Below are 56,197 nucleotides of genomic sequence, written 5' to 3' on the forward strand. Positions count from 1 at the left end.
AACGGGCGGCCCTTGGCGGTAGCCAACCTGTACGATGGGCGGCGCCTGCCTGTGACGCCACAGGGAGCGCGCCGTCCGTCGACGTTGCGCGTCGAAGCTCAGGGGCCGTAGTCCAACGGCAGAGACAGCGGCTTTAGGTGCCGTCCAGCGTGGGTTCGAATCCCACCGGCCCCACTGCGTGACCGGCCATTCGGCTACGAGGCCGGAGCAGGATTCGGTACCGCTCCGGGTCCGTCACAGCGGATTCCCTCGTCGGTCCGCCGGCAGAATCCGGACAGGCCGTCCGACGGCTGGTCCTGCCCGAAGCGCCGGCCGTTCTGGCCGTCTCCCGGCATCCGCCGCGGCCCCTGGTCGGGGTTCGACCACACGACGCCGTAATGCGGGCCGTGGAATCGGTGCCACAGGACGTCACCGACCGCGACGACGCCCCCGCCGAACAGGGCTCCCACCACCGCGCACACCAGACCGACGATCACGAGCCGGTTGGTGTCCGTCCGCCGGGGTCGAGGACCACCCGGCTGAGGACCACCCGGCTGAGGACCACCCGGCTGAGGACCACCCAGCCGAGGAGCGCCCGAAGGTCCCCCCGGTGGAACACCAGGGACTCCGGGCCCAGCCTGTCCCGCCGCGGGCCGCCAGCCGGGAGCACTCCAACCGGCCCCTCCGGGACCGTAGGCGTATCCCGGCGCCTGGAACGCGGATTGGCCGGCGGAGCCTACTCCGGACCCTGCAGCAGATCCGGAGCCTGGCTCCGCCGTGGTCTGGTCGGGAGCCGCCTCGGCAGGTAGCGGTGTGGTGCCCTCTCCCGGCCCCGGAACGCGCGACTCATCCTCAGCATCGCGCGGCCCTCCATGTTGATCCGCCATCACAGATCTCCTGTCCGCCCCACCGAGGCGCTCCCGGGGATAATGATGGTCCTCGTTTCGTAAAGGCGACGTAAGGCCCCGTCCTCGCATCTGCGACCTGAGTCGTACGCCCGGATCAGCCCGAAGGCGGAACACCGCTGAGCAGCCACTACGTATGGTTGGAACCGTGTTCGGCAGACCACGCGCCTGGGCCCGGCGTCACCCCGTCCTGATCGACTCCTTCACGGTCTCACCGCTCGTCCTGTTCTGCCTGGCCACGGTCGGGAACTTCAGCGAAGCCCAGTGGCTGGCCGGCTCCCGCGTGGGGATGCCGACGGGCCTGTTCCTGACGATCGCGCTCCTCGCGCCGCTCATGGTGCGCAGGAACCACCCCCGCGAGGTGTTCGCGGCCATCGCCCTCCTCAGCTTCGGCCAATGGCTGGCCGGTCTGGCCGAGATCCCGGCGAACCTCGCCGTCCTCGTCGCGATGTACGCCGTGGCCGCCCGCTGCACCGCCGCCTGGGCCGTCGCGGCCGGTCTGGTGACGGAGGTCGGGCTGGCACTCGCCCAGTCCCGCTACACCGCTTTCGAACCGTCGACCTTCGCCTCCATGTCGGTGTTCGTCGTGGCCATCTGGGTCACCGGGATCTACGCGAACACCCGGCGGCGCTTCGTCGAGAGCCTGGTGGAGCGCGCCGAACGCGCCGAACGTGAGCGGGACCAGCAGGCGCAGATCGCCGCCGCCGCCGAGCGCACCCGCATCGCCCGTGAGCTGCACGACGTCGTCGCGCACAACGTCAGCGTGATGGTGGTCCAGGCGGACGGCGCGGGTTACGCCATCGACAGCGACCCGGAGCAGGCGCGCCGTGCCGTACAGGCGATCTCGGCGACGGGGCGCAAGGCGCTCGCGGAGATGCGACGCCTGGTGGGGGTGCTCAGGCAGGAGGGGGACCACACGCAGGAGTACGCTCCGCAACCGGGAGTGGCTCAGCTCGGCGACCTGGTGAAGCAGGTCGGCGACTCCGGGTTGCCGATCGACTTCACCGTCTCCGGCGTGCCGCACGTGCTCCCGGAGGGAGAACAGCTGGTGATCTACCGGATCGTCCAGGAGGCGCTGACGAACACCCTCAAGCACGGGGGGCCGGGCGCTCGCGCCCTGGTCGACATGACGTACGGCAGGGGCGAGGTCGTGCTGCGGATCTCCGACGACGGCAGGGGCGCGGCCGCGATCGCGTCAGAGGGCGGACACGGACTGGTCGGCATGCGGGAGCGGGCGGCGATGTACGGCGGGAGCATCGACGCGGGCCCGAAAGCCGGCGGCGGCTTCCAGGTGCTCGCGCGGATCCCGACCGGAGTGACGGTATGACGGACAGGAAGCGGCGGCGATGATTCGAGTGATGGTGGTCGACGACCAGGAACTGGTGCGCACGGGATTCCGGATGGTGCTCGGGGCGCAGCCCGACATCGAGGTCGTCGGCGAGGCGGCGGACGGGGCCGCGGCCATCGAGACGTTGCGCACGACCGAGGCCGACGTGGTGTTGATGGACGTCCGGATGCCCCGCATGGACGGCGTGGAGGCGGCCCGGCTCATCTGCGCGTCCCCCGGCTCGCCGAAGGTCCTCATGCTGACCACCTTCGACCTGGACGAGTACGCCTTCGAGGCCATCAAGGCAGGCGTCTCGGGCTTCCTGCTCAAGGACGTGCCGCCCCCCGAGCTGATCAGCGCCATCCGTTCCGTCCACGCCGGGGACGCCGTGATCGCCCCCAGTACGACCAGGAGGCTGCTCGACCGCGTCGCCGTGCACCTGCCGGCGGGCGATGCCCTGAAGCGGGACGACGACACCCTGACGGCGCGGGAGCGTGAAGTCCTGTACCACGTGGCCCTGGGACTGTCGAACTCGGAGATCGCCCAGCAGTTGCAGCTGGCGGAGGCGACTGTGAAGACCCACCTCGGCCGGATCCTGGCCAAACTGAGCCTGCGTGACCGTGCTCAGGCCGTCGTCTACGCGTACGAAAGCGGGCTCGTCACGCCCGATCGTTCCCAGGGCTGACTCGGGACTACATCAGAAATCGCAGATCCTCCGTACGGACCCTCAGCAAACGGATCAGAAAGCCCTTCGCACGGCAGAGGTGCACGCATGATCGCGAACCTAGGGTTTTCGCATGACCACAATCACGAGTGTCCGGAGCGCCGTGACCGCGCAGGGGCTCACCAAGGTGTACGGCACGGGCGACGCGGCCGTGCACGCCCTGCGCGGAATCGACGTCGGGTTCGCCACCGAGGCGTTCACCGCGATCATGGGCCCGTCGGGCTCCGGCAAGTCGACGCTGATGCACTGCCTCGCCGGGCTCGACTCGGTGACGGACGGCCATGTCACCATCGGCGACGTCGAGATCACCCGCCTGAACGACAAGCGGCTCACCCTGCTGCGCCGTGACCGCGTCGGATTCATCTTCCAGGCGTTCAACCTGCTGCCGACGTTGACCGCCGAGCAGAACATCCGGCTGCCGTTGCAGATCGCCGGGCGGCAGGCCGACCAGGCCCTGTTCGACCGTGTGATCGACACGGTCGGCCTCCGCGACCGGTTGCGGCACAAGCCGAGCCAGCTGTCCGGCGGGCAGCAGCAGCGGGTCGCGGTCGCGCGGGCGCTCATCAGCAAACCCCAAGTGATCTTCGCGGACGAGCCGACCGGAAACCTCGACTCGCGCAGCGGCGCGGAGGTGTTGTCGTTCCTGCGCACCTCGGTGCGGGAACTCGGGCAGACGATCGTGATGGTGACCCACGACCCCGTCGCGGCGTCCTACGCCGACAGGGTCGTGTTCCTCCGCGACGGGCTGCTGGTGCGCGAACTCGAACAGCCGACGCCGCAGACCGTCCTCGACACGCTCGTGGCGCTGGAGGCCTGACCCGTGTTCAGGACCACCATCACGGGCCTGCTGGCGCACCGGCTCCGGCTGCTGCTCACCTCGCTGGCCATCATCCTCGGCGTGGGCTTCATCGCCGGGACCTTCGTGCTCACCGACACGATCGACGCCGGCTTCAGCCAGTCCTTCACCGCCGCCGCCGACAAGATCGACGTCGCGGTCATCTCAAAGGGGGACGAGGACCCGCTTCCCCCGAGCCTGCTCGCCAAGGTCGGATCAGTCGCCGGCGTCAAGGACGCGCAGCCCGTCGTGTCCGGCGAGGCGCCCCTCATCGGCAAGGACGGCAAGACCGTCGGCGAACTCGTCACCGCCGGGGTGTCGTTCCCCTCGTACCGACTGGACGTCACCAGCGGCAAGGCGCCGGCGTCGGACGGCGAGGCCCTGGTCGACACGAGCACGGCGCGGGCGCAGGGCTTCCGGATCGGGGACACCGTCTCCGTCCTCGACCAGAAGAACGTCCGGCACGAGTTCCGGCTGGTCGGCACCTTCGACGTCGGCGTCGACCAGTCACTCGCCGCCCGCGGCGCGGTCGCCTACACCCCGGCGACCGCGATGCGGATGACGGGAGCGACGGGCTACGCCGAGATCGACGTCACCACCGCGGGCCCGTCCAGGGAGAGTCTCCGTACGGCCGTCGCCGCGGTCGCCGGGTCCGGCGCCAAGGTCCAGACCGGGGAGGAGCGCGCCGCCGATCTGGCGGCGTCCAACGGCGCGAGCACCGACTATCTGAAGGTCGGCCTGCTGATGTTCGGATTCGTCGCCCTGCTGGTCGCGGGCCTGGTGATCTACAACACCTTCGGGATCCTGGTCGCCCAGCGCATGCGCGAGCTGGCGCTGCTGCGGTGCATCGGGGCGACCCGGCGTCAGGTCTTCGGGTCGATCGTGCTGGAGTCGGCCATCGTCGGGCTGGTCTCCTCGATCCTCGGTTTGGCCGCCGGGCTCGGCATGGGATGGCTCGCCGTGTTCCTGCTGGGGACCTACCAACCGGACGTGGAGGTCCCCACGGGCACCGTGACGTTGTCGCCGCAGACCATCGTCATCGGCCTGGCGACCGGCCTGATCATGACGGTCGTCGCGGCCCTGCTCCCGGCCCGCCAGGCCACCAAGGTCGCGCCCGTCGCGGCACTGCGCACGCAGACCGAGGAGCACACGTTCCGCGCCGGCGTCGTACGGATCATCTTCGCCGTGCTGTTCGGGCTGGCCGCCGCCGGACTGACGTACGCGGGCGTGACCGCGAAGCCCGACGAGACGGCGCTCATGACCGTCATGGCGGGCGGCGTGCTGGCCTTCTTCACCGTGCTGATCCTGGGACCGGTGCTCGTCACACCGCTGAGCGGGCTGGCGGGCTGGCTGCCCGGGCGGCTGTTCGGGGTGCCGGGCCGTCTGGCCACGGAGAACTCACGGCGCAACCCGAAGCGGTCGGCCACGACGACGATCGCCCTCACCATCGGCGTCACTCTCATGACGTTCATGGCCGTCCTCACCGCGACCATGCGGGCCACCGCCGACCATGAGCTCGACTCGCAGTTCCCCGCCGACTACCGGGTCGCCGCGCAGACCGGCGACGTCCCCCACACGGTCGCGGAGGCGTTGCGCGGACACCCGGAGCTGGCCACCGTGGCGGAGTTCCGGGAGGCCGAGGGCAAGCTCGACGACGAGGACTACCCCATCGGTACGGTGACGTCGTCGGTGCTCGAGACCGCTATGCGGCCGAAGGCGACGTCGGGCTCGGCCGACGGCTTCAAGCCGGGAACGGTCATGATCGCCGACTATGTGGCCGAGCACCTCAAGATCAAGGTGGGCGACGACGTCAGAGTCGGAACCGCGAAGAAGGCCACCCCGCTTCGTGTGGTCGCCATCCTCGACTCACAGTCGTTGCTGCCGTCGATCACCGTGCCGGAGCAGTTCTTCGACGAGCGCTTCGGGAAGACGGACGACAACCAGATCCTGATCACCGCGGCCGACGGCGCCGACCTGGACAAGGCACGGGCGATCGTGGACGACGCGACCCAGCCGTACCCGGCGGTGAAGGTCACCAGCTCCACCGAGATCCGCGGTCAGTTCGACGAGGCGATCAACGGCATATTGTCGGTGATCACCGGTCTGCTCGGCCTCGCGATCGTCATCTCGCTGCTGGGCATCGCGAACACGTTGTCGTTGTCGGTTCACGAGCGGACGCGTGAGTCGGCGCTGCTGCGCGCCCTCGGCCTGAAGCGCGGGCAACTGCGCGGCATGCTCACCGTCGAGGCGCTGATCCTCGGTCTGGTCGGCGCCCTCGTCGGCACCGTCCTCGGCATCGTGTACGGCTGGGCCGCGACGACGACGATCTCGGAGTCTGTGAGCTTCCGGCTGCCCGTCGGGCAGATCGCGTTGTTCATCGCGGCGTCCGGGCTGGCCGGAGTGCTGGCGGCCGTCCTTCCCGCCAGGCGCGCGGCGCGGACGTCCATCGTGGGCTCCCTCGCGAGCGACTGAAACGCGTGATCACGCAGGTGGGGGGAGGGGGGTGGGCCACTGCTCGGCCACGTCGTTCGGGCCGAGCAGTGGTCGTATGACGATGTCACCCGTCGTGCCGTCGATGACGACGCAGCCGCCCCCCACCGTCTCGGGGGGGACTGTCGGGTCCTCCGGCTCGTCGTCCGCGATCCAGGCCACGTAGCCGCCGTCGAAGGCGAGCATCTCCGCCTCGGAGCCGCGATCACCGAAATAGCGCTCCGCCAGCTCCCGCGCCTGGTCGGGCGAGACCATCAAAGGCGCTGCCCTTCCCGGTCGATGACCACGCAGAAGACCCCGGTGACGACCTCGTACGGCGGTTCGACCGCCATGTGACCCCGCTGCGCGTCGATCCACAGGACCTCGTCCCGGCAGTTCACGGCGTTCCATGCGTGGCTCCCACCACCCGGCCAGCGGGTGATGAGCATCGCGCTCGCCCCGTGACCTCCGAAGACCAGGCGCTGCGCGATGGCCACGTAGGCGCGACGGCCGTGCCCGACATACTCGAACCGATGCCCCAGCCACTGCTCGGCGCGGGCCACTCCCCCGGTCTCACCGGTCAGGAGCGGCTTTCCCCCCGCGTCGAACTCAGGCTGACGGCGTGCGGCCACGACCGGTTCCCCGTGCCAGGTCGACATGACGGCGAGCGCGCAGTCGACGGCGTTCGTCGACCTGAACGGGTCCTCCGTCGGCCCTTCCGCGTTGATCAGGCGGATCCACATGCCCCGTGGATCGGGGAAGCGCCCGCTGACCGCCTGGACGAGACTCTCCTGGGCGAGGATCTCCTCGGTCCCGGGCCTCGACTCCGCGAGCCCGCCCGGCTTGCCGTACGGACGCGTCGCCTCCAGCCGCGGTGGCCTGCGGACACTGTCGAACCAGTCAGGCTCGAGGTTCTCGCCCGCGTCGCCCAGGACCCGGGATCCGGCCGGTTCCCGCGCAGGACTCTGTCCCCGCGCCGGGACGTCCGACTGCGGTGCGACGTCTGACCGCGGCGCAACATCTGACCGCGACGCGACGTCTGACCGCGCCGGGCCCTGGCCCCATTTCGGACGTTCTCCCCAAACCGGAATGCCAGCATCGGGTGCGGCGGTCTCAGCGACCACGCCCTCGGCCGACACGACCGGCGACGGGTCTGCCAGGCCCTCCCCGTCGGAGGCGGGCGCGTGCGGCAGTGCCGACGCCGGAGCCGGAGCCGGCGCCTCGACCGGCACCGCGGCAACGGCCTCAACGGGCCCTTCAACAGGTGCCGGAGCCGATGCCTCAGCCGGCACTTCAGCCTGTGCTTCGGCCTGCGTCCCCGACTGTGCGTCGACCTGCGTTCGCGGCTGTGCTTCGAACTGCCTTCCCGACTGCGCTTCGGACTGCCTTCCCGGCTGTACGGCCGCGTCGGCGATCGCCTCGCTCACCGGATCGGCTGCGAACGCGGCCCCCTCCGGCGTGTGGGTGGCGGTGTCGTCCGTGTCGTCCGTGGCATCCGTGGCATCCGGTGCCGCGCCGACGGCGCCCTCGGCCGCGTCCGTGACCGCCGCCGCACCGTCATCCAGGCCGTGATTCGGGCCGTGATTCCGGCCGCCGTTCAGACCGGCATTCAGGCCGTCAGCCAGACTGTCGCCCGAGGTCTCGCTCGGGCCGTTCGGCGTGCCGGCCAGCAGGGCATGGGACGCTCCCTTCACCAGGCCGTTCCGCGCACCCTTCGTCAAACCGTTGAGCAGGCCGCTCAGCAGCCCGTTCGACGTGCCGTTCGACGTGCCGTTGGACGTCGCGTTGGTCAGGCCGTTCGCCATGCTCTTCGCCGGACCGTTCACCACGCCGCCGGCCACGCTGTTCGCCAGGCCGTCCGGCAGGACGACCGCACGCACCTCGGCGTGACGATTCTCCTGGCCGCGACCTTCCGTGCAGAGATCCTCCACGTGGCGATCGTCGAGGTGCCGGTTCTCCCCGGACGCCGGAGTCTCCGCGGCCTTCTCGTAATCGCGCCACCTACGCCCGTCTGCGCTCACGATCGGGTTGTAGACACCGGTCGGCAACCGCCACCGGGCATGCCTGCGAGTCGTCTCCTGAGTCACGTGCTGCGGCCCCCTCCCTGACACGTAATCAGGGTGCCGATGGTAGAGGCGGCCTCACCGCCGTCACAGCGCCTTTCCCAAGTCCAGAAGGAACGCCGGTGGCCTTCAGCGGTGTTCGTCCAGGTTCATCCGACCAGAACGCCGATGGCGTGGTGGCCCGTCGCGCCATCAGGAGCGGGCGGAGCATAATTCGGCGTCTGGGTGTAACCGCTCGCATCGGTCGCGCGGACCGTGATGACCCGCTTTCCGGGGGCGAGGTCGGTCTCGATCGACCACTGCCTCCAGGTGTCCGGGCCGTTCACGGCGGCGAGCTTCGCCTCCCGCCACTCGCCTCCGTCCACCTGGACCTCCACCGCGGAGATCCCCTTGTGCTGGGCCCAGGCGACTCCGGCGATTATGGTCGGGCCGTGCGGTACGGCGTCACCGTCCCGCGGGACGTCGATCCGGGACTCCGTCTTGATCGGGCCCAGCGGAGACCAGCCGCGTGGTGTCCAGTAGGCCTCGTCCTGGTCGAACCGCGTCACCTTGATCTCGGTGATCCACTTCGTGGCGGACACGTAGCCGTACAGGCCGGGGACGACCTGGCGGACGGGGAACCCGTGCGCGGCCGGCAGCACCTCGCCGTTCATCGCGACGGCGAGCAGCGCGTCCCTGCCGTCCATGACCACGTCGACGGGGGTGCCGCAGGTGAAGCCGTCCTGCGACACGCTCAGCAGCATGTCGGCGCCCGACCTGATCCCCGCGTCTCTGAGCACGTCGGCCAGGCGCGCGCCGAGCCAGCGGGCGTTGCCCACGTACGGCCCGCCGACGTCGTTGGACACACAGGTCAGCGTGACGTCCGCCTCCATCAGGGGACGCCTGAGCAGGTCGTCGAAGGTGAGCTCGACCGGCTTGTCGACCAGTCCGTGGATCTTCAGCGTCCAGTCGGTCGGATCGACCGAGGGGACGACCAGGGCGGTGTCCACCCGATAGAAGTCGCGGTTGGGTGTGATGAAGGGCGACAGGTCCTTGAGGTGCAGGTCCGCACCCGCCGGGATCGGCTTGGCCGCGACGGCCGGCCGTGGCAGCGTCTTCGCGACGGTCCTCCTGGCGAGGTCCACGTCCTTGGAGGCCCCGAGCAGGCGCCCACCGAACCCGGCGACTCCGGCGACCCCCACCCCCACGGCCACACCGGTCAGCAGGCGCCGCCGGTCGAACGTGTAGAGGTCGTCGCCCGCCCGCATCACGGGCGGCATCTCCGCGGGCTGCGGGACCGGCTCGTTCCCGTCCTGCTCGTTCGGGTCCGGCTCCCCCTCGTCCGTGTCGCGCGCCGGGTGCTCCGGGTCGGTCGTCCACGCCGACGTGCCGGCCGCGGCCGGATACTCCTCCGGAAGGTCGTCCCAGTCGTTCGACTCCACCCGGCGGAACAGCAGGGAGAGCGCCCACGCTCCCGCGCCCACACCGATGAGGGACGGCAGGATGTCGAACGGCCCCGAGTCCGGCCTGGTGGCCGCGGCCCCCGCTCCGACGAGGCCGAACAGCAGCAGCCCCGTCATGCCGTAGCCGATCCGCCGGCGGGAGATCACGCCGAGACCCGCGGCGATCAGAGCCAGGACCACGACGATGCCGCTGATCAGGACCAGCTTGTCGTTCGACCCGAAGTTCCTGATGGCCCAGTCTTTGAGCGCGGGCGGGGTCCGGTCGACCACCGCGCCGCCGACCGCGATCACCGGTGACGCACTCGCGTTGGTCAGTCCGGCCGCGAGTTGGGCCACGCCGAGCGCCACCGCTCCCGCGACGACCCCGATCAGGGCCGCCGCCCACCAGGGCAGGCGAGAGCCGCCGTCGTCCTTGTTCACAGTCGAACGCTACGCCCCACTCGTACCGGAAGGTCTTACGGGTGGATTACAGAACGACCGCTTCGATGACCGGCACGAGGGCGCGGAAAGCCCGGCCTCGATGGCTGATCGCGTCCTTCTCTCCCGCTGACATCTCCGCCGTCGTACGGCTCTCGCCGTCCGGAACGAAGATCGGGTCGTAACCGAAGCCGTTGGCGCCCCTGGGCTCACGGATGATGTGGCCGTGCATGGCCCCCTCCACCACGTGCTCCTCACCCGAAGGCAGCGCGAGCGCGGCCGTACAGGCGAAGTGGCCCTGGCGACGGCCGTCGGGGACGTCCGAGATCTGGGCCAGGAGGAGCCACAGGTTGGCGACGTCGTCACCATGCGTGCCGGACCAGCGGGCGGAGAAGATCCCCGGCATGCCGTTCAGGGCGTCGACGCAGAGCCCGGAGTCGTCGGCGACGGCGGGCAGGCCGCTCTCCCTCGCTACGGCGTGTGCCTTGAGCAGCGCGTTCTCGGCGAACGTCAGGCCCGTCTCGGCCACGTCGGCGATGTCCGGGAAGTCCTCGAGCCCCACGAGTTCGATCGGCAGGCTGGACTCCTCCAGGATCCTGCGGAGCTCCACGATCTTGCCGGCGTTCCTGGTCGCCAGAACCACCTTGTTCATTCGGCCGCCGCCGCGAGCGCCTCGGCCTGCAGGCGGGTCAGCTCCGCGCAGCCGCCGGCTGCCAGGTCGAGCAGGCCGTTCAGCATCACCCGGTCGAAGGGCGCCCCCTCGGCGGTGCCCTGCACCTCGACGAAGTCGCCGCCGCCGGTCATCACCACGTTCATGTCGGTCTCGGCCTTGACGTCCTCGGTGTAGCAGAGGTCAAGCAGCGGCTCCGAGCCGAGGACGCCGACGGAGACCGCCGCGACCGAGGTGACCAGCGGGTCTCCCGGGCACATCTTGCGCTTGCGCATCCAGGCCACGGCGTCGGCGAGCGCGACGTAGGCCCCGGTGATCGCGGCCGTCCGCGTGCCACCGTCGGCCTGCAGCACGTCGCAGTCGAGGATGATCGAGTTCTCGCCCAGCGCCTTGTAGTCCACGCAGGCACGCAGCGAACGGCCGATCAGCCGCGAGATCTCGTGGGTCCTGCCACCGATCTTGCCGCGGACCGACTCACGGTCACCGCGCGTGTTCGTGGCGCGGGGCAACATGGCGTACTCGGCCGTCACCCAGCCGAGGCCGCTGCCCTTACGCCATCGAGGCACGCCGCTCTCCACGGAGGCGGCGCACAGCACCCGCGTGCCGCCGAACTCGACGAGCACGGAACCCTCGGCGTGCGCGAGCCAGTTCCGAGTGATGGTCACGGGGCGAAGCTGATCGGGACGACGTCCATCTGAACGAGCCATAGGGGTCACCCTAGGTCATAGACGGCGCCACTCCGAGCCAGCTCCATCCTGCCGGCGAAGCCGCCGCGCGAGGCGTCGTCCAGCACCCTCTTCTGGTCGTTCCAGGGGACGAGATGGGTGAGGACCAGCGTGTGCGCCCCGGCCCGGGCCGCGTGTTCCGCCGCCTGCCGTCCGCTGAGATGGAGACCGGGTGTGAGGCCCGGGCCGTCGACGAAGGATGCCTCACACAGCAGCACGTCGGCGTCGTGGGCCAGCTTGACGAGCTCGACGGACTCGCCGGTGTCCGCGGAGTAGGCCACGGAACGGCCGCCGTGGGTGACGCGGAAGCCGTAGGTCTCGACGGGATGATTCATCGGCGCGGCCGTCACCTCGAAGGGGCCGATCTCCCGCGTGCCGGGCGAGAGCCGCGCGAAGTCGAAGGACTTCTCCATGACCGGTTCGTCGGGCATGCCGTACGCGGCGTTGAGCCGCTGGGCCGCCCCCGCCGGAGCGTGGACGGGCACCCGCGGCAGCGGCCCGGCCGGCGAGTACGTGCGGACGACGTGATAGGAGCACATGTCGAGGCAGTGGTCGGCATGCAGGTGCGACAGGCAGATCGCGTCCACGTCGTAGATCCCCGCGTAGCGCTGCAGGACCCCCAGCGAACCGTTGCCGAAGTCGAGGAGCATCCGGAATCCCTCGGCCTCCAGCAGGTAGCACGACGAGGGGCTCTCCGGGCCGGGGAAGCTCCCCGAACACCCGATGATCGTCAACTTCACGCGGACCTCCCGATGTCGGACTCGTCGCCGACCGCCGCGAGCTCGACCGCCTGGATCTCCGGCCCGAGGAACCGCTGTCCGAGATGCTCGAACAGAGCGGTGTCACCCGTGGCCCCGAAGCGGTGGAGCGGATCGTCCGCTCCACCGGCCAGCCCCCGGTCGTGCAGGATGCGATAGACGTCCTTGGCGGTCTCCTCGGCGCTCGACACGAGGGTGACCGCGTCTCCCGCGACGTAGGACAGGGCGCCCGTCAGAAGCGGGTAGTGCGTGCAGCCCAAGATGAGGGTGTCGCAGCCCGCGTCCTGGATGGGCTTCAGATAACCGCGGATCACGTCGATGAGCTCCTCGCTCATCGTCTCGCCCCGCTCGACGAAGTCCACGAGGAGCGGAGCCGCGACCCCCACCAGTTCGACGTGCGGCGCGGCGGCGAAGGCGTCGTGGTAGGCCATCGATTCGATCGTAGCCCACGTGCCGATCACGCCGACTCTGCCGTTCCTGGTCGCCCGCACGGCCCGGCGGGTGGCGGGCTGGATCACCTCGACGACCGGGACTCCGTAGCGCTCCCTGGCGTCCCTGAGCACGGCGGCGCTGGCGCTGTTGCAGGCGATCACCAGCATCTTGACGTCGTGCTCGACCAGGTGGTCCATGACCTCGAGGGCGTACCTCCGGACCTGGGCGATGCGCTTGGGCCCGTAGGGCTGCCGCGCCATGTCGGCCACGTAGAAGATCGATTCGTGGGGCAGCTGGTCGAGGATCGCCCGGGCGACGGTCAGACCGCCGACGCCACTGTCGAAGATCCCGATCGCCCCGCTGTTGTCCGGCACGCTTCCCAAGGTTAGGGGATCATGCACGGCCACTCACGGTAAGAATCCTCACAACGCCCCCCCGAACTTCCCGGGCGTGATCATGCACAGATTCGGTGACGGCACCGTTGACCTGCCACGATCCCGGTCGTGATCATGCGCAGGTTCGGAGAAAGCGGCCTCACCAGCGGAAACACCCAGCGTGATCATGCAAACAGGCGCGGAATCCGAACCGGCGCGGCCGGGCCGTACGGAAGGGTCAACCTCGTCCCACCCTCGCGAGCTGCCGAGATTGGGCCACCAGGCGACCCGCCGAGTCCCACACCTCGACGTCCTCGTCGAACCAGCCGTCGCTGATCAGCCTTCCGCTGCCCAGGAGGGTCAGCCATCCGGGGGCCGGCAGCGCACGCAGGTGCCACGTCAACTCCACCGTGGGCGCCCACCCCCGCGCTCCCGCCGAGAACACCACCGGCGGCAGTGCGTCGACGGCGAGCGCGAGCACGAACGGATCGGGATCCTGCGTCTCCGCCATCCGGAAATAGGCCCGCGCCTCCGGCCTGCCGGTGGGCTCTCCGGCGAGCCATCCGATCGTCGGCGGATCGAATCGCAACTCCATCTGCGCGTTCAGGTTCATGTTCGATTCGGGCTTGGGGTCCGGGAGTTTTGCACATTCGGACAAATCTGGCATAAGGCTCGCCGGCCCGTCCGTCCATTCCGGAGTGGCGGCCGGATCCAAGGTGGCCGTCGTCACCAGGGTCTCGATGAAGGACCGGCCGTCCTGCACCAGCGTCGCCCGGGTCATCGTGGCCGTCCTGCCCGACTTGAGCCGCTCGATCCTGACCGTGGCCGGTCCGGGCGTCACGGCCCGGAGGAATTGGGCGCTCGTGGACACCGGATGCGCGTGCGGCGACTCGTCGACCACCGCCCGCAGGACGGTCGCCAGCAGGTAACCCCCGTTCAGGGGCCCGCCGATCGAATATCCGTCATCGAGACACACGTCATAGGTGGTGTCGTCGACCCTGATCGCCTGCGTCGCCTCGTCGAACTTGGTCACAACGCTCCTCGCACGAAAGCCTCAACCGAACCTTGTTCTAGTGAGTACTTTAGCGGAGGTCCACGCCTTGTCACGGATATGTGACGCAATCAACTTTATGGCCAAGGTTTCTCCAATTTATTGGCACAATTGGTAGATCATCCGACAAATGCATACGGGGCGTGAACTATGTCTGCCGAAACTCCTCCGGGGGCTTCATTCCCGGAGAGTCCGGACCCTGATCGGACCATCGAACACCGGACACCACAGCTCGGTCGGGCTGCCGCGAACGACGCGCACACCCAGCAACTGCCGTACGGCCAGGCCGAGGAGCTCGGGTTCAATGCTCCCGACGGGACCGGAGGCGCACCGGCCAAGCGCGGCCGCGGCTGGCTGCTCGCAGCCATCTCCGCCATCGTCGTCGTCATCCTCGGTGGCGGCGGCGTATGGGCGTTCTCGCAGCTGAGCGGTGGGGGAACACAGCCGCAGGAGGTGCTGCCCGGCAACGCCATCGCCTATGTGCGGCTGGACCTCGACCCGGCGGCCAACCAGAAGGTGGCCCTGCTGACCATCGCCAGGAAGTTCCCGGGGATCAAGGACTCCCTGAGCGACGACGATCCGCGCAAGGCCCTCTTCGAGGCCATCAAGGGCGACTCCCCCGACCTGTCGAAGGTCGACTACGCCAAGGACGTCGAGCCCTGGCTCGGCGAGCGCGCGGGCCTGGCCGTACTGTCCGCCGGCGCCGGCAAGGAGCCCGACGTCGCGGCCGCCGTGCAGGTGAAGGACGAGGCCGCGGCACGAGAGGGCATCGCCAAACTCGGCGCCAAGGACGAGTTCGGGCTCGCGTTCCGCGACGGTTACGCGATCCTGGCCAAGACGCAGGCGGCGGCCGACGGGTACGCCAAGGCGGCGCCGCTGTCACAGAACGCCCAGTTCAGCGATGACACCTCTGCCGTCGGAGAGCCCGGCGTGATGTCGTTCTGGATGGATCTCGGCAAGCTGGCCGACTTGTCGGGCGCCGCCACCACCGCAGGCCCGGCGGCGCTGGAATCGATCAAGGGCACGCGCTTCGCCGGAGCCCTCCGCTTCGACGGCGACTACGCCGAACTGACGGGGATCACCCGGGGCGGTCCCGGGAACGCCCTCAAGGGGCAGCCGATCAAGATCGCGGAGCTGCCGGCCTCGACCGTGGGCGCCGTGTCGATCTCCGGCCTCGGCGACGGGTTCGCGGCGCAGTGGCCCAAGATCCAGCAGGCGGCGGAGGCGAGCCCGGACGGCCAGATGGTCACGAAGAGCCTCGAGCAGTTCCAGCAGCTCTACGGCATCTCCGTTCCGGATGACATCGCAACCCTGCTCGGCAAGAGCCTCACGATCGCGCTCGACCAGGAGGGCCTCGACGCGCAGCAGCCGAACGTCGGAGCGGTCCTCACGACCGATCCGGTCAAGGCGCAGACGATCGTGACCAAGCTGGAGGGGATCCTCGCCGGGTCCGGCGCCCCGCTACAGCTCGCCACGAAACCCGGCGACGGGCAACTGGTGGTGGCGAGCACGCAGACGTACGCGGACAAGCTGGGCACGAAGGGGACGCTCGGCGAGAGCGAGTCCTTCAAGCTGGCCGTTCCGGACGCGGACGCGGCCAACTACGCCATGTACGTCGACCTCGACAAGCTCGAGCCGCTCTACCTCAGCGGCCTGAAGGGCGAGGAGAAGGCCAACGTCCAGGTGCTTCGCGCGATCGGGCTGAGCGGGAACTACACGGGCGGAACCAGCATTACCCTGCGGGTCCTGTTCAACTGATCGTTCAGCTGACGTTTCAGCTGGCCCGGGAACGCCACGACCCCGGCATGTGATCCGATCACATGCCGGGGTCGTCCGCTTCCATGTGCCACGTGCATGATCACGAAAGGCGAATGCCCACGTCATGGCCGACTTCGCCGAATCCGCGCATGATCACGCTCGATGAAAGGCCAGGTCAAAAGGCGTTTCACCGAATGTGTGCATGATCACGCCCAGAGTTGGCCGTCGAGGCGGTCTTCGGCTTCGTCCAGGGTGCCTTCGTAGGCTCCGGTGGACAGGTACTTCCAGCCCCCGTCGGCGACGATGAAGGCGATGTCCGCCCGCTCCCCCGCCTGTACGGCCTTGCGCGCCAGCCCGAGCGCGGCGTGCAGGGCACACCCCGTCGAGATGCCGGCGAAGATGCCCTCGACGGCCAGCAACTCCCGCGTCCTGCGCAGGGCGTCGGCCGCCGTCACCGAGTAACGGGTGGTCAGGACGGACTCGTCGTACAACTCGGGGATGAAGCCCTCGTCGACGTTGCGCAGGCCGTACACCAACTCGCCGTACCTCGGCTCGGCGGCGACGATCTGCACCCCCGGGACGTGCTCGCGCAGGTAGCGTCCGACGCCCATCAGGGTGCCCGTGGTGCCGAGCCCGGCCACGAAGTGCGTCACCGTCGGAAGGTCCTCGAGGATCTCCGGACCGGTCGACTCGTAGTGGGACCGCCAGTTGGCCGGGTTGCCGTACTGGTAGAGCATCACCCAGTCGGGATGCTCCGCCGCCAGCCCCTTGGCGACCCGGACGGCCTCGTTCGACCCTCCCGCCGCCGGCGAGGAGATGATCTCCGCGCCGTACATGCGAAGGAGTTGCCGGCGTTCCTCCGAGGTGTTCTCCGGCATGACGCAGATGAGCCGGTATCCCTTGAGGCGGGCCGACATCGCGAGGGAGATGCCGGTGTTGCCCGAGGTCGGCTCGAGAATCGTGCACCCGGGCGTGAGCAGGCCGTCCTTCTCCGCCTGCTCGATCATCCACAGGGCGGGCCGGTCCTTGATCGACCCGGTGGGGTTCCGGTCCTCGAGCTTGGCCCAGACCCGCACGTCATCGGACGGCGAGAGCCGGGGAAGCCCGACGAGCGGTGTGCGCCCCACCGAGTCGACCAGCGAATCGAAGCGCATGGCGCGCGGCCCTAGCGGGCGCCGCCGGCCACGGCGGGCAGCACCGTCACGGTGTCGCCGTCGGCGACCGGCGTGCCGAGCCCGCCGAGGAAGCGGACGTCCTCGTCGTTCAGGTAGACGTTGACGAAGCGGCGCAGGCCGGCGTCGTCCACCAGGCGCTCCTTGAGGCCCGGGTGACGCGCCTCCAGGTCGCCGATCAGCTCGGCGAGCGTGGCGCCCTTCGCGTCCACGGCCTTGGCGCCGTCGGTGTAGTTACGCAGGATGGTCGGAATGCGAACCTCGATGGCCATCGCGGCTCAGTCTCCTTGATCGGTGGTCGTCATGATGTTGGACACCCACCTGATTGGAACATGGTCAGGCGGGGCGGGATTCCGTCCGGGACGGATTCTCAGCGACAGTCGTAGACGACGACGGAGGGGGTGTGCGCGAAAAGGAACCTCTGCAGGGCAACGCGGGACGACACGGTACGGATGTCGTCGCGAGGCATGCGGCAAGTCTAGCCGTAGGCCTCGACGATCTTGACGTCCTCCTCGGTCACGACGCCGTCGACGATCCGGTAGGAGCGGAACTGCGGCTCGTCGTAGGCCGTGGAGACCAGGACGTAGTGCGTGTCCGGCTCGGAGGCGTAGCTGATGTCCGTACGCGAGGGGTAGGCCTCGGTCGCGGTGTGCGAATGGTAGATCACCACCGGCACCTCGTCGCGGTCGTCCATGTCGCGCCAGACGCGGAACTGCTCGTGGGAGTCGAACCGGTAGAACGTCGGGGAACGCTCGGCGTTGTCCATCTGGATGAACCGCTCGGGGCGGTCGGACCCCTCAGGCCCGGCCACGACGCCGCAGGCCTCGTCCGGATGGTCCGCACGCGCGTGAGCCACGATGGCGTCGACAAGCTCACGGGAAATCGTCAGCATGCGGGAAAGCTACCAAAGGGCCCGGACAAGGGTGTCCTGCAGGTAGGTCAGCCAGTCGTAGGTCACGAACGCCGGATAACGCGGATCGTCCTCGGACATGCTCGCGATCTCCTCGTGGACCTCCTCCGTCACCTCCAGCCGGATGCCGAGCGCGAGCCGTACGTCGTTGATCGCGCGCAACCAGGCCAGGGCCTGCTCAGCGGTGAGCTGCACCTTCCCGGGCTCGACCGTCTCCAGCAACGTCGTGGCGTCGGCCCGCTTCCCGTCGCGCAGCGTCGCCTCGGTGTAGCGGCGGAACTCGCCCGCCGCCTTGTCGTCGTCCGCGTACGCCGCGGGGAACAGCCGGGCCAGCACCGGATCCGACGGCGCCTCGGGCGACCCGATGCCCAGAGCCCGTTCGAGGGGGTCGTCGCCCGTCGCGCCGGGCTCCACGAGATCGAGGACCTGGGACACCAGGGAGACGAGGAGCGAGACCTCACCGGCGTCGAGCTTGACGGACACGCCCTTGCCCGATGACTTGAAACCCGTGCTCATCGGCCCGGCCCCCGCTCGCATGAACGCTCACATGAACGCCCGCACCGATGCCCGCTCGGATGCCCGCCCGACACGCCGCCCACGTCAGGAGTCCCGCTGGACGGTGGCCCACAGGCCGTAGGAATGCAGAATCTGGACGTCGCGCTCCATCTCCTCGCGCGCGCCGCTGGCGACGACGGCCCTGCCCTTGTGGTGAACGTCCATCATCAGCTTCTCCGCCTTCTCCCGCGGATAGCCGAACACCGCTTGGAAGACATATGTGACGTACGACATTAAATTCACCGGGTCGTTCCAGACGATCGTCAGCCAAGGCAAGTCTGGCCGCACGTCCGTCGACGGACGCTCGACCTCGGCCGGAGCGGTACTACCCACAGGACCATCCTGCACCACGCCGGTCGTAGTCTTCGACACGTGCGCACGACCATGGGCTCCGCCCTGCTGACCGACCAGTACGAGCTGACGATGCTCCAGGCCGCCCTGGCCGATGGTGCGGCGCATCGGCGGGCGGTCTTCGAGGTGTTCGCCCGGCGGCTGCCCGGTGGGCGCCGATACGGGGTGGTTTCGGGGATCGGCCGCTTCCTCGACGCACTCGAGGAGTTCCGGTTCGAGGAATCAGATCTCGACTACCTCCGGGCCGCGGGCATCGTCGACGAGCCGACTCTGGCGTTTCTCGCCGATTACCGGTTCTCCGGACATGTGTACGGCTACCGCGAGGGCGAGGCCTACTTCCCCGGTTCACCGATCATGGTGGTGGAGGGCACGTTCGCCGAGGCGGTGCTGCTGGAGACCATCGTCCTGTCGATCCTCAACCACGACTGCGCGATCGCGTCCGCCGCGTCACGGATGGCCCACGCGGCCGGCGGCAGGCCGCTGATCGAGATGGGCTCCCGGCGCACCCACGAGATCGCCGCCGTCGCCGCGGCCAGATCCGCCTACCTGTGCGGCTTCTCCTCGACCTCCAACCTCAGGGCGGGCCGCGTGTACGGCGTGCCGACGGCGGGAACGGCGGCCCACGCGTTCATCCTGCTCCACGACTCGGAGGAGGACGCCTTCCGCGCCCAACTGCAGTCCCTCGGGATGGACACGACCCTGCTGGTGGACACCTACGACGTGGCGAAGGCCGTGCGGACCGCCGTGGAGCTCGCCGGACGCGACCTGGGCGCCGTGCGGATCGACTCCGGCGACCTGGGTGCGGCGGCCCTGGACGTGCGGCGGGCGCTCGACGCGTACGGCGCGGAGGACACCAGGATCATCGTGACCGGCGACCTGGACGAGTTCTCGATCGCCGGACTCGCCGCGGCCCCCGTCGACGGCTACGGCGTGGGCACCGCCCTGGTCACCGGGTCCGGGTGCCCGACGGCCAACCTCGTCTACAAGCTGGTCGCCCGGGAGGACGCCTCAGGCCGGTTGCAGCCGGTGGCCAAGCGGTCCGTCGGCAAGCCGAGCAAGGGCGGCCGCAAGTGGGCCTACCGGGAGACGTCCGGCGGGACGGCCACCGCGGAGATCGTCACAGGCGCGCCGGTGGAGTCCGGCGGCAGGCCCCTGCTGGCCGAGCTGGTCAGAGACGGCCGGGTCGTCGGCCGTGAACCCCTGGAGGCCGCCCGCGAACGGCACCGCGCCACGCTGGCCGAGCTGCCTTCGGCCGCCCACAGCCTCTCGCCCGGCGACCCCGCCGTCCCCACCGTCTTCAGCTGATCGCAGCTGATCACACCGAGGCCGGCGCGCGAGAGTCACGCCGGCGCCCTCCCTCGCCGTGAGGAGACCGAATGAGAACCGCGCTCGTCGTCGTGGACGTCCAGAACGACTTCTGTGAAGGCGGCAGCCTCGCCGTGAACGGCGGCGCCGAGGTGGCCGCCGCGATCACCCGGCACACGAGGCGGCACGCCTATGACCACGTCGTGGCCACCGGCGATCGGCATGTCGACCCGGGAGGCCACTTCTCGGCCGAACCCGACTACGTGGACACCTGGCCCGCCCACTGCGTCGCGGGCACCTCTGGAGCCGACTTCCATCCCGCCTTCGACACCGCGGTCGTGGAAACGGTCTTCAGCAAGGGCGCGCACGAGGGCGCCTACAGCGGATTCGAGGGAGCCGACCCGTCGGGCGTCGGCCTCCGCGAGTGGCTCGGCCGGCACGACGTGGAGGCCCTGGACGTCGTCGGCATCGCCACCGACCACTGCGTCAGGGCGACCGCGCTCGACGGCGTGCGGAACGGCTTCGCCGTACGGGTCCTGCTCGACCTCACCGCCGGCGTCGCCAGGCACACGACCGACCGCGCCCTGAGAGAGCTCGAGAAGGCAGGGGTCGAGCTCGTCGGCACTCCTGTGGTGCGCCCCTGACCCGGCGCCGTCACGGACGGGTACGCCCGCCGCCGATCACGCTGCTCTCCTACCGCCGCAGGCGTCCCATGCGCCGCCTCCAAAGCGGCCTGACCCCGGCCGCATGCGTCCCACGCCCCGCCGACACTCCGGTCATGGGACGTTCAATGCCTTCACCACGATGCGTCATGGGTGTATTACGTAGAGCGACATCTCCTCGTGATTGGCAGCCTCGATGTTCGCGTTCGTGCTCGGCCTCTCCTGGCTCATCCTGACTCCGGTGTGCGTCTGGCTGCTCTTCGGCCGCGGCCACCGCGGGCTCGCCCGCGGGGCGGCGGCCCTGACCCTGGCGGGGTTACAGGCGGGCACGTTGCTGATGGGGTTCCTCGAGGAGCCTCCCGCGTCCATGGCGTCGCACCCGCTCGCCCGCCCGGCCGGCTCCCCCTCCCACGCCGCCTCTCCCTCTCATGCCGCCTCTCGTGACGGCGCCGCCGCCACGCCCCTGGCGTCGGTCACCGCCCGCCCCTGCGCCATCCATGCGCTCACCCCCGGGTCCGTACGGCTCTCGCGTCGCGGCACCGAAGTGGACGGCATGACGGTCTACTGGGCCGCCACCCCCCATGAATGCGGCACGGCCTCCGTGGCCCTGCGGCCCGCCGGACGGCGGTTGCGGATCTGGCTGGAAGAAGGAATCGCGGAACACCACGAGGGGGCGCACGCGCTCCCCGTCACGGTGGCGGGCGGCCAGGCGTCGCTCGACCTCCAGCTCAGCCCGCCGCTGCGTCCCCGCCCGCACTACGTGGCGATCGACGCCCGCACCGGCCATCGCATCCCGCTCAAGCCGGGAATCCCCGCGTCCCCCGGGACGTAGAGGGGACGCAGCAGGAACGTGGAAAGAAGTGGCGAAGCCGGGCCTCGCGGGGCCCGGCTTGCCTCACTTACGCTGCGTGGCCCACTTGCGGATGATCGCGATCCGCTCGCGTATCTGTTCAGCGGAGGCCTGGGCGATGGCCGGACCTCCACAGGCCCTGCGCAGCTCCGCGTGGATCACACCGTGCGGCTGCCCGGTGCGGTGGTTCCACGCGCCCACAAGCCCGTTGAGCTCCTTGCGCAGCTCGTGCAGCAGCTCATGCGGGGCGAGCACGGGCTCGGACTCCGAGACCGGCTTCACCTTCCGCTTGGCGGCCTGCTGATCGGCCTGGCGCTTGCGCAGCAGTGACGCGACCTGGTCCGGCTCGAGCAGCCCGGGAAGGCCGAGGAAGTCCTCCTCCTCGGGCGACCCGGGAGCCGCGGCGGTGCCGAACTCGCCGCCGTCGAACAACACCCGGTCGAAGGTGGCCGAGGCCTCCAGCGTCTGGAAGGGCAGCTCGTCACCCAGGGCGTCGGGCTGCTTCTTGTCCTGCTGCGCCTGCTCCAGGAGCAGGTCGTCGAGCCCGTCCTCATCGCGCTGGCGGCCGAGCACGTGGTCGCGCTCGGCCTCCATCTCGGAGGCGAGGCCCATGAGGAGGGGCACCGACGGCAGGAACACCGAGGCGGTCTCCCCGCGTTTGCGGGCCCGGACGAAGCGGCCCACCGCCTGCGCGAAGAACAGCGGGGTCGAGATGCTCGTGGCGTAGACGCCGACGGCCAGGCGCGGGATGTCGACGCCCTCGGAGACCATCCGGACCGCGACCAGCCAGCGCGCCTCGGAGGTCGCGAAGTCCTTGATCTTCTTTGAGGCGCCGGGGTCGTCGGAGAGCACGACCTGCGCGCCCTCACCGGTGACGGTCCTGATGTGCCGGGCGTAGGCGCGGGCCGACTCGTGGTCGGTGGCGATGACCAGGCCACCCGCGTCGGGCATGCCCCGCCTGACCTCGGTGAGCCGCCGGTCGGCCGCCTGGATGACCTGGCGGATCCAGTCGCCCTTGGGATCGAGCGCGGCCCGCCAGGCCTGGGAGAGCTGGTCCTTGGTGAGGGGGGTGCCGAGCGTGGCCGTGATCTCGTCACCCGCCCGCGTGCGCCACTTCATCTCGCCCGAGTAGGCCAGGAAGATCACGGGCCGGACGACGCCGTCCGCGAGAGCGGGGCCGTACCCGTAGGAGTAGTCGGAGGCGCTCCGCAACGCGCCCTCGCCGTCCTCGACGTAGGAGACGAAGGGGATCGGGCTGTCATCGGACCGGAACGGCGTGCCCGTCAGGCCGAGCCGCCGCGTCGCGGGCTCGAACGCCTCCCGGACGCCGTCTCCCCACGACTTGGCGTCGCCCGCGTGGTGGATCTCGTCGAAGATGACGAGCGTCTTGCGCGCCTCTGTGCGCGCCCTGTGCAGGGCGGGATGCATCGCGACCTGGGCGTAGGTGATGGCGACGCCGACGTAGTCGCGGGAGGTGGCGCCCTGACTGTTCTTGAACTCGGGGTCGATGCCGATGCCGACCTTGGCGGCGGCGTCGGCCCACTGGCGCTTCAGGTGCTCGGTGGGCGTGACGATCGTGATGGCCTTGATGGCCCCGCGGGTGAGCAGCTCGCTGGCGATCCGCAGGGCGTAGGTCGTCTTGCCCGCCCCCGGCGTTGCGACCGTCAGGAAGTCTCTCGGCTCGCGCTGGAGGTAGAGGTCGAACGCCTCCTGCTGCCAGGCGCGCAACTTCGTGGCGGTGCCCCAGGCGGCGCGATCAGGGTAGGAAGGGGAGAGATGGGACGCGGCCGAAACGCTCAACGACGCCTCCCCGCGCTCGTTAGGACAATGGTGTATCTATCGGTTCGCTCCCTCACAGTGACCTCAGGGTAGTCGGACCCACCGACAAGACGTGCCGAGCCGACGAGATTCGAGCCACCGCACGCCTCCTGTGGTATGGGCGTCCGCGCAGATCAGTGCACGCCCGCCATGACCGTCTCGATGTCCGCACGTGAGCGGGGATCGTCGGGGTGGGCGAGGCCCAGCAGCACCGTGCTCTTGCCGTCGGGGCGGGTGAGCAACGTCACTCTCATGAAGGCCGGCTGGTTCACGACGTCGCGGTACTCCGCCCGGACGGCCCGCGTGTGGCCGGGCCGTCCGCCGATCGTGATGTCGCGGTCGTCCACCACCTCGACCTTGTCGCCGTGGAGCAGCAGCTTGGCGTACAGGCCGCTCAGATCGAGTACGGCGGGGCCGAGACCGTCCGGGTCCACGTGCGCCTCCGGCCTGGCCATGACCGTGGCCAGGTCGCCTCGGGCGGCGACGGAGGTGAAGCCGGTCACCGGCGCGACCATCCCCTCGGTCCACTCCGGCGGCAGCGAGTAGGACACCCCGGCGAGCGGATCGGCGACCATGGGCGGAGGCGCCGTCTCACTGCGATTGAGGATCACGAGCACCGCCCCGCCGATCACGACGGCGGCGACGGCCACGGCGGCCCCGGCGACGAGGAGGCGTTGCAGCCACCGCGGCATGCGGCGGGGCGGTTCGACGGGCGTGCCGTACCAGACGGCCGAGGGCGGAAGGTCGTCGTCATGCGCGGGCGGGTCGTCGACGGGCGCGGGCATGAGCGGAGGTGTGGGCATGAGCGGGGGCATGGGCTTGGGCGTGTCGTCGTCGGCGGGCGGCCACACGCGGCGCGTCCACTGATCGTTCACGAAGCCTCCCGGAGCCGGAGGAGCCGGGCGCACGTGGGACCGAGCCGGCGAGCGCCAGATCGATCACGAGCGACCCGCGTCACCATGAGCGCTGCTGTGGCAGTTACTCACAGAGACGGTGCCTCGTCAACGAAAATCCGGGCATTGCTATCGGATCTAGACAGCCGGAACGGTCGGCCTGCGATAGAGGTCCCACATCTGCCGCATCCGGACCGCCTGGCCCGCGGTGAAGTTGGTCATGCACCGGTCCTGGGCGTAGTCCATGAAGTTGTGGACGGGGTCCTCCCCCGGCTCCGTGCAGGTGTCCTTGCCGGGCGGGCAGCCGGTGGTCGGGTACGCCTCGGGCGGGGTGTCGTCGACCGCGTCCCCCGGCGTGGCGCAGCCGTTCTCGAAGGTGTGCAGCAGGCCGAGCCAGTGGCCGATCTCATGGACGGCGGTGAAGCCCTTGTCGAAGTTGCGCAACGGGCCTCCCGGCACGCTGCGCCAGTCGATGACCACACCGTCCAGTTGCGGCTCGCCCTGGTACCAGTACGGGTAGGTCGCGTAGCCGAGGACCAGCTCGCCGAGCTGTGCGATGTAGAGGTTGAGCGTCTCCGCGCCGCCCACGCGCAGCTTGGTCTTGATGGCCGCCTCGTTGCCCAGCGGGTCGCGGAACCAGTCCTTGTTCAGTGTGTGGGTGATGCCGGTGAGCACGAAGCGCACCCCGGTGTCGACGCCGCCGAGCCTGCCTCCGTAGGCCGCGTTCAGCGTGTCGACCTGCCGCTTGACGCCCGCGTCCGAGAGCCCGAGGGCACCGTCCTTGATCACGTGCACCCAGAGGGGCACCATGATCTCGCCCGTGGCCGGCACCCGGCGCATGCCTCCGGACTCCTCGAGCCGGCGCCGCAGGTCGGCGGACATCCGGGCGATCTCTTCCGGCCCCGGTTCGCGCGGCTCGACCGCGTGGGTGAGGCCCTCGGCTCCAGGGCGGAGGGCCACACCTTCGGACGGCTCGTCGACCGGGCACTCCGCCTCGGCCCTCACCTCAGCCGGGTCCGGCCGGCTGTCGGCGCGGGCCGCGACAGGGAGGCCGCCGCCCAGCGTGAACAGGCATGCCATGAGGACGGCTGTCGCACACCGGGCCATTCGCTCCCCCCGATCTTGCTGGTCAGGAGCCTGACGTTAGCCGTCCCGGGGGGGATCATTTCGTTTCGACACTCAGTCGTCGGAAGGTTTGCCCTTGGGCAGTCCCTCGTAGATCTCCTTGCATTCCGGGCAGACCGGATACTTCTTGGGATCCCGGCTGGGCACCCACACCTTGCCGCAGAGAGCCCGGACGGGAGCACCCGTCACGTAGCTCTCAGTGATCTTGTTCTTGTCGGCGTAGTGCGAGAAGCGCTCGTGGTCGCCGTCGCCGTGTGACACGCGCGGCGCGACATCGCTCTCGGGAAGAATCTTCGTGCTGGTCACGAACACCGAGTCTACTGAGCGGACGGCGCCCTGACGCCGGGCCCGCGCAACGATCCAGGGACGGGTACGGCTCCCGCCCGGGAACGAGCGGGAGCCGTACTGCCGGAAGTGGAGCCGTACCGCTGGAACAAGCGCCGTCAGCCCACGTGGACGGGGGCGCCCTCGGTCTTGCGGCCCGCCTTGACGAACAGCGCCAGGAGCGCCGCGATCACGGCGACGGCCGTGCTCACGACGAAGCCGAGGTGCAGTCCGTCCATGAACGACAGGTGCGAGGCGTTGGTGATGACACCCGCGGCCGGGCCGGACAGGCCGGGAGGCGCCATGCCGACCGACGCCGCCGACTTGAGCCCCTCCAACTGCGCGGGCGGGAGGTTCGCGGCCGCCGGGCCGAGGTAGCCGGGCAGCACGCTCGACACCTTGGCCGCCACGATCGCACCGAGGACGGCGGTGCCGAGGGCTCCGCCGACCTGCATCGCGGAGTTCTGCACGCCGCCCGCGACACCGCTGAGCTCCTCGGGCGCGTTGCCGACGATGATCTCGGTCGCTCCCACGAAGACCGGGGACAGGCCGAAGGCCAGCAGGACGAAGGGGATCGCACTGTCCATGAACTGCGCCTCGACGCTGAGCCGCGACATCAGGAACATCGCGACGGCCGTGATCAGCATGCCGCCCGCGATGGTGACGCGGGGCCCCAGCTTGCCGATGAGGATTCCAGCGATGGGAGAGGCCACGATCATGCCGGCGCTCATGGGCAACATCCGCAGGCCCGACTCCAGCGGGCTGAGCCCGTGCACGCCCTGGAAGAAGAACGTGAGGAAGAACATCGCCCCGAACATCGAGAACGCCATGAGGATCATCAGGCCGGTGCCGATGGAGACCGAGACGTTGCGGAACAGGCTCAGCGGCAGCAACGGCTCGGCGGCCCGGGCCTGCCAGAACAGGAACACCGCGCCGACGACGACGGCCGCGACGAGGAAGCCGATGGTCTTGGGATCGCCCCAGCCCCACTCGGGCGCCTTGATGATGGACCAGACCAGCGAGAACATCGTGACGGACAGGAGCAGCACCCCGAGCCAGTCGACCCTGGACAACAGCTTCGTCCGGCCGTCCCTGAGGACCCACAGGCCGAACGCCAGCGCCGCCACGCCGACGGGCACGTTGATGAAGAAGACGGACTGCCAGCTCACGTTCTCGACGAGCAGACCGCCGATGATCGGGCCTCCCGCGCTGGACAGCCCGATGATGGCGCCCCAGGCGCCCATCGCCATGTTCAGCCGCTCACCGGGGAAGGCGAGCCTCAGGAGGGCGAGCGCGGCCGGCTGGAGCAGCGCGCCGAACAGGCCCTGCAGGACACGGAAGGCGATCAGCATCCCGATCGAGGAGGTCAGTCCGATCGCCAGCGAGGTCAGGGCGAAGCCCGCGACACCGATGAGGAAGATCTTCTTGTGGCCGAACAGGTCGCCGAGCTTTCCGGCGGTGATGAGGAAGACCGCCAGCGCGAGCAGGTAACCACTGGTGATCCATTGCAGGTCGGACAGCGACGCCCCGAGTTCGACGCCGATGACCGGGTTGGCGATCGCCACGACAGTGCCGTCGAGCATCACCATGATGACGCCGAGCGAAACGGCCAGCAGCGTCAGCCACGGATGCGCGTCCCCGCCGCCGTCACGCGTATCAGGTGGTACTGCTACCGCTTGAGCCATGAATGGGTCCCCCTTGGAAAGGCCAACGGTCTAGTCTCAGGCAACGATGCGTAATTTATGTCACTGCATGACAGATGACAAATCCTTTTATCCGACATACGGTGACATCTGACAGCATGTGAACTACCAGTTTCGAGCAGGTGACAACCGTGGGTCTGCGCGAGCGCAAGAAGGTGCAGACGCGAAACGCCTTGATCGACGCGGCTCTCGAGCTCTTCCTCACACAGGGCTACGACGCCACGACGATCGACCAGATCGCGGCGCGGGTCGACGTGTCGCCGCGCACGTTCTTCCGGTACTTCTCGTCGAAGGAGGAGGTCGCGCTCTCCCCGCCCGCCGACAGCCAGGAGATCTTCCTGGCCGAGTTCGCGGCCCGCCCGGAGAGCGAGTCTCCGTACACGGCACTCAGCCAGGCGATGCGCGCCATGATCGGCACCCTGCGGGACAAGGAACCCGCGGAGGCCGAGCGGTTCATGAGGGCGCGGCAACTGGTGGAGGAGACACCCCACCTGCTCGCCGGCCAGATGCGCCTGCTCATGGACAACGAGAAGAGGCTCGTCGCGGAGGTCGCCCGCCGACAGGGCACCGACACCGGGGACCTGTTACCCCAGTTCGTCGTGTCGATCTTCACCGGCCTCGGGATGGTCTGCTACACCAGCGGCCCACAGGGGTTCGACATCATGGCCAAGCGCCTCGATGACGTGCTGAAACTGGCCGACCGTTCCCTTCGCCCGGGCTGGGATCTGGCCGCGGCGGCCGTCTCGTCTCCTGCGACCGGCTGAAGCGGCCGCCGCGACGCGACTTCGCTCACGCGACCAGAGCAGGATGCGTGCGGGCGTGCGCCGGCTCTCAGTTCTGCTGGGGGTCCTCGGGGAAGGTCGCGACGAGGGCGAGATCGCCCTGCTGCCTCCGCAGGACGCTACGCCAGAGCGCGGCCGGATCGGAGTTGAAGGTGTCGCCCGGCTCGGAGTCCACGACGTACCAGGCGCCCTCCTCGAGTTCCGCCTGCAGCTGACCGCCGGTCCAGCCCGCGTATCCGGCGAAGATCCGCATCTGCGAGATCTCCCCCGCGAGGATCTCGGGGGGCGCGTCGAGGTCGACCGTGCCCAGGCGGGACATCGTGGACCTGCCCTGCAGCCGCCGCCAGCCCAGCGGCTCCTCGCCGCTCAGCACCGCGGCCAGGGCGAGGGCGCTGTCGGTCTGGACCGGCCCGCCCTCGAAGAGCACAGGGGGGCCGGTGACCAGCGGGTCCCATGAGGGGAGGACCTGCGTCACCGCGACCTCGCTCGGCCTGTTGATGACCACTCCCAGCGTGCCGCCGTCCTCGTCGTGCTCCAGGACGAGGACGACGCTGCGCCGGAAGTTGGGGTCGTCGAGCAGAGGCGTCGCCACGAGGAGCCGGCCGACGTAGATCGCTTCCGCCATACCTCCCATGATGAACGAGGAATGGCGATTCGCGCACGCCACCCCCGACTCAGCCTGGGACGTCACCCACCGTACGGCCGGTGTCGCCGCAAGTGGCCGCCGATCAGGCCTCGGTGAACCCCCGCGCCTTGCCGCCGGCCGACTCACGTACGGCTGCCGCCACCGCGTTGGCCACGTCCGGGTGGAAGACGCTGGGGATGATGTAGTTCGGCCCCAGTTCCTCGCTGGTCACGACGGCGGCGAGCGCCTTGGCCGCCGCCAGCAGCATCTCCTGGGAGACGCCGTTGGCCTGCGCGTCGAGCAGACCGCGGAAGACACCCGGGAAGGACAGGACGTTGTTGATCTGGTTCGGGTAGTCGGACCGGCCGGTGGCCACCACCGCCGCGTACTCGCGGGCGTCGTCGGGCGACACCTCCGGCTCGGGATTGGCCAGCGCGAAGACCACCGCGCCCTCCGCCATCGCGGCGACGTCGTCGGCGGTGAGGATGCCCGGCGCGGACACCCCGATGAAGACGTCGGCGCCCTTGACCGCACCGCGCAGGTCGCCCGCGTACCCGTCCGCGTTGGTGTGCTCGGCGATCCAGCGCAGCGAGTCGTCCAGGTCGTCCCGCCCGAGATGGACCGCACCCAGGTAGTCGCACACGACCACGTTGCGCGCGCCGGCCGCCAGCAGCAGGCGCAGCACGGCGGTGCCGGCGGCGCCGGCGCCGGCCAGCGCGATCCGGACGTCTGCGAGCTCCTTACGCACGACCTTCAGCGCATTGGTCAGGGCGGCGAGCACCACGATCGCGGTGCCGTGCTGGTCGTCGTGGAACACAGGGATGTCGAGCAACTCGCGCAGCCTGCGCTCCACCTCGAAGCAGCGCGGCGCGGAGATGTCCTCGAGGTTGATGCCGCCGAACCCGGGAGCGATCACCTGGACCGTCCGCACGATCTCGTCGACGTCCTGCGTGTCGAGGCAGATCGGCCAGGCGTCGATGCCCGCAAAGCGCTTGAACAGCGCGGCCTTGCCCTCCATCACCGGGAGCGCGGCCGCCGGGCCGATGTTGCCGAGGCCGAGGACGGCCGAGCCGTCGGTGACCACGGCGACGGAGTTGCGCTTGATGGTCAGGCGGCGGGCGTCCTCCGGGTTACGCGCGATGGCCAGGCTGACGCGTGCCACACCGGGCGTGTACGCCATGGACAGCTCGTCGCGGTTGCGCAAGGGGACCTTCGACTGCATCTCGATCTTGCCGCCGAGATGCATGAGGAAGGTGCGGTCGGACACCTTGTGGATGGTGACCCCCTCGACCGCGCCCAGGCTGTCCACGATCGCCTGGGCATGATCGGTGTCCCTGGCGGCGCAGGTCACGTCGATGCGAAGCTTCTCGTGGCCGGCGTTGGTCACGTCGAGGGCGGTCACCACCCCGCCGGCGTTCTCCACCGCGTGGGTGAGCAGGCTTACCGCCTTGCCCCCCGCCGGGACCTCAAGGCGAACAGTGATCGAGTAGGAAACGCTTGGCACGGTGGCCACGGCAATCCGCTCCTTTGCGGGGGTCTTTCCGACCGTACGCGCTCGGTGCGGGCGTGTTGCCGGCTCGGGCGAATCGCTCGCCCGGCTGCCGCACCCGGCTCGACGGCATCGTGGATGTATTCCATCGTGCCATCCCCGGACAGGTGATTCAGCCCACAGCCGAGGCGGCGGCCACGATCAGCTCCACACACGTGGTCACCGGGATGACGGTGCTGTCCAGAACCATGTGGTACAGCCCGGGATCAGCGGGGTCGCTCCGGTAGAACTGCCGGACATACGCCCTTCGCGCCCGGTCGTTGTCGTTCACGACCCTCTTGGCCTCCTGCTCCGGTATGCCGGAGAACGCCGCCGTCTGCAGGACGCGCCGCCGTAGCGGGCCGTCGAGCCGGACGTGCAGGGCGCCCGGATGATCGGCGAGCACGATCGCGCCGGCCCGGCCCAGGATCACGCCGCCGTGCACCCGGGCGATCTCGCGGATGACCTGTTCAGTCCGGGCGGCGAACTCGTCGGGCGTCAGCGGCATCCCGGCGGGCACGTAGAGCTCCACGCCGCCGAGCGTCACCGTCGGCAGCCGCATCATGCCGGTAAGGAGCCTGCCGAAGCCGCTCTCCGCCCGGTCGTCGTGCGCCAGCGCCTCCTCCAGCGTCACGCCGAGTTCACTGGCGACGGCGCCGGGAATCGCCCGGTCGACGAACGGCACGCCGAGCCGATCGGCCACCGCCGGCCCGATGACGCTGCCGCCTGTGCCGTACGTCGCGGAGATGGTGACGACCCGCACGTCCCTCCTATGCCCGCGCAGCGGGCGGGCGACCTCTCAGGAAGGTCTCAGAAGAGCGCGTTGGCGAGGTTCCGCCGCGCCTTGGAGACCGAGGGGTCCTCTGCCGGCAGCGCGTCGAAGAGGCTGAGCAGGTGACGCCTGGCCTTGTCGCGGTCGGCGCCGTTCGTGCGCCGGACGAGCGCGACGAGCCGGTCGAAGGCGTCGTCCACCTTCCCGTCGAGCGTCTCGAGGTCGGCGGCCTGGATGTGCACGTCGACGTCGGCGGGGTCCGCGGTGGCACGGCGCATGACGTCGGCCGCGTCGAGGTCCTGGGTCCGGCGCAGGAGGCCGACCCCCGCGAGGCCGATCTTCGCGGCCTCGTCATCCGGCGACTTCGCGCGCAGGCGCTCGTAGGCCGCGGCCGCCGCGTCGAGATCGCCCTTGTCCATGGCCTCGTCGGCCGCGAGGAGGTCCGGGTCGACCCGCTCGGCCTCGCCGCCCTCCTCCTGTTCCGGGGCGGCTTCGGCGAGCTCGACGCCGAGCTGCTCGAAGACCTGCTCCAGCGCCTGCCTCAGCTGCGCCTCGGGCAGCGGCCCCTCGAACAGGGGCATGAGCTGGCCCTGGAACGCCAGATAGACGGTGGGGATCGCCCGCATGCGCAACGCCTGGGCGAGGTCGGGGTTCGCCTCGACGTCGACGCGGGCGAGCAGCCACGCGCCGGCGGCCTCGGCGGCCAGCTTCTCCAGCGTGTAGCTGAACTGCTGAACCTGTTCCGCTCTCGGCACCGTCGCCTCGACGATCACCGGGACGCTCATCGAGCGCTCCACGACGTCGGAGTTGAAGGTGGCCGAGGTCGCCTCGATCACGTCCGGGGTCGCTCCTGGCCCTTCGGCCTCGCGCCGTGCCTGCGCTTCCAGAGCCTGCTTACGCGCACCGAGGTCCACGGCGCCGTACAGGGATCCAGGTCGAGAGAAGTCCGCTGCCATACCCCCAATCCTGCCGTACGCGCGCCCCTGATCCGTGCCAACCCCCGCCTCCTAGGACGACGGGCGCACCGCGGTCAGCCGACCGGGCGCTGGATCGGCTGCCGCTCGGTCCGGTAGATGAGGGTGGTCTCCAGGTGAAAGATCTCCGGGCGGATCAGGATGCGTTCCAGGATCAGCCGGTGCAGATGATCGGCGTCGGGCACCGCGACGTGCACCAGGAGGTCCTCCGGCCCGGCCACGTGGAACAGGGCGATCGTCTCCGGAAGGCCGAGTATGAAGGCGCGCAGCGGGTCGACGAGTTGGCTGGTGTGCGGGCGCACCTGCAGCGCGAGCATCGCCTGAAGCGAACGGCCGAGCGCCTTGGCGTCCACTTCCGCGCGGAAGCCCGTGATCACCCCACGCCTCCGCAGGCCGCGCACCCGCTCCAGCGCCGTGGAGGGGGCGACGCCCACCCGCTCCGCGAGGTCCTTGTTGGGCAGCCGTGCGTCGTTCTGCAGCTCTGCCAGAATCGCCCTGTCGATCGAATCCAGTTCGCTGCTCATGAGGTATCTCGCTTCAGAATTCGGCGTCTATGGCGTTCCACCGTCCGATGTAGTCATCATCCTGCCATGGAGTCGAATATGACGTGGGACGTGAAGGAGTTCGCCGAGGCCGCAGAGGTGACGGTGGACGAGTTGGCCGCCTACGTGGACCAGAGCCAGCGGGGCGCGGCACCGGTTCTGCGCCGCCGGCCTCCGCGTGCGCTGGCGGACAAGCTGGAGCTGGCCCGGTGGATCCGCGATGGAGGCATGACGCCCGAGGACTACCGGCGGTTCCTCGGCGACTATCTCCGCGAGGGCACCCGGCTGCACCACCCCGCCTACCTCGGCCACCAGAGCGCCGTTCCCGACTTTCCCGCGGCGCTCGCCGACTTCGTCCACGGCGCGACCAACAATCCGATGGCGATCTACGAGATGGGCGCCTCGGCCGCGACGGTCGAGTTCGAGGTGCTGCGCTGGATGCTCGCCAAGGTCGGTTTCCGCGACGGCGGCGGCGTGCTGACGCACGGGGGCTCCCTGGCCAACCTGACCGCGATGCTCGCCGCGCGGGCGGCCGTGGCGCCGGATGCCTGGGCCGACGGCGTCCCGGCGGACCTCGTCCTGCTGGCACCGCCGTCCGCGCACTACTCGATCACCCGGGCCGCCGCGATCCTCGGCCTGGGCGAGCGGGCCGTCGTTCCGCTGGAGGTGGACGGCCTCGGCCGGATCGACGTCACCCGCCTGCCCGCCGTACTGGAACAGGTGCGCCGGTCGGGGCGACGGCCGATGGCCCTGGTGGCCGGAGCGTGCGCCACCGGCACCGGCCTGTACGACGATCTCCGGGCGATCGGGGAGTTCTGCGCGGAGAACGACATCTGGTATCACGTGGACGGCGCACACGGGGCCTCAGCCCTGCTCAGCGACGGCCACCGGCATCTGCTCGACGGCGTCGAACTGGCCGACTCGGTCATCTGGGACGCCCACAAGATGTTGCGGACCTCGAGCCTCGCCGCCGCGGTGCTCGTGCGCCGGGAGCCCGACCTGGACGCGGCCTTCCAGCAGCAGGCGAGTTACCTCTTCTACGGCGACCAGGGATTCGACCTGGTCGGCAGAGCCGTCGAGTGCACCAAGGCCGAGCTCGGGCTGAAGATCTTCCTCAACCTCGCATGGCGGGGCGAGCGGGGCATGGGCGAATACGTGGCGCGGCAGTACGAGACGGCCCACAGGTTCTGGGAACTGGCCGGGAACCGGCCCGGTTTCGTCTTCCCCTACGAGCCGGAGAGCAACATCGTCTGCTTCCGGTACGGCACAGCCGACCAGGCGGCCATCCGCGAACGGCTGATGGCCGACGGCACCTTCCACCTGACCTCAGCCGAGATCGGCGGTGTCCGCCACCTCCGGGTGACCGTGATGGCCCCGGCAACCGACGACCAAACCCTGGAGTCCCTCCTCGACCACATCACCACCCTCTTTCCCGCGTGATCATGCACACATTCGGCGGCATGCCGTACGAGCTGGGCGAACTCCGCCCGTGATCATGCACAAATTCGTGTTCATGACGCTCGAGCTGGGCGAATCCAATTCGTGATCATGCACAGATTCGGTCGCACGCCACCTGACCTCGCAAGACTTCCACCGTGATCATGCACAGGTTCGCAGACATGTCGCCCGACCTCGAGAAACCCCTCCCGTGATCATGCACTGGACTCCGCCGTGCATGATCACGGGAAGGAAAACAGCAGGTCGGACGGCCGACCACAGAATCTGCGCATGATCACGAACTGGAAAGCGGCAGGTCGGCCATGCGATCGACGAATCCCTGCATGATCACGGGCAGTAATCGCGCTGGTCAGCGGTCATTTCCAAGAACCTGTGCATGATCACGGGCAAGGTGGCCGCTGGTCGGCGGCCACCTTTCCGAACCTGTGCATGATCACGGCAGAGGGGTTAGAAACGGGCGGGTTCTGAGTAGGTGCCCCATTCGGCGCGGAGGGCGTCGCAGATCTCCCCCAGGGTCGCCTCGGCCCGGGCTGCGTCGAGCATGGGCGGGATCATGTTGTCGCTCGTCCTCGAAGCGGCCGTGAGCGCCGCCAGAGCCGCGTCGACGGCCGCCTGGTCCCGGGCGCCGCGGCGTTCCGCGAGAACGCGCCGCTGTTCGACCTCGACCTCATGGCTGATCCGGAGGATCTCCAGGGGCTCCTCGACCGACGCGGTGTGGCAGTTCACCCCGACGATCCGCTTGTCCCCCTTCTCCAGCTTCCGCTGGTAGTCGAAGGCCGCCTCGGCGATCTCCGACATGAACCAGCCGTCCTCGATGCCTCGGAGGATCCCGGACGTCATCGTCCCGTCAGACCCCATATCCCGAATTTTCGTGAAGATGGCTTCGGCCTCGGCCTCCAGCCTGTCGGTCAGCTCCTCGACGTACCAGGAGCCGCCCAGAGGATCGACGACGTTGACGACCTCGGTCTCCTCCATGATGACCTGCTGCGTCCGCAGGGCGATCTCCGCGGCCTTCTGGGACGGCAGCGCGAGCACCTCGTCCAGCGCGTTGGTGTGCAGGGAGTTGGTCCCGCCGAGCACCGCCGCCAGCGCCTCCACCGCCGTGCGGACGATGTTGTTGTCGGGCTGCTGCGCGGTCAGCGAGACGCCTGCGGTCTGGGTATGGAAGCGCAGCCACTGGGCCTTCTCGGTCCGCGCGCCGTACACGTCCCGCATCCACCGGGCCCAGATCCGCCGGGCGGCCCTGAACTTGGCGATCTCCTCGAAGAAGTCGATGTGCGCGTCGAAGAAGAACGACAGCCCCGGAGCGAAGGCGTCGACGTCGAGCCCGCGCGACAGTCCGAGCTCGACGTAGCCGAACCCGTCCGCGAGGGTGAAGGCCAGCTCCTGCGCCGCCGTGGATCCGGCCTCCCGGATGTGGTAGCCGGAGACCGACAGCGGCTTGTACGCGGGGATCTCGGCGGCGCAGAACTCCATGAGATCGCCGATCAGCCGCAGATGGGGCTCGGGGGAGAACAGCCACTCCTTCTGCGCGATGTACTCCTTGAAGATGTCCGTCTGGAGGGTTCCGTTCAGCTTGCCCGTCGGCACGCCCTGCCTCTCGGCCGCGACGACGTACATGCAGAAGATCGGTACGGCCGGCCCGCTGATGGTCATCGAGGTGGTGACGTCACCGAGCGGGATGCCGTCGAACAGCTGGTCCATGTCCAGCGCCGAGTCGATGGCGACACCGCAGTGCCCCACCTCCCCGAGGGAGTGCGAGTCGTCGGAGTCGCGGCCCATCAGCGTCGGCATGTCGAACGCGACGGACAGGCCTCCTCCTCCCGCGCCGAGGATCATCTTGTAGCGCTCGTTGGTCTGCTGGGCGTTGCCGAACCCGGCGAACTGCCGGATCGTCCAGGGCCGCCCCCGGTAGCCCGTCGGATGGAGGCCCCGGGTGAACGGGAACTCGCCGGGCCAGCCGATGCGCGCGAATCGCGGATCGCTGGAGGTGGGCCCGTAAACGGGGTCGACCTCCAGGCCGGAAAGGGTCCGGAACTCCCCTGCCCGCTTGAAGGCGGCGTCGTACCGTGCCTGCCAGCGGGCCCGGCCGGCCTCGGTGTCGGCGTCGCGCGCGTGCTTCGGGTCCATACGGCCTCCAAAGTGTCGGATCCCAAAGAAAATACTAGGACGTCCTAGTACCATCCCCAACACCCAGCCGCCCATTACGGAATGTGACCTGACCATTCCCCTTCGCATGCCGTCATGTCACACGTTGGTCGCAAATTGCCACGGATCTTTGACAAACAGATGAAATCTTCAACCATGGCTAGGGCCCTCTCAAAGTCCACACGGAGGTGGATGTGAAGCGCGTCACAGTTGTCGTCGCAGCGACCGCGGTCGTAGCGGCGACCTTGACGGCCCCGGCTCAAGCGGTGGAGACCACGCGATCCGGAGCCGCGGCCCAAAAGGCCACGACCGAATACGTCGTCCTGTATAAGGAAGGCGCCAACGCCACACAAGCCCAGAAGGCGATCGAGGCGGCAGGCGGCACGCTCGTCAAGGTCAATTCCGAGGTCGGCGTCGCCACGGTCAGCACCACCAACGCCGGCTTCGTCGGTGCGATCAAGAACAATGCGGCGATCGGAGGCGTCGCCCGCAACCGCACGATCGGCAGTGTGCCCGACGACGCCGCGGTCACGCGGAAGGCCGCCCAGAACAAGGCGGTCGAGCGGGAAGGCCGCGGTCACGGCTCCCCTGCCAAGGGACACAAGAGCACCAAGGACGAGCCGCTGTCCGATCTCCAGTGGGACATGAAGCAGATCCAGGCGGACAAGGCCCACAAGTACGAGCAGGGCGACAAGGGCGTCCTCGTCGGCGTCCTCGACACCGGCATCGACGGGTCCCACCCCGACATCGCGCCCAACTTCAGCAAGAAGCTGAGCCGGAACTTCACCGTCGACCTTCCCGCCGACGCCAACGGCACCGTGATCGACGGGCCGTGCGCGAGTGACCCGGACGGCTCCTGCAACGACCCCAACGACGTGGACGAGGACGGGCACGGCACGCACGTCGCCTCCTCGATCGCCTCCCCCATCAACGGCCTCGGCATCTCCGGCGTCGCACCCAAGGTCACCCTGGTGAACCTGCGGGCGGGCCAGGACTCGGGCTACTTCTTCGTCCAGCCCACCATCGACGCCCTCACCTACGCCGGCGACATCGGCGTCGACGTGGTCAACATGAGCTACTACATCGACCCGTGGCTGTTCAACTGCGCCAACAACCCGGCCGACTCGCCCGACGAGCAGTTGGAGCAGCGGACGATCGTCACGGCGGTCCAGCGGGCACTGAACTACGCCGACAAGCGCGGCGTGACCCTGGTGTCGGCGGCCGGCAACGGAGCGACCGACTACACGAAGACGATCTCCGACGCCTCCAGCCCGGACTTCGCCCAGGTCGCCGGTCAGCAGCCGCGCACCCGCACGATCCCGCCGAGCTGCATCTCGATGCCGAGCGAGGGCGAGCACGTGATCTCCGTGTCGTCGACCGGCATCAGCACCCGCAAGGCGTACTACTCCGACTACGGCAACGGCTACATCGACGTGGCCTCGCCGGGCGGGGACGCCTACGACACCCCCGGCAACACCAGGGACATCACCAAGACGACGCTCTCGGCCTACCCGAAGGCCCTCGCCGTCGCCAACGGGGAGATCGACGCCAACGGCGACCCGACGGTCGACTACGTGGTCAAGGACTGCAAGGGCTCCGTCTGCGCCTACTACCAGTACCTCCAGGGCACCTCGATGGCCTCCCCCAGGGCGGTCGGCGTCGTGGCGCTGATCGTCAGCAAGTACGGCCACCGCGACTACCGGAACGGCGGCCTGACGCTCGACCCGAGCGTCGTCGAGGGCATCCTCAAGGGCACGGCCACCAAGAAGGCCTGTCCGAACCCCGCCGCCTTTACCTACACCCGGATCCTGCCGACCGGTAGCACCGCCACCGCGACGCACACGTGTGAGGGCTCGGTGTTCGGCAACGGCTTCTACGGCAAGGGCATCGTCAACGCCCTCCACGCCGTGGGGCACTGACCGCACACCCTCCGCATGACACAGACGGCCATCGCCTCCGGGCGGTGGCCGTCACCGTGTTCGATGCCCTCGCTCCGCAACGTGGAGCGCGAGCGAAGCGAGCGCAGTTAAACGCTGAAGTCTCCTGCGGCGACTCGGAGCGTCTTCAGCAGGTCGAACATCTCCCCCAGGTCGGCGTCGCCGTACATGCCCATGCCGAAGCCCGCCTCCATGAGGTCGGCGGTGGCCCGGCTCACCACGTCACGGCCCTCGTCGGTGATGTGGGCCAGGACGCCGCGCCCGTCCTTGGGGTTGCGCATCCGCTTGACCAGGCCGGCCCGCTCGAGCCGGTCGACGGTGTTCGTCACGCTGGTCGGATGGACCATGAGACGCTCGCCGATCTTGGACAGGGGCAGGGCGCCGGCACGGCTGAACGTGAGCAGCACCAGCGCCTCGTAACGGGCGAAGGTCAGGTCGTACGGCTTCAGCAGCGTGTCCAGCTGCGCCAGCAGGATCTGGTGAGCTCGCATGATCGACGTCACGGCGGCCATGGCGGACGACGGGCCGAACTTCTCGCGCCAGGTCTCCGCGGCACGTTCGATCGGGTCGAACGGCAGGTTGAGCGGCCGTGAACCGCTGAGCGGGAGCTGGCTTGAACTGGGCGGAAGGGACACAGCGATATACGGTATCGCGACGGCTTTCGTGATCGACCCGCGCACGTAGCGTAACTGAATTCATTCCTTGACCCCAGAACTCCCTCCCTCAGGGTCACGCTCCGTTATGGTTGCGACGTCAAAAGGTGAGGCGGCGGCAAACCCGGTGGCCCGGGGAGCCCGGTCTGCTAAACGCGGACCGTGGCGAGGCCGATGGAAGACCAGTGCCGGGGGGAACGGCGCGGTCCCACGCCCCGCTCACACAGGCACGGGGGGTGCTTGATGGGCAGCATGCCTGTCCCGGCGCGTAGCACGCGCCGTATATCGACGATGGTGCGGCCATGGGCCGCGCCGGGCCGTGGGTAACCACAGAGGCGTTTCACGCGAGGAGCTCAAGCACGGCACGGTCGTCACGGTGACCGTGTTGCTGGCGCTCGGGCTCGTCGTCGCGTGGAGCGCCTTGATACCCGGCTTCATGAGCTGGGACGACATCGTGATGGCGGTCATCGGCTCGCTCCGGCTGACCGGCCCGGTCGCCGCCGCGTTCGCGGCATGGGTGGCGGTGCGCAAGCATCGCGCCAGCAACGGCCGTGCCATCACTCCGTGGCGGGCGGTGAAGGCGCCGCTCGCGATCCTCGTGGTCGTGACCGGCTCGTTCGGCACCACGGTCCTGGTGCTCGGGCTGCGTGCCGGCCTGGGCGAGCAACCGGGACGCCTGGTGCCCAGCGGCCTGGCCATGTGCGTCGCCTCGCTGGCCCTCTACGTGGTGGTGGGCTGGATCGTCGGCTGGCTGCTCCCTCTCGTCGCCACACCGGCGATCGCCGGGCTCGGCACCTATGTGCTTTTCACCTGGCTGGCCGGCAACTTCACCTGGGCCGACAGGCTCGCCCCCGCGACGCGGGAGCCGTACGACCTGTTCGAGGGGATGAGTGCGACCGCCTTCACCGATCAGACGTTGTGGCTGCTCGGCCTGAGCACCGCGTTCCTGCTCGGGTGGGTGGCGCTCGTCACCAGGCGCATGCTCGCGCTCGCCGCGGCCGTCATGGCCGTCATGGCCGCCGGTACGGGGGCCGCCCGGCTGGTCACCGAACCGCAGACCGTGGCCGCGAGCGAGCGCCTGGTCTACAGCTGCCAGGAGTGGCCGATCACGGTGTGCGTGCATCCCTCGATGCGCGCCGGCCTCACCGAGTTGGTGAGCACGTTCACGACGATCGCCGCCAGGCTGGCGGGCACCCCGGCCGCCTTCAACCGGGTCGAGCAGCACTCCCCCGACGACGGCGACCAGGCGGACCCGGGGGTGGCCTTCATCCATGTCGACGACCTGAACGACGGGTACGCCGACCGCGCGGCGGGCGAGTTCCTCGACCGGCTCGCCAAGCCGTGCCCCGGGACGGTCACCGCCGGCTACCGGGCGATCGTCATCTCCTGGCTCCGCAACGAGCCGCTGTCGGCGGGGCCGCTGCCCGAGCACCGGTACGCCGCGGTGTGGTTCTCCGAACTCACCGAGACCCAGCGGCGCGACTGGCTGCGCATGTTCTATTCGGACTTCGTCTCGTGCGGACTGCAGAGCCGGCACTTCGGCGGCGGGGCGAGGCAGGCGGACCCGAACATGACCGGATACCCGGTCAACGCCGACGCGGGCTACGCGCCCGTGTATCCGGTGGCCCCGAGCCCCGGCTACCCGTCCGCGGCGCCCGTCGTGCCGTCGCCCTCCGGACCGGCCGGACAGATTCCCGGCGTGGTCCTCACCCCCGGCACGGTCCCCGGAGCGGGCCCGGGCACGGTGCCCGGGCCGATCCCGGGAGCCGGGAGCGGGACGGGTCAGGGCGCGGGGCCGGACACCGGCACGGGGACGGGCCCGGACGGCGGCGCCTCCCCCGAGCCCGGGCCCGGCGCGTCTGCGGGTCCCGGGACCCTGCCCGAAACCCCCGACGGCTCCGGCTCCGGGCAGGACTCTCCCCGGCGTGACGGCACCGACGCACCCGGCTCCCGACCGGATCAGGACCCGGGTTCCGACGGGACGGACCGGGACGGGGGCCAGGACTCCCGGCGTGGCACCGACTTCCGCCCCGGCCAGGAGCGGCTCCCCGGCGACGGCACCGCGTTGTCACCCGTGGGCGCCTCCGGGGGCTTCCGCGGGCATCGCCGTCACCACGATTTCCAGCAGTGAGCCGGCCAGGTCAACCGGTTCCCCGGCGGCCTCGGCGGCGATGGCGTGGATGTGAGATCGGGCGAATAAGGGGAAGATGTCCTCCCGTGGACCGTCAGACCCGACCCCTCCCCACGCCGGACACCGACGAACCCGTCGCCCGGCGCCCACGCAGAGGCTGGCGATTGCTCGCCGGCTTCCTCTTCGTCATCCTCCTGGTCGTCGTGGGTGCACGCCTGACCTGGTCGTGGCTGAACCCGCTCGGGGAGGAGACCATCGACCGCAGCAGCCCGGTGCTGCTGAAGTCGATCCAGAACCTCAGCCGATACGAGGCGGCGACGGGCAACTTCCAGGTCATCGTGGACCTGGAGAAGGACGCCAACTTCCTGCCCGACGCCATCAAGGGAACCAGGACCCTCTTCGTGGGCGTGGGCGGCGTGGACGCCTACGTCGACTTCTCCGGACTCTCCAAGGACGCCATCACCGTCTCCCCCGACGGCAAGACCGTGACGGTACGGCTGCCGCACGCCCAGTTGGAGAAACCGAATCTGGACAACCAGAAGTCCTATGTGTTCGCCCAGCAACGGGGGCTGTTCGACCGCGTGTCGGATTTCCTGTCCTCCTCGCCGGCGAACCAGCAGGAGCTCTACGTGCTGGCCGAGCAGAAGATCGCCGACACCGCGGCCTCGAGCGACCTGCGCAACCGGGCCGACCAGAACACCAAGGCGACGCTGGAGGGCATGCTGAAGGCCCTCGGCTTCACCACCGTGGTCATCCGGTACGGCGACGAGGCGTGACCCGCGGAGCCCGCGATCATGCTCGCGGGCTCCCCCGCCCGCCGGGACCATTCACGGGCGGCCCCTGTACGGCGAGGCTCGCGAGAGCCGTACAGGGAGCCTGAGGGCGGTCAGCCGAGGGCGGCGATGAGGTCGTCCGCGGCCGAGTAGGGATCGACGGCGCCCGCGAGCAGGCGCTCGGCGAGCCCCTCGAGCCGATCCACGTGCGGATCGGCGAGCCTGGACCTGATCTGCGCGAGCGCGATCGCCTCGATCTCGTCCCTGGCGCGGGCCAGCCGCCGGCGACGGAACTCGCCCGACTCCTCCAAGTGGGCGGCGTGCTTGTCGAGGGCGTCGAGCAACTCCTCGGCGCCCTCGCCCTTCGCCGCCACCGTGGGGACGATCGGGGGCCGCCACGGCGTGGTCGCGAGCGCCACCATGTTGCGCAGGTCGCGCACGGTCGCCTGGAGGCCGTCGCGGTCGGCCTTGTTGACGACGAACACGTCGGCGATCTCGAGGATCCCCGCCTTCGCCGCCTGGATGCCGTCGCCCATCCCCGGAGCCAGCAGCACGAGCGTCGTGTCGGCCAGCCGGGCGACGTCGACCTCGGCCTGGCCGACCCCCACGGTCTCGATGAGGATGACGTCGCAGCCGGCCGCGTCGAGGACGCGCAGCGCCTGCGGCGTGGCCCACGCGAGCCCGCCCAGGTGACCCCGGCTGGCCATGCTGCGGATGAAGACGTCGGGGTCGGTCGCGTGGTCCTGCATCCGCACGCGGTCGCCGAGCAGCGCGCCGCCGGTGAACGGGCTCGAGGGGTCTACGGCGAGGACGCCCACCCGGCTGCCGCGGGCGCGGAAGGCCCGGATGAGCATGCCCGTCGTCGTGGACTTCCCGACGCCGGGCGCGCCCGTCAGGCCGATCACCCTCGCGGTGTACGGCTTGCGTGTCCCCGTCGCGAGCTCGGCCATGACCTCGCGGAGCGTCGCGGCGCGCTCGGGGGCGGCCACGGCGTTCTCGACCAGGGAGAGCAGGCGGGCGACCGCGCGCGGCCGGCCGCGTCGCGCGTCGGCGGCGAGCTCGCGGACGTCCACGTTCAGCTTCCGTCGCGACCGGAGGGAACGCGGATGATCAGGGCGTCGCCCTGGCCGCCGCCGCCGCACAGACCGGCCGCGCCCAGCCCGCCGCCACGCCGCCTGAGCTCGTGCGCGAGGGCCAGCACGATGCGCGCCCCGGACGCGCCGATCGGATGGCCGAGGGCGATGCCGCCGCCGTTGACGTTGACCTTGTCGAGCGGGATGTCCAGCTCCTTCGCCGACTGGAGCACGACCTGGGCGAACGCCTCGTTGATCTCGACCAGGTCGAGATCGCCCGTCGTCACCCCCTGCTTGCCGAGGGCCTGCTTGATGGCGTTGGCGGGCTGGGACTGCAGCGAATTGTCCGGTCCGGCCACGTTCCCGTGCGCGCCGATCTCGGCCAGCCAGTCGAGACCCAGTTCCTCGGCCTTGGCCCGGGACATGACCACCACGGCCACGGCGCCGTCGGAGATCTGGGAGGCGGAGCCCGCGGTGATCGTGCCGTCCTTCGTGAACGCGGGGCGCAGACGGGCGAGGCCCTCCACGGTGGTGTCGGGGCGGATGCCCTCGTCCGCCGAGAACAGGATCGGCTCTCCCTTGCGCTGCGGCAGGGAGACGGGGACGATCTCGTCGTCGAACAGGCCGTTCTTGGTCGCCTGCGCGGCGAGCTGATGCGACCGGGCGGAGAACTCGTCCTGCTCCTGCCGGGTCAGGCCGAGCCGCGCGTTGTGGTGCTCGGTCGACTCACCCATCGCCACCTGGTCGAACGCGTCGGTCAGCCCGTCGAGCGCCATCGAGTCGAGCACGCCGGCGTTGCCGTACTTGACGCCCTTGCGCAGGCCTGGCAGCAGGTGAGGCGCGTTGGTCATCGACTCCATGCCGCCCGCGACGACGATGTCGAACTCCCCCGCCCTGATGAGCTGGTCGGCCAGGGCGATGGCGTCGAGGCCCGACAGGCACACCTTGTTGATGGTGAGCGAGGGGACCGTCATGGGTATGCCCGCCTTCACGGCGGCCTGCCGTGACGGAATCTGACCGGCCCCGGCCTGGAGAACCTGCCCCATGATCACGTATTGCACCTGGTCGGGAGCCACGCCCGCACGCGACAGGGCCGCCTCGATGGCGAGGCCGCCGAGGTCGACGGCGGAAAGGTCGGCGAGCGAGCCCAGGAGCCTTCCGATGGGCGTGCGAGCTCCGGCGACGATGACGGAACCAGACATTTGAGGGGCCTCCATCACGAGATCAGGGCGACGGTGCCACCATACCCAGCAGGCGCCGGACGACCGCGAGAGCGGCCGCCGTTGAACGACACACGAAACGGAGTCCCAAATGTTGCTCAGGATCGATCATGTGGGAATCGCCTGCCACAATCTGAGCGAGAAGATCGAATTCTACGAGTCGGTGTTCGGCCTGACCGTCGTGAGCCGGGAGATCAACGAGGAGCAGGGCGTTCGCGAGGCCATGCTGCACGTGGCGGACGGCGATCAGGGCGCTTCCTATGTGCAGTTGCTGGAGCCGCTCCACCCCGACACGGCGGTGGGCAAGTTCCTGGCCAAGCGCGGCGAGGGTGTGCACCATGTCGGATACGGAGTGACGGACATCACCAAAGCGCTGGCGGAAATCTCCGCGAAAGGCGTTCGTTTGCTCGATGAAAGACCGCGGCACGGATCGATGGGCGCCTCCATCGCCTTTCTCCATCCGAAAGACATCGGAGGGGTGCTCACCGAACTGGTGGAGACATCCAGACACTGATCCAAACGCAAGAAACGTTCATACGTAACAAGTAGCGCAGAAAGTCGGAGAGGGCCGCCAAGGCAGCGGTAGCGGAGTACGCTGGCGTACCACCGGAGGTGGATGCCCGTGGGCTCCCCGCCTCGGATGTCCGAACCCCCCGTCCGGCCCGTGTAGCCGTCTCGACAACCAGGATCGAGCCTCATGCAGTCCGACATCGACGCCCAGCTCAATAATTTCTTCGAAGACGCCCCTTCTCGGGAATTCGACGTGGTGCTCAGGGGCTATGACCGGCACCAGGTCCACGACCACTTGAAGACGCTCGACACCGAGCTGCGTCAGGCCAAGGAGCAGGTGACAGGTCTGCAGCGCGACCTGTCCGACTCGCAGCGACAGTTGCAGGAGCAGGAGCGCCCGACCTATTCCGGTCTGGGCGCCCGCATCGAGCAGTTGCTGCGCCTGGCGGAAGAGCAGGCCACCGAGCTCGTACAGGCGGCCAGGTCCGAGGCGAACGAGATCAAGGCAGCGGCACGGGTGGACGCAGCCGACCTGCGCGCCGCCGCGGAGAACGAGGCCGCCGAGAAGCGCGCCCTCGCCAACCGCGAGGCCGAGGACATGCGGAGCACCGCCGAGCGTGACGCCGAGGAGATCCGCTCCACCGCGAAGCGTGAGTCCGACGAGCTGACCTCCACCACCGAGCGCGAGGTCGCCAAGCTGCGCGCCACCGCCGACCACGAGGTCGCGGAGAAGCGCGCCGACGCCGAGCGTGAGATCGCCAAGCTGCGCACCACGACCGAGCGCGAGGTCGCCCAGCTCCGCGCGTCCACCAAGCGTGAGCGCGACGAGGTGCTGACCACGGCCAAGCGCCAGGCGGACGAGATGCGTGCGCAGGCTCAGCGCGTCCTGGAGGAGTCCGAGGCCAAGCGGGCCCAGGACGAGGCCGAGTTCGAGATCCAGCTCGCCGCCCGCCGCGAAGACGCCGAGCGGCAGGAGGCCGAGCGGCACGCCACCGCGCAGGCCAACACGCAGAAGCTGGTCGCCGAGGCCGAGCAGCGGGCCGCGACCGCCGAGCAGCGGGCCACCAAGGCCACGCAGCAGGCCGACCAGACCCGTCGCGAGGCGGACACGCACGCCAAGCAGTTGCTCGCGAACGCCCGCAAGAACGCCGACCAGGTCGTGGCCGAGGCGAAGTCGAGCTCCGAGTCGATCGTGAGCGACGCCAAGAGCGAGGCGGAGCGGACCCGCACCTCGATGCAGCGGCAGGTCGACGAGCTCACGCGCCAGCGCGACAGCATCACCAGCCACCTCGCCCAGCTGCGTCAGCTGCTCGGCGGCGCGGCGCTGCCGGGCATGGAGCCCGAGCCCGCCCCGGTCACCGCGGCTCCGCCGAAGCCGGCCCTGTCGGCCGCGCCCCCGGTGAGCGAGAAGCCGGTCGTGGCGGCCAAGCCGGTCGAGCCCGCCCCCAAGGCGGACGACGACGCCGAATGGTGGCAGGAGTAACGGTCGGCGCATTCGGGGAGTTGGCGACGGCTATCTGAACAGGGCCCGGTGGGAACGATCCCGCCGGGCCCTGTTCGTTCGCGCGCGTCTCAGCGGAGGGACCGGACGAACTCCGCGACGACGGCGTTGAAGGCCTCAGGCTGTTCGATCGCGGACAGGTGCCCGGCCTTCTCGATGACCGCCAGCTTCGCCTCCGGCACGGCCTGAGCCATCGCCTCGGCGTCGGAGGGCGGGGACAACTCGTCCTCGTCGCCCACGACGACCAGGACCGGCACGTCCAGGGCCCGCAACGTCTCGAAGGAGTCGGGCCGCCCGGCCATCGCCCGCTGGGCCCAGGCCACCGCTCCAGGCGGGGCCGCCTGCACCAGGCCGCGGACCCGCCCGACGACCATCCCCCGGCGCTGTTTGGTGGTCGTGCCGATCAGCGTGGGCAGGACGTCCTCCAGCAGCACTCCCGCGCCGCCGTTGAGCACCGCCGCGGCGATCCGCTCCCGGTTGGCCCGCGCCGCCTCCGTGTCCGCGCTCGCCTTGGTGTCGGCGAATATCGCGCCCATCAGGCGGTCCGGATGACGGCGGCACAGCGCCATCGTCACATAGCCGCCCATCGACAGGCCGCCGACCACCGCCCGGTCGACGCCTTCGTCGTCGAGCAGCCGTGCCACGTCGTCGGCCATCGCGTCGACGGAAGGGTCCTCCTCGCCCAGCCGGGAGCCGCCGAAGCCGCGCAGATCCGGAGTGATCACTCTGCATTCGGATGCCAGAGCCTCACGCTGCGCGAGCCACATCGCCGATGAGAGCGGGAAGGCATGGAGCAGCACGAGGGGCATGCCACTTCCTGCCGATCGCGAGTAAAGCTGCATCACGTCAACGTAACGCGCGATCGGCCGCTTGCCACCCTCCCCGCACCGAATCGCCCTCAACGCGCTCAGAGGCCGACGCTCAGAGGACGGCAGTCCGAGCGGGGCGGGTCAGACGGCGGTGGGCAGCGGAGCAGCCGACGGGTTGACCCGCTTGACGATCTCGTTCAACACGATCCGCACGTACGGCTCGCCCACCCACAGGTGCTTGGCCCCCTCGACCCCGACGACCTCGGCCTGGGGGACACGGCTGAAACGACGCGTGGCCTCCTCCGGCTGGAGGTAGTCGTCGAACTCCGGTACGAGGGCGATCAGGGGACGGTCGAACTCCGCCCAGGCGTCGAGATCGGCGTCGGTGGCCCGGTGGAGCGGGGGCGACAACAGGATGGCGCCTTGGACGAGGGGATCCCTCCCCCACTTCAGGGCCAACTCGGTGCCGAACGACCAGCCGACCAGCCAGGGACGCGGCAGGTCGTGGAAGTCCGCGTACTCGAGCGCAGCGGCCACGTCGTACCGCTCTCCCTCTCCCCCGTCGAACGCCCCCTGCGACGTGCCGCGGTCGGAGGTCGTCCCACGGGTGTTGAAGCGCAACACGGCGAGGTCGGCGAGAGCCGGCAGCCGATAGGACGCCTTGCGCAGGACATGGCTGTCCATCATGCCGCCGTGCGTGGGAAGCGGGTGCAGGCATATCAGGGTGGCGGCGGGCGACCCGCTCTCCGGCAGCGCGAGCTCTCCCACCAGGGTCAGGCCGTCGGCCGTGTTCAGCTCGATGTCCTCCCGCTTGGCGGGCAGGACCGTCGACGCCCTGATGTCCATCCCGACCCCAGCCCCTCCATCGTGATCATGCACAAGTTCTCCCACAGTATCCCTGACCATCCAATTCTCCCGCCGTGATCATGCGCAGGTTCGGCACCATCCCCCATGACCAGCACACCCTTCCCGCGTGATCATGCACAGATTCGCCGCCGCCCCGCGCGACCAGGCCATACACCGTTCGTGATCATGCACAGGTTCGGACACAGCCCCGCCGACCAGGGCATCCGCCGTACGTGATCATGCAATGCGACACCCTCAGTAGCGACTGCGGCCGGGGCCTCGGTTGGCCCGGTTCCGCCAGCACGCCGTATGCCAGTGCCGCCGCTCGTCCTCGCCTCCGGGCCAGGCGGGCCAGCTCACGATGTGCGGCAGACCGGAACGGATCTCCTGCTCGCAGCCGGGGCATCGATAGGCCTTGCCGAGGGCCGGGCCGGACACGTTCCGCACCACCCAGTCGCCGTCCGGCGCGGTCTCCACCCGGTCCACGCCGGGAACCGCCTCGACCGGCCGTCCGGCCCCGCGGCCGTCAGGGCGATCGAACGGGCCGCGGCGGCGGGCACGACGCGGGCTCACGGCGACAGTCCTCCTCGAGGGGATGTGTCCTGCGAGAGATCACCTGACACAGGACAGAACGGCATATCCTCGTGCATTCTTCCAGGCCCACATCAACGCGCGTACGCGCGGAATCCCGGCACGCCTGCCGTCACGAGTTGGTCGAGGAGCGGCGCGGGAGCGAATGACGGCTCGCGATACTCGGCGTAGAGCGCGCGCAGGCCGTCCCTGACCCTCTCCAGCCCGATGGCGTCGAGCATCTCGAACGGCCCGGCGGGATAGCCGCAGCCCAGCCTCATCGCGTCGTCGATGTCCGCGGCCGTCGCGTAGCCCGAGTCCAGCATGCGGACCGCGTCGTTGAGATAGGGGTACAGCAGCGCGTTGACGACCAGTTCGGCCCGATCGCCGCACCGCACCGGCGTGCGCCTGAGCACGGTCACCAGATCCTGTACGGCTCCCGCCACGTCCTCGGACGTGAGGACGGTCGAGGCCACCTCGGCCACGCGGTCCCCCACCAGATGCAGGCCGACGAGCCGTTCGGGATGCGGGAGCCGTACGGCGAGTTCGATGACGGGCCGGTCCGAGAGCGCGACGACCACGTCGGCGTCGGCCACCGGGGTGAGATCGGACCTCTCGGCCACGGTCGACTTGAATCCGGCGGCGTCGAGGTCGGCGACCAGGCCGGCGACGTCGGGCCCGCTGCCGACGATGCCCACCATCGACACGACGGCCCTGGGCCCGGGCTCGTGGACGGCGGGCGTGGGGGCGGCGTAGGAGTAGAAACCCCGGCCCGTCTTCCGGCCGAGCAGCCCCGCGGTGACGAACTCGCGCAGGACGGGGGCCGGCGCGTGGCGGCGGTCCCGGCTCTCGCGGAACAACACCTCGCACACCTCGTACGACGTGTCGAGACCGATGAGGTCGAGCAGCGTGAAGGGGCCCATCGGAAGGCCGAGACCGAGCTTCACGGCCGCGTCGATGTCGTCCCGGCCGGCAAGGCCTGATTCGAGCAGGCCGCAGGCGTGGTTGAGGTAGCCGAGCAGCAGCCGGTTGACCACGAAGCCCGCCCGGTCCCCGACCGTCACCGGCGTCTTGCCGAGCCGCCGGGCGAGGTCGGCGATCTCGGCGGCCAGGCCGTCCTCGGTCACGACGGTGCTGATCACCTCGACCAGCCTCATGACCGGCGCGGGGTTGAAGAAGTGCATGCCGACCACCTGCGCGGGGCGCGAGGTCGTGGCGGCGATGGCGGTCACCGAGAGCGAGGAGGTGTTGGTGGCGAGCACCGCGGACGGCTTGCAGATCCGGTCGAGATCCGAGAACAGGCCCCGCTTGTACTCCATGATCTCGGGGATCGCCTCGATGACGAGATCGGCGTCCGCCAGGTCCTCGCGGGAGATCGTGAAGGTGATCCGGCCGAGGAGGGCGGCCTGCTGCTCGGCGGTCATCCTGCCCTTCGCGACAGCCCTGGACGTGGAGGTCGAAAGGTGCCCGCGGCCTCTCTCGAGCGCCGCCTCGTCGGCCTCGACGCCGATCACTCTCATCCCCGCGCGGGCGAACACCTCCGCGATGCCCGCGCCCATCGTCCCGAGCCCGACGACTCCGACCGTCTCGAACGTCCGTGTCATGGAGTCAGTTTTCCAGAGGGCCTCGTCACAGCCGCAAGCCCGGTAGGGTTGGCGCCCATGCGGCTCGTCATCGCGCGGTGCAGCGTGGACTACGTGGGAAGATTGACGGCCCATCTCCCGATGGCGCCCCGGCTCATCCTGATCAAGGCGGACGGCTCGGTCTCCATTCATGCGGACGACCGGGCCTTCAAACCGCTCAACTGGATGAATCCGCCGTGCAAGATCCGCGAGGAGAACATCGACGGATCGGTCACCTGGTCGGTGATCCACGGGAAGACCGGCGAGAAGCTCGTGCTGACGATCGAGGAGATCCTCCACGACTCGAGCCACGAGCTCGGCATCGATCCCGGCCTGCAGAAGGACGGCGTAGAGGCCCACCTCCAGGAGTTGCTCGCCGAGCACATCACCACCCTCGGCGAGGGCTGGTCGCTGGTCCGCCGTGAGTACATGACGGCGATCGGCCCGGTGGACATCCTGTGCCGCGACCACCTGGGCGGCAGCGTCGCCATCGAGATCAAACGGCGGGGCGACATCGACGGCGTGGAGCAGCTGACGCGCTATCTGGAGCTGCTCAACCGGGATCCGCGGCTGGCGCCGGTCAAGGGCGTCTTCGCCGCTCAGGAGATCAAGCCCCAGGCCAGGGTGCTCGCGGCGGACCGCGGCATCGACTGCGTCATCCTCGACTACGACGGCCTGCGCGGCATCGAGCCGGAGAACCCCACCCTGTTCTGACGCGCTGTCTGGGTTATTCTGGGGGCCGGCGTTGATCCGACGCCCAACCTCCTTCGGCCCTCCCCGGCAGGGCCGCCCGGTGGAGGCAAAGGGGACTCGCTGCCTCGGATCGCTGGTCATCCACCCGCCACTGGGTTCCTCGCCGGGGGTCGAGCCTTCGTGGTGTCGAGGGTCTGATGACAGCGAACAAGCACTTCAAGCGTCGTGTCCGTGAACGCGCCCGCCGTACCGGAGAGTCCTACACCGCTGCCCTCAGGCACCTGCGACGCGTCGATGCCGAGGAGCGGCACATGGAATGGCAGCGCATAGAGAAGCCCGAGTTCGGCTATGCCGTACATGTCCCTGAGGATTGGGACGAACGGCCGCCGAACCTGAAGAACAGCCCACTGGAGACCGCCAGGTTCGGCCAGCCGACCGATCGCAGGCACAGCGTCATCGTCTTCCGGGGATGGCCGCGGCCGGGCTCGACCGCGGCCGACGCCGCCGAACTGGTGCGGCCGATCCTGGAATCAGCGGGATTCAGCGACTTCCAGATCACTGACGTGGAGGTCGCAGGACGCCTGGCCGCCCGGCTCGACTGCGCCAAGCACGACGCCGGCCGAGTCTGGGCCGTCCGTGAATACTTCGTCGTCCACGACGACGTGCGGTTCTGCCTCGGCTGCGGGTCGTCCGTACCGGAAGAGGACGACCTGCTCTTCACGGCCATCGCCGAGCGTTTCGAGATCCTCGAGTCCTGACGGGCGGTGCCTCCCGGCCGGCGTCTCACCCGCCGCCGGCCGGCGGCCGTTCCCTCCCGCGAAGGACCGGCGAATCATCCGATTGGAGGTGACGCGGCAGCCGTAGATCCACGAACCTATAGGCATGACACACGCCATTCAGGTGCGAGGGCTGACGAAACGCTACAGCGGCGTCGAAGCGGTCGCCGGGATCGATCTGGAGATCGAACATGGCGAGGTGTTCGCCATCCTCGGCCCCAACGGAGCGGGCAAGTCGACGACCGTCGAGATCCTCGAGGGCTACCGGAAGCGGGACTCCGGCGAGGTCAGCGTGCTCGGCGCCGATCCCGGACGGCCCACCCGGCAGTGGCGCTCCCGCATCGGCATCGTCCTGCAGACGAACCAGGACGCTCCTGAGCTGACCGTGCGCGAGATCATGCGGCTCTACGCGACGTACTACCCGGACTCCCGTGACCCGGACGAGGTCATCGAGATGGTGGGGCTCACCGAGAGCGCGGGCAAACGCATCCGCCAACTCTCCGGCGGGCAGCGGCGGCGGGTCGACGTGGCCCTCGGCGTCGTCGGCAGACCCCAACTGCTGTTCCTCGACGAACCGACGACGGGCTTCGACCCCGAGTCCCGCCGTCGTTTCTGGGATCTGATCTCGGGTCTGGCCCACGGCGGCACCACGATCGTGCTGACCACCCACTATCTCGAAGAGGCCGAGACACTGGCCGACCGCGTCGCGGTGATCGCCCAGGGGAAGATCGTCGCCGAGGGAGACCCGACGACCCTGGGCGGCCGTGCGACGGCCAAGGCCCGCGTGACCTGGGCGGACGGCTCCGTTGAGACCGACACCCCGACGAAGACCGTGCTGGAGCTCAGTCAGCGCTTCGACGGCGAGATCCCCGAACTGGCCGTCACCCGTCCCTCGCTCGAGGACATCTATCTGCGCCTGATCGAGCCCTCCTGAACCGGACCCCCGCCCAGCGGCTGCCGACTCGGGCACCAGACTCATCCCCCACCACCCAGCGAGGCCCCCATGCCTGAAACAGCCGAAACCACCGACGCGCCCCCCGTCACCGCCCCCTCCGCGCCGATGCCGTCCATCGTCAGGGTGAGCCTGGCCCGGGCGACGGCGGAGACGAAGATGTTCTTCAGGGAGAAGGACGGGGTCGTCTTCACGTTCGCCTTCCCGATCGTCCTGCTCGTCTTGTTCGGCTCCATCTTCGCCGGCGACCTGGAAGACACCGGAGTCACCGTCTCCCAGCTGTACACCGCGGGCCTGATCGGCGCGGGCGTCATGGGGGCGGGCTTCCAGAACCTCGGCATCGGCATCGCGACCGAGCGCCAGGACGGCACGCTCAAGCGGCTGGCGGGCACACCGATGCCGCCCAGTGCCTACTTCGTCGGCAAGGTCCTCGTCGTGCTGCTCATCGCGGTCCTCGAAGTGGCCATCCTGCTCGCCATCGGCGTCACGATGTACGACCTCGACCTGCCCTCCGAGGCGTCGAAGTGGCTGACGTTCACCTGGGTGTTCCTGCTCGGCGTCTCGGGCTCGGCGCTGCTGGGCATCGCGGCGAGCAGCCTGCCGAGATCGGCCAAGAGCGCCGCGGCCGTGATCAGCATGCCTTTCGTGGTCCTGCAGTTCGTGTCCGGGGTCTTCATCCCCTTCACCGCGATGCCCCAGTGGCTGATGAACATCGCATCGGTCTTCCCGCTGAAGTGGATGTGCCAGGGCTTCCGTTCGGTCTTCCTGGGGGACGGCGGAGCCGCCCTGGAGGCCGCGAAGTCGTACGAACTCGACCGTGTCGCCCTGGTCCTCGGCGCGTGGCTGATCGGTGGCGCCGTGTTGTGCCTGACGACGTTCCGCTGGAAGAGCCGCCGCGACGGATGATCATAGGAGGGCCGGGCCACGATGGGTGGTCGCAGCGACGCGATCCAGCCATGACAGAGTGTCCGGTTGATCCAGATGTCAAGCCTTCTGGCCACCTCGGCATATACGGAAGGTGCCCGTTTCATGGCACTTCCGTATAAAGGATCTTGCCTTCATAATGGAGGATTCCGGGGGGTATGACGGCGCGAGGTGGAACATTGACGGGACGTGACTACCGGGGCATGTCCGCCGCGGAGCGGCTCGCCGACCGGAGGGAACGGCTCATAACGGCGGCCTACACGCTCTTCGCGCATCCCGGGTTCCACGCCACGACCATTGAGAAGTTGTGCACCACCGCGCGCATCTCGAACCGGGCCTTCTACGAGTGCTTCTCCAGCCGTGAGGATCTGATGCGCGCGGTCTACGACCGGTGCGTGGAGGAGACCCTCACATCCGTCAACCAGGCGATCGACAAGGCGCCGCCGACGTTGGACGAGCGGATCGTCGCCGGCATCGCGGAGTACGTTCGGTTCGTCACCAAGGACGTCCGGCGTGCTCGCGTGATGCATTTAGAGGTCCGCCGGGCCGGGAACGTGCTTACCGCCGCCCGGCAGCACACGGTCAAGGCCTTCTCGGAGATCATCGAAGGCGTCGTTCAGGACGTGCCGCACCGCCTCCCCCTCGAAACGCACCTGCTCTCCCTCGGCCTGATCGGAGCCATCACGGAGTTGCTGATCGAGTGGGTGCTCGCCAACCCCGCACCGCCCACCGACAAGGTGATCGACGCCGCCGTGCACATCTTCCGGTGCGCCTTCGGCGTCTGAGCCGTCCGGCCGCGGCCCGCCCGAGGACCCGGACGGCGAGCGGCCGGAGCCTGGCTGGTTACTCTGAACGACATGACGCGAGCCGATGACGACAAGCCTGTCGTGCTGTCGAAGATCTACACCAGGACGGGCGACGACGGGACGACGACTCTCGGCGACATGAGCCGGACCCACAAAACCGACCCCCGCCTCGCGGCCTACGCCGACGTGGAGGAGGCCAACGCCGCTCTCGGTGTCGCCATCTCGGTCGGCGGCTTCTCCGCGGAGGTCCGCGGCCTCCCTGACGACGTCGTCGCGGTGCTGACCCGGGTGCAGAACGAGCTTTTCGACGTGGGCGCGGATCTCTGCACGCCGGTGACGGAGAACCCGGAGTTCCCCCCGTTGCGCGTGGAGGAGTCCTACATCGTGTGGCTCGAGGAGCAGTGCGACCGGTTCAACGCGCCGCTGAAACCACTGCGCAGTTTCATCCTGCCCGGAGGCGCGCCCGCCACCGCGTTCCTCCACGTCGCCCGTACGGTCGTACGGCGAGCGGAGCGGACGGCCTGGTCGGCGCTCGAGGCTCACGACGACGTCAACCCGCTGACGGCGAAGTACCTGAATCGGCTCTCCGACCTGCTGTTCATCCTCTGCCGGGTCGTGGCGGGAGGCGACGAGATCCTCTGGAAGCCCGGCGGCACGCGCTGAGGTTGTGTTCGATTGCGCTCGCTCCGCTCGCGCGTGCTCGGGGCGCCCTGCTTGCCTGCCTCGCCTCCGGCGCGGCGGGCTCGGGGCGCCTTAGAGGCCGGGTCTTCCCTCGTCACGTCCTCGCTCGTTCCTCGCTGCGGGCGTTCCTCAGTCCAGATCCCGGCCGCGCCCCTCGCGTTCCATGTCGCGCATCGTCGACACAGGCTCAGCGTCCCTTCCCGTGCCCATGAACATCGCTGAGGACGCGGCGTCTGGACTGAGGAACGGGGGAGCAAGATGACTGACCTGCGGAGCGCAACCGTCACGTGAGGGGCGCGGCGGTGTCTGGACTGAGGAGAGAGCGGGGAGCGAGGAACGAGCGACCCCGAACGACGAGGGAAGACATCGCCTCTAAGGCGCCCCGAACACGCGCGAGCGGAGCGAGCGCAATTTACACAGCGTCGAGATGGGCGCTGGGCGGGGCCGACTCCAGCCAGGCGAGGAAGCCGGTCAGCGCGTCCTCGCTCATCGCGAGCGAGAGCGGCCCTCGTTCCGCCGAGCACACGACCGTCCAGTACCCCGCGGGGCCTTCGCCCGTCGTCAGCCGCCTTCGGCTGGAAACAGTGAGGCCGCGCCTCGCAATCGCGTGGCGCGGCCTCAGTCGCAGTCCGATGAAGGGGATCCAGTGGAGCTCTCCTCCGACGTAGCGGGCTACCCCGCTTCGCCAGCCCCTGTCCCCCCGGCGTACCCGACAGACGACAGTGCCCCGGCTTCGAGCCAGGGCAATACCGCGAAACAGCAGGAGTGCGGCCACGGAGCAGACGCCCAGAAGAATCGTCAGCGCCGCCATCGCCGCCCCCCTTACAAGATCAGACCTCTTCGCCGGCCGCACGCAGCCGGGCCGCGGCACGCTTGGCTTCCAGCCGTGCGTCCGCGTCTTCTTGATCGGCCTCGATCGAGGCCTGGGCACGCTGCAGGGCGTCCTTCGCGGCCGCGACGTCGACCTCGGAGCCGAGCTCCGCCGCCTCCGCCAGGACCGACACGTCGTTGTCCGCGACAGACAGGAAGCCGCCGTGCACCGCCGCGACGAGGTCGCCCTCGCCGTCGCGCTTGACGCGCAAGACCCCGCCCTCGACGAGGACGCCGAGAACAGGAGCGTGTCCCGGCATAATACCGATCTCGCCGTCGACGGTCTTGGCAATCACCATGTCGGCTTCGCCCGACCAGATCTCACGTTCCGGCGATACGACGCCTACGCGAAGCTTTGCCACTTCTCAGCTCCTCCTTCCAAGGAGACAGAAGACGCCGGTACGGCCTGCCGTACCGGCGTCTC

56 protein-coding genes and 1 tRNA gene are annotated in these 56,197 nt (G+C 69.5%); 22 read left to right on the top strand and 35 right to left on the bottom strand.

The genetic code is table 11. From position 1 onward, the window contains the following. Positions 1 to 101 precede the first annotated feature (101 nt). Positions 102 to 174 (top strand) — tRNA-Leu (locus Pmi06nite_RS21570). A gap of 20 nt (positions 175 to 194) precedes the next feature. Here Pmi06nite_RS21570 and Pmi06nite_RS21575 read toward each other — a convergent pair. After that, positions 195 to 476 (bottom strand): hypothetical protein, encoded by a 282-nt coding sequence (locus Pmi06nite_RS21575; protein WP_203954879.1) that lies wholly within the window; start codon positions 474 to 476, stop codon positions 195 to 197. Then, on the bottom strand, positions 473 to 649 hold the full coding sequence (locus Pmi06nite_RS21580) for a hypothetical protein (protein WP_203954880.1): 177 nt from the start codon (positions 647 to 649) through the stop codon (positions 473 to 475). The genes Pmi06nite_RS21575 and Pmi06nite_RS21580 overlap by 4 nt, the downstream gene beginning before the upstream one ends. Before the next feature lie 383 nt (positions 650 to 1,032). Here Pmi06nite_RS21580 and Pmi06nite_RS21585 point away from each other — a divergent pair, with 383 nt between their 5' ends. From Pmi06nite_RS21585 to Pmi06nite_RS21600, 4 genes are all read left to right on the top strand, one after another. After that, positions 1,033 to 2,211 carry a sensor histidine kinase gene (locus tag Pmi06nite_RS21585; protein ID WP_239114092.1) on the top strand — a complete coding sequence of 393 codons (1,179 nt, stop codon included), beginning with the start codon at positions 1,033 to 1,035 and terminating at the stop codon, positions 2,209 to 2,211. Between the two features lie 19 nt (positions 2,212 to 2,230). After that, on the top strand, positions 2,231 to 2,896 hold the full coding sequence (locus Pmi06nite_RS21590) for a response regulator transcription factor (protein WP_203954882.1): 666 nt from the start codon (positions 2,231 to 2,233) through the stop codon (positions 2,894 to 2,896). A gap of 112 nt (positions 2,897 to 3,008) precedes the next feature. Beyond that, positions 3,009 to 3,752, top strand: coding sequence for an ABC transporter ATP-binding protein (locus Pmi06nite_RS21595; protein WP_203954883.1), 744 nt, complete (start codon positions 3,009 to 3,011; stop codon positions 3,750 to 3,752). A gap of 3 nt (positions 3,753 to 3,755) precedes the next feature. Beyond that, positions 3,756 to 6,242, top strand: coding sequence for an ABC transporter permease (locus Pmi06nite_RS21600; RefSeq protein WP_203954884.1), 2,487 nt, complete (start codon positions 3,756 to 3,758; stop codon positions 6,240 to 6,242). 9 nt (positions 6,243 to 6,251) lie between these two features. Here Pmi06nite_RS21600 and Pmi06nite_RS21605 read toward each other — a convergent pair whose 3' ends face one another. From Pmi06nite_RS21605 to Pmi06nite_RS21640, 8 genes are all read right to left on the bottom strand, one after another. After that, positions 6,252 to 6,515 (bottom strand): PepSY domain-containing protein, encoded by a 264-nt coding sequence (locus Pmi06nite_RS21605; protein WP_203954885.1) that lies wholly within the window; start codon positions 6,513 to 6,515, stop codon positions 6,252 to 6,254. Beyond that, the gene (locus Pmi06nite_RS42015) at positions 6,515 to 8,326 is read right to left on the bottom strand and encodes a toxin glutamine deamidase domain-containing protein (protein ID WP_239114093.1); all 1,812 of its coding nucleotides are present in this window, start codon (positions 8,324 to 8,326) and stop codon (positions 6,515 to 6,517) included. The genes Pmi06nite_RS21605 and Pmi06nite_RS42015 overlap by 1 nt, the downstream gene beginning before the upstream one ends. A gap of 125 nt (positions 8,327 to 8,451) precedes the next feature. Next, positions 8,452 to 10,164 (bottom strand): molybdopterin-dependent oxidoreductase, encoded by a 1,713-nt coding sequence (locus Pmi06nite_RS21615; RefSeq protein ID WP_239114094.1) that lies wholly within the window; start codon positions 10,162 to 10,164, stop codon positions 8,452 to 8,454. Positions 10,165 to 10,210: 46 nt separating this feature from the next. Further along, positions 10,211 to 10,813 carry an RdgB/HAM1 family non-canonical purine NTP pyrophosphatase gene (gene rdgB, locus Pmi06nite_RS21620; RefSeq protein ID WP_203954886.1) on the bottom strand — a complete coding sequence of 201 codons (603 nt, stop codon included), beginning with the start codon at positions 10,811 to 10,813 and terminating at the stop codon, positions 10,211 to 10,213. Further along, on the bottom strand, positions 10,810 to 11,538 hold the full coding sequence (gene rph / locus Pmi06nite_RS21625; RefSeq protein ID WP_203954887.1) for a ribonuclease PH: 729 nt from the start codon (positions 11,536 to 11,538) through the stop codon (positions 10,810 to 10,812). The genes rdgB and rph overlap by 4 nt, the downstream gene beginning before the upstream one ends. Positions 11,539 to 11,543: 5 nt before the next feature. Continuing rightward, on the bottom strand, positions 11,544 to 12,296 hold the full coding sequence (locus tag Pmi06nite_RS21630; RefSeq protein WP_203954888.1) for an MBL fold metallo-hydrolase: 753 nt from the start codon (positions 12,294 to 12,296) through the stop codon (positions 11,544 to 11,546). Next, the gene (gene murI, locus Pmi06nite_RS21635) at positions 12,293 to 13,120 is read right to left on the bottom strand and encodes a glutamate racemase (protein ID WP_239114095.1); all 828 of its coding nucleotides are present in this window, start codon (positions 13,118 to 13,120) and stop codon (positions 12,293 to 12,295) included. Before murI ends, Pmi06nite_RS21630 begins: the two co-directional genes overlap by 4 nt. 238 nt (positions 13,121 to 13,358) lie before the next feature. Then, positions 13,359 to 14,153 carry a thioesterase family protein gene (locus Pmi06nite_RS21640; protein ID WP_203954889.1) on the bottom strand — a complete coding sequence of 265 codons (795 nt, stop codon included), beginning with the start codon at positions 14,151 to 14,153 and terminating at the stop codon, positions 13,359 to 13,361. Between the two features lie 168 nt (positions 14,154 to 14,321). Between Pmi06nite_RS21640 and Pmi06nite_RS21645 the strand changes: the two genes are divergently transcribed. Beyond that, complete coding sequence (locus Pmi06nite_RS21645; RefSeq protein WP_203954890.1) at positions 14,322 to 15,929, top strand: DUF3352 domain-containing protein; 1,608 nt, start codon at positions 14,322 to 14,324, stop codon at positions 15,927 to 15,929. A gap of 206 nt (positions 15,930 to 16,135) precedes the next feature. Here Pmi06nite_RS21645 and Pmi06nite_RS21650 read toward each other — a convergent pair whose 3' ends face one another. The 5 genes from Pmi06nite_RS21650 to clpS form a co-directional block, all read right to left on the bottom strand. Beyond that, positions 16,136 to 17,083, bottom strand: coding sequence for a PLP-dependent cysteine synthase family protein (locus tag Pmi06nite_RS21650; protein WP_203954891.1), 948 nt, complete (start codon positions 17,081 to 17,083; stop codon positions 16,136 to 16,138). An 11-nt stretch (positions 17,084 to 17,094) separates the two neighbouring features. Further along, positions 17,095 to 17,373, bottom strand: coding sequence for a MoaD/ThiS family protein (locus Pmi06nite_RS21655; RefSeq protein ID WP_203954892.1), 279 nt, complete (start codon positions 17,371 to 17,373; stop codon positions 17,095 to 17,097). 206 nt (positions 17,374 to 17,579) lie between these two features. Then, complete coding sequence (locus tag Pmi06nite_RS21660; protein WP_203954893.1) at positions 17,580 to 17,993, bottom strand: M67 family metallopeptidase; 414 nt, start codon at positions 17,991 to 17,993, stop codon at positions 17,580 to 17,582. Positions 17,994 to 18,002: 9 nt separating this feature from the next. Beyond that, positions 18,003 to 18,527, bottom strand: coding sequence for a DUF2017 domain-containing protein (locus tag Pmi06nite_RS21665; protein ID WP_203954894.1), 525 nt, complete (start codon positions 18,525 to 18,527; stop codon positions 18,003 to 18,005). Positions 18,528 to 18,611: 84 nt separating this feature from the next. Continuing rightward, the gene (clpS, locus tag Pmi06nite_RS21670; protein WP_239094800.1) at positions 18,612 to 18,899 is read right to left on the bottom strand and encodes an ATP-dependent Clp protease adapter ClpS; all 288 of its coding nucleotides are present in this window, start codon (positions 18,897 to 18,899) and stop codon (positions 18,612 to 18,614) included. 39 nt (positions 18,900 to 18,938) lie between these two features. Here clpS and Pmi06nite_RS21675 point away from each other — a divergent pair, with 39 nt between their 5' ends. The 3 genes from Pmi06nite_RS21675 (at position 18,939) to Pmi06nite_RS21685 (ending at position 21,716) form a co-directional block, all read left to right on the top strand. Beyond that, on the top strand, positions 18,939 to 20,222 hold the full coding sequence (locus Pmi06nite_RS21675) for a nicotinate phosphoribosyltransferase (RefSeq protein ID WP_275409591.1): 1,284 nt from the start codon (positions 18,939 to 18,941) through the stop codon (positions 20,220 to 20,222). Positions 20,223 to 20,293: 71 nt separating this feature from the next. Further along, the gene (locus tag Pmi06nite_RS21680) at positions 20,294 to 20,866 is read left to right on the top strand and encodes an isochorismatase family protein (RefSeq protein ID WP_203954896.1); all 573 of its coding nucleotides are present in this window, start codon (positions 20,294 to 20,296) and stop codon (positions 20,864 to 20,866) included. Between the two features lie 202 nt (positions 20,867 to 21,068). After that, positions 21,069 to 21,716 carry a hypothetical protein gene (locus Pmi06nite_RS21685; protein ID WP_203954897.1) on the top strand — a complete coding sequence of 216 codons (648 nt, stop codon included), beginning with the start codon at positions 21,069 to 21,071 and terminating at the stop codon, positions 21,714 to 21,716. A 63-nt stretch (positions 21,717 to 21,779) separates the two neighbouring features. Here the strand turns inward: Pmi06nite_RS21685 and Pmi06nite_RS21690 are convergent, their stop codons facing one another. The 5 genes from Pmi06nite_RS21690 to Pmi06nite_RS21710 form a co-directional block, all read right to left on the bottom strand. Continuing rightward, positions 21,780 to 23,534: a DEAD/DEAH box helicase gene (locus Pmi06nite_RS21690; RefSeq protein ID WP_203954898.1), complete on the bottom strand. Its 1,755-nt coding sequence runs from the start codon at positions 23,532 to 23,534 to the stop codon at positions 21,780 to 21,782. A 152-nt stretch (positions 23,535 to 23,686) separates the two neighbouring features. Then, a complete protein-coding gene (locus Pmi06nite_RS21695) occupies positions 23,687 to 24,427 on the bottom strand; it encodes a hypothetical protein (RefSeq protein WP_203954899.1) in 741 nt (246 codons plus the stop codon). A 156-nt stretch (positions 24,428 to 24,583) separates the two neighbouring features. After that, the gene (locus Pmi06nite_RS21700; protein WP_203954900.1) at positions 24,584 to 25,525 is read right to left on the bottom strand and encodes a zinc metalloprotease; all 942 of its coding nucleotides are present in this window, start codon (positions 25,523 to 25,525) and stop codon (positions 24,584 to 24,586) included. 99 nt (positions 25,526 to 25,624) lie between these two features. Then, a complete protein-coding gene (locus tag Pmi06nite_RS21705) occupies positions 25,625 to 25,876 on the bottom strand; it encodes a DUF3039 domain-containing protein (protein WP_373317324.1) in 252 nt (83 codons plus the stop codon). Positions 25,877 to 26,013: 137 nt separating this feature from the next. After that, a complete protein-coding gene (locus tag Pmi06nite_RS21710) occupies positions 26,014 to 27,579 on the bottom strand; it encodes a DHA2 family efflux MFS transporter permease subunit (protein WP_203954902.1) in 1,566 nt (521 codons plus the stop codon). A gap of 140 nt (positions 27,580 to 27,719) precedes the next feature. Here Pmi06nite_RS21710 and Pmi06nite_RS21715 point away from each other — a divergent pair, with 140 nt between their 5' ends. Then, entirely contained in the window at positions 27,720 to 28,361 is a 642-nt protein-coding gene (locus tag Pmi06nite_RS21715; protein ID WP_203954903.1) for a TetR/AcrR family transcriptional regulator, read from the top strand. 67 nt (positions 28,362 to 28,428) lie between these two features. Here Pmi06nite_RS21715 and Pmi06nite_RS21720 read toward each other — a convergent pair whose 3' ends face one another. The 5 genes from Pmi06nite_RS21720 to Pmi06nite_RS21740 form a co-directional block, all read right to left on the bottom strand. Further along, positions 28,429 to 29,004, bottom strand: a complete 576-nt coding sequence (locus tag Pmi06nite_RS21720; RefSeq protein ID WP_203954904.1) for a YqgE/AlgH family protein — start codon at positions 29,002 to 29,004, stop codon at positions 28,429 to 28,431. Positions 29,005 to 29,107: 103 nt separating this feature from the next. Then, positions 29,108 to 30,517, bottom strand: a complete 1,410-nt coding sequence (locus Pmi06nite_RS21725; protein WP_203954905.1) for an NAD-dependent malic enzyme — start codon at positions 30,515 to 30,517, stop codon at positions 29,108 to 29,110. 148 nt (positions 30,518 to 30,665) lie between these two features. Next, a complete protein-coding gene (locus Pmi06nite_RS21730) occupies positions 30,666 to 31,295 on the bottom strand; it encodes a cytidylate kinase-like family protein (protein WP_203954906.1) in 630 nt (209 codons plus the stop codon). 47 nt (positions 31,296 to 31,342) lie between these two features. Next, positions 31,343 to 32,260: a tetratricopeptide repeat protein gene (locus Pmi06nite_RS21735; protein WP_203954907.1), complete on the bottom strand. Its 918-nt coding sequence runs from the start codon at positions 32,258 to 32,260 to the stop codon at positions 31,343 to 31,345. Positions 32,261 to 32,334: 74 nt separating this feature from the next. Then, complete coding sequence (locus Pmi06nite_RS21740; protein ID WP_203954908.1) at positions 32,335 to 32,802, bottom strand: Lrp/AsnC family transcriptional regulator; 468 nt, start codon at positions 32,800 to 32,802, stop codon at positions 32,335 to 32,337. Between the two features lie 78 nt (positions 32,803 to 32,880). On the opposite strand from Pmi06nite_RS21740, the gene Pmi06nite_RS21745 reads away from it, so the two are divergent. Then, complete coding sequence (locus Pmi06nite_RS21745) at positions 32,881 to 34,260, top strand: pyridoxal phosphate-dependent decarboxylase family protein (RefSeq protein WP_203954909.1); 1,380 nt, start codon at positions 32,881 to 32,883, stop codon at positions 34,258 to 34,260. Between the two features lie 465 nt (positions 34,261 to 34,725). Here the strand turns inward: Pmi06nite_RS21745 and icmA are convergent, their stop codons facing one another. Next, positions 34,726 to 36,408 (bottom strand): coenzyme B12-dependent isobutyryl-CoA mutase large subunit, encoded by a 1,683-nt coding sequence (gene icmA / locus Pmi06nite_RS21750; protein WP_203954910.1) that lies wholly within the window; start codon positions 36,406 to 36,408, stop codon positions 34,726 to 34,728. A 212-nt stretch (positions 36,409 to 36,620) separates the two neighbouring features. On the opposite strand from icmA, the gene Pmi06nite_RS21755 reads away from it, so the two are divergent. Further along, complete coding sequence (locus Pmi06nite_RS21755; RefSeq protein ID WP_239114096.1) at positions 36,621 to 38,345, top strand: S8 family serine peptidase; 1,725 nt, start codon at positions 36,621 to 36,623, stop codon at positions 38,343 to 38,345. Positions 38,346 to 38,452: 107 nt separating this feature from the next. Here the strand turns inward: Pmi06nite_RS21755 and Pmi06nite_RS21760 are convergent, their stop codons facing one another. Then, a complete protein-coding gene (locus Pmi06nite_RS21760; RefSeq protein ID WP_203954911.1) occupies positions 38,453 to 38,998 on the bottom strand; it encodes a MarR family winged helix-turn-helix transcriptional regulator in 546 nt (181 codons plus the stop codon). A gap of 337 nt (positions 38,999 to 39,335) precedes the next feature. Between Pmi06nite_RS21760 and Pmi06nite_RS21765 the strand changes: the two genes are divergently transcribed. Next, positions 39,336 to 41,147 (top strand): hypothetical protein, encoded by a 1,812-nt coding sequence (locus tag Pmi06nite_RS21765; RefSeq protein ID WP_203954912.1) that lies wholly within the window; start codon positions 39,336 to 39,338, stop codon positions 41,145 to 41,147. A gap of 86 nt (positions 41,148 to 41,233) precedes the next feature. Continuing rightward, positions 41,234 to 41,923: a DUF4230 domain-containing protein gene (locus Pmi06nite_RS21770; protein ID WP_203954913.1), complete on the top strand. Its 690-nt coding sequence runs from the start codon at positions 41,234 to 41,236 to the stop codon at positions 41,921 to 41,923. A gap of 110 nt (positions 41,924 to 42,033) precedes the next feature. On the opposite strand, the gene meaB is transcribed toward Pmi06nite_RS21770, so the two are convergent. Both meaB and Pmi06nite_RS21780 read right to left on the bottom strand, forming a co-directional pair. Next, positions 42,034 to 42,993 carry a methylmalonyl Co-A mutase-associated GTPase MeaB gene (gene meaB, locus Pmi06nite_RS21775; protein ID WP_203954914.1) on the bottom strand — a complete coding sequence of 320 codons (960 nt, stop codon included), beginning with the start codon at positions 42,991 to 42,993 and terminating at the stop codon, positions 42,034 to 42,036. 2 nt (positions 42,994 to 42,995) lie between these two features. Next, a complete protein-coding gene (locus tag Pmi06nite_RS21780; protein WP_203954915.1) occupies positions 42,996 to 44,195 on the bottom strand; it encodes an acetyl-CoA C-acetyltransferase in 1,200 nt (399 codons plus the stop codon). Positions 44,196 to 44,304: 109 nt separating this feature from the next. Between Pmi06nite_RS21780 and mce the strand changes: the two genes are divergently transcribed. Continuing rightward, positions 44,305 to 44,727 carry a methylmalonyl-CoA epimerase gene (gene mce, locus Pmi06nite_RS21785; RefSeq protein ID WP_203954916.1) on the top strand — a complete coding sequence of 141 codons (423 nt, stop codon included), beginning with the start codon at positions 44,305 to 44,307 and terminating at the stop codon, positions 44,725 to 44,727. 183 nt (positions 44,728 to 44,910) lie between these two features. Then, the gene (locus Pmi06nite_RS21790) at positions 44,911 to 46,206 is read left to right on the top strand and encodes a DivIVA domain-containing protein (protein WP_203954917.1); all 1,296 of its coding nucleotides are present in this window, start codon (positions 44,911 to 44,913) and stop codon (positions 46,204 to 46,206) included. An 89-nt stretch (positions 46,207 to 46,295) separates the two neighbouring features. On the opposite strand, the gene Pmi06nite_RS21795 is transcribed toward Pmi06nite_RS21790, so the two are convergent. The 4 genes from Pmi06nite_RS21795 to Pmi06nite_RS21810 all read right to left on the bottom strand — a co-directional run bounded on the left by Pmi06nite_RS21795 (position 46,296) and on the right by Pmi06nite_RS21810 (position 50,053). Then, on the bottom strand, positions 46,296 to 47,033 hold the full coding sequence (locus Pmi06nite_RS21795) for an alpha/beta fold hydrolase (protein ID WP_239114097.1): 738 nt from the start codon (positions 47,031 to 47,033) through the stop codon (positions 46,296 to 46,298). A 141-nt stretch (positions 47,034 to 47,174) separates the two neighbouring features. Then, positions 47,175 to 47,879: an alpha/beta hydrolase gene (locus Pmi06nite_RS21800; protein ID WP_203954919.1), complete on the bottom strand. Its 705-nt coding sequence runs from the start codon at positions 47,877 to 47,879 to the stop codon at positions 47,175 to 47,177. Between the two features lie 255 nt (positions 47,880 to 48,134). Continuing rightward, positions 48,135 to 48,452 carry an Rv1322 family protein gene (locus Pmi06nite_RS21805; RefSeq protein ID WP_203954920.1) on the bottom strand — a complete coding sequence of 106 codons (318 nt, stop codon included), beginning with the start codon at positions 48,450 to 48,452 and terminating at the stop codon, positions 48,135 to 48,137. Between the two features lie 92 nt (positions 48,453 to 48,544). After that, positions 48,545 to 50,053 (bottom strand): 3-hydroxyacyl-CoA dehydrogenase family protein, encoded by a 1,509-nt coding sequence (locus Pmi06nite_RS21810; RefSeq protein WP_203954921.1) that lies wholly within the window; start codon positions 50,051 to 50,053, stop codon positions 48,545 to 48,547. Between the two features lie 57 nt (positions 50,054 to 50,110). Between Pmi06nite_RS21810 and nucS the strand changes: the two genes are divergently transcribed. The 6 genes from nucS (at position 50,111) to Pmi06nite_RS21840 (ending at position 54,885) form a co-directional block, all read left to right on the top strand. Next, the gene (gene nucS, locus Pmi06nite_RS21815) at positions 50,111 to 50,785 is read left to right on the top strand and encodes an endonuclease NucS (RefSeq protein WP_203954922.1); all 675 of its coding nucleotides are present in this window, start codon (positions 50,111 to 50,113) and stop codon (positions 50,783 to 50,785) included. 176 nt (positions 50,786 to 50,961) lie between these two features. Then, positions 50,962 to 51,522, top strand: a complete 561-nt coding sequence (locus Pmi06nite_RS21820) for a hypothetical protein (RefSeq protein ID WP_203954923.1) — start codon at positions 50,962 to 50,964, stop codon at positions 51,520 to 51,522. A 124-nt stretch (positions 51,523 to 51,646) separates the two neighbouring features. Further along, a complete protein-coding gene (locus Pmi06nite_RS21825; RefSeq protein ID WP_203954924.1) occupies positions 51,647 to 52,474 on the top strand; it encodes an ABC transporter ATP-binding protein in 828 nt (275 codons plus the stop codon). A gap of 69 nt (positions 52,475 to 52,543) precedes the next feature. Next, positions 52,544 to 53,398 carry an ABC transporter permease gene (locus tag Pmi06nite_RS21830; protein WP_203954925.1) on the top strand — a complete coding sequence of 285 codons (855 nt, stop codon included), beginning with the start codon at positions 52,544 to 52,546 and terminating at the stop codon, positions 53,396 to 53,398. Between the two features lie 197 nt (positions 53,399 to 53,595). Then, complete coding sequence (locus tag Pmi06nite_RS21835; protein ID WP_239114098.1) at positions 53,596 to 54,201, top strand: TetR/AcrR family transcriptional regulator; 606 nt, start codon at positions 53,596 to 53,598, stop codon at positions 54,199 to 54,201. A gap of 72 nt (positions 54,202 to 54,273) precedes the next feature. Continuing rightward, on the top strand, positions 54,274 to 54,885 hold the full coding sequence (locus Pmi06nite_RS21840; RefSeq protein WP_203954926.1) for a cob(I)yrinic acid a,c-diamide adenosyltransferase: 612 nt from the start codon (positions 54,274 to 54,276) through the stop codon (positions 54,883 to 54,885). A gap of 430 nt (positions 54,886 to 55,315) precedes the next feature. On the opposite strand, the gene Pmi06nite_RS21845 is transcribed toward Pmi06nite_RS21840, so the two are convergent. Together Pmi06nite_RS21845 and Pmi06nite_RS21850 are read right to left on the bottom strand one after the other, a co-directional pair. Then, positions 55,316 to 55,714 carry a DUF2550 domain-containing protein gene (locus tag Pmi06nite_RS21845; protein WP_203954927.1) on the bottom strand — a complete coding sequence of 133 codons (399 nt, stop codon included), beginning with the start codon at positions 55,712 to 55,714 and terminating at the stop codon, positions 55,316 to 55,318. 19 nt (positions 55,715 to 55,733) lie between these two features. After that, complete coding sequence (locus Pmi06nite_RS21850; RefSeq protein ID WP_203954928.1) at positions 55,734 to 56,135, bottom strand: F0F1 ATP synthase subunit epsilon; 402 nt, start codon at positions 56,133 to 56,135, stop codon at positions 55,734 to 55,736. Between the last annotated feature and the right edge of the window lie 62 nt (positions 56,136 to 56,197).

This window comes from Planotetraspora mira, assembly GCF_016863275.1.
Taxonomy (GTDB): domain Bacteria; phylum Actinomycetota; class Actinomycetes; order Streptosporangiales; family Streptosporangiaceae; genus Planotetraspora; species Planotetraspora mira.

What these genes read in the sequence shown, in the direction of transcription:
- Pmi06nite_RS21590 (WP_203954882.1), top strand. Translation starts at nt 2,231, where the DNA reads ATGATTCGAGTGATGGTGGTCGACGACCAGGAACTGGTGCGCACGGGA.
- Pmi06nite_RS21595 (WP_203954883.1), top strand. Translation starts at nt 3,009, where the DNA reads ATGACCACAATCACGAGTGTCCGGAGCGCCGTGACCGCGCAGGGGCTC.
- Pmi06nite_RS21605 (WP_203954885.1), bottom strand. Translation starts at nt 6,515, where the DNA reads ATGGTCTCGCCCGACCAGGCGCGGGAGCTGGCGGAGCGCTATTTCGGT.
- rdgB (WP_203954886.1), bottom strand. Translation starts at nt 10,813, where the DNA reads ATGAACAAGGTGGTTCTGGCGACCAGGAACGCCGGCAAGATCGTGGAG.
- rph (WP_203954887.1), bottom strand. Translation starts at nt 11,538, where the DNA reads ATGGCTCGTTCAGATGGACGTCGTCCCGATCAGCTTCGCCCCGTGACC.
- Pmi06nite_RS21645 (WP_203954890.1), top strand. Translation starts at nt 14,322, where the DNA reads ATGTCTGCCGAAACTCCTCCGGGGGCTTCATTCCCGGAGAGTCCGGAC.
- Pmi06nite_RS21650 (WP_203954891.1), bottom strand. Translation starts at nt 17,083, where the DNA reads ATGCGCTTCGATTCGCTGGTCGACTCGGTGGGGCGCACACCGCTCGTC.
- Pmi06nite_RS21655 (WP_203954892.1), bottom strand. Translation starts at nt 17,373, where the DNA reads ATGGCCATCGAGGTTCGCATTCCGACCATCCTGCGTAACTACACCGAC.
- Pmi06nite_RS21660 (WP_203954893.1), bottom strand. Translation starts at nt 17,993, where the DNA reads ATGCTGACGATTTCCCGTGAGCTTGTCGACGCCATCGTGGCTCACGCG.
- Pmi06nite_RS21665 (WP_203954894.1), bottom strand. Translation starts at nt 18,527, where the DNA reads ATGAGCACGGGTTTCAAGTCATCGGGCAAGGGCGTGTCCGTCAAGCTC.
- Pmi06nite_RS21680 (WP_203954896.1), top strand. Translation starts at nt 20,294, where the DNA reads ATGAGAACCGCGCTCGTCGTCGTGGACGTCCAGAACGACTTCTGTGAA.
- Pmi06nite_RS21700 (WP_203954900.1), bottom strand. Translation starts at nt 25,525, where the DNA reads ATGGCATGCCTGTTCACGCTGGGCGGCGGCCTCCCTGTCGCGGCCCGC.
- Pmi06nite_RS21710 (WP_203954902.1), bottom strand. Translation starts at nt 27,579, where the DNA reads ATGGCTCAAGCGGTAGCAGTACCACCTGATACGCGTGACGGCGGCGGG.
- Pmi06nite_RS21720 (WP_203954904.1), bottom strand. Translation starts at nt 29,004, where the DNA reads ATGGCGGAAGCGATCTACGTCGGCCGGCTCCTCGTGGCGACGCCTCTG.
- Pmi06nite_RS21735 (WP_203954907.1), bottom strand. Translation starts at nt 32,260, where the DNA reads ATGGCAGCGGACTTCTCTCGACCTGGATCCCTGTACGGCGCCGTGGAC.
- Pmi06nite_RS21740 (WP_203954908.1), bottom strand. Translation starts at nt 32,802, where the DNA reads ATGAGCAGCGAACTGGATTCGATCGACAGGGCGATTCTGGCAGAGCTG.
- Pmi06nite_RS21745 (WP_203954909.1), top strand. Translation starts at nt 32,881, where the DNA reads ATGACGTGGGACGTGAAGGAGTTCGCCGAGGCCGCAGAGGTGACGGTG.
- icmA (WP_203954910.1), bottom strand. Translation starts at nt 36,408, where the DNA reads ATGGACCCGAAGCACGCGCGCGACGCCGACACCGAGGCCGGCCGGGCC.
- Pmi06nite_RS21780 (WP_203954915.1), bottom strand. Translation starts at nt 44,195, where the DNA reads ATGTCTGGTTCCGTCATCGTCGCCGGAGCTCGCACGCCCATCGGAAGG.
- mce (WP_203954916.1), top strand. Translation starts at nt 44,305, where the DNA reads ATGTTGCTCAGGATCGATCATGTGGGAATCGCCTGCCACAATCTGAGC.
- Pmi06nite_RS21790 (WP_203954917.1), top strand. Translation starts at nt 44,911, where the DNA reads ATGCAGTCCGACATCGACGCCCAGCTCAATAATTTCTTCGAAGACGCC.
- Pmi06nite_RS21795 (WP_239114097.1), bottom strand. Translation starts at nt 47,033, where the DNA reads ATGCCCCTCGTGCTGCTCCATGCCTTCCCGCTCTCATCGGCGATGTGG.
- Pmi06nite_RS21800 (WP_203954919.1), bottom strand. Translation starts at nt 47,879, where the DNA reads ATGGACATCAGGGCGTCGACGGTCCTGCCCGCCAAGCGGGAGGACATC.
- Pmi06nite_RS21810 (WP_203954921.1), bottom strand. Translation starts at nt 50,053, where the DNA reads ATGACACGGACGTTCGAGACGGTCGGAGTCGTCGGGCTCGGGACGATG.
- nucS (WP_203954922.1), top strand. Translation starts at nt 50,111, where the DNA reads ATGCGGCTCGTCATCGCGCGGTGCAGCGTGGACTACGTGGGAAGATTG.
- Pmi06nite_RS21820 (WP_203954923.1), top strand. Translation starts at nt 50,962, where the DNA reads ATGACAGCGAACAAGCACTTCAAGCGTCGTGTCCGTGAACGCGCCCGC.
- Pmi06nite_RS21825 (WP_203954924.1), top strand. Translation starts at nt 51,647, where the DNA reads ATGACACACGCCATTCAGGTGCGAGGGCTGACGAAACGCTACAGCGGC.
- Pmi06nite_RS21830 (WP_203954925.1), top strand. Translation starts at nt 52,544, where the DNA reads ATGCCTGAAACAGCCGAAACCACCGACGCGCCCCCCGTCACCGCCCCC.
- Pmi06nite_RS21840 (WP_203954926.1), top strand. Translation starts at nt 54,274, where the DNA reads ATGACGCGAGCCGATGACGACAAGCCTGTCGTGCTGTCGAAGATCTAC.
- Pmi06nite_RS21845 (WP_203954927.1), bottom strand. Translation starts at nt 55,714, where the DNA reads ATGGCGGCGCTGACGATTCTTCTGGGCGTCTGCTCCGTGGCCGCACTC.